This window comes from Variovorax sp. CCNWLW225 (assembly GCF_037204045.1).
Classification (GTDB): domain Bacteria; phylum Pseudomonadota; class Gammaproteobacteria; order Burkholderiales; family Burkholderiaceae_C; genus Variovorax.
In genome coordinates, this window is sequence record NZ_JBBCBV010000006.1 from 1 (window position 1) to 53952 (window position 53952).

The window sequence follows — 53952 nt, forward strand, 5'->3', positions numbered from 1 at the left end:
TGAAGCCCTCGGGCTCACAAAGCGGGTGGGTCAGTATTCGATGGAAATCTCGGGTCAGAGATCGGTGGAATTCAACACTCGGCAGTGCGCACAGTCGCACGGGCTCACTATGGACGATACCGTGAGACGCACCACAACTGGGTGATCCCTCGCTTTCGGGCGGAGGCCGCTCGTGCGCAACTTCGGGCAATCGCTTCAGCCGCCGAGTCAGCTCTGAGTTGAGCTTTCACACCCGCCGCCAATTTTATCCGGGTAATATAGCTTGATGATAGGGGAGAAAAACAGTGTTGCATGAAGAAGGAAATTGGCGGCGGAACCGACCACCATTTCCCAGCTCCTACAAAAGGCGAAATCGGCTGGGTTCCTCATTTGCCCGACGAGCGATGGAGCCAAGTCGTTGATTTCAAAAGAATCAGGGTTCCATTCCCAGTGAAAAAAGTTCCAAGCCCAGTGAAAACCGACACCTGCCGACAGCTTTGGCTATCGCCTCGATAGAAACTTAGGGGGAACCCTTGGCTTAGCACTCCCTCTAATCGAGTGCTAATATGCCCAATACAAAGGAGTTTCCCCTGATGACCACGCTGTCTGGAGCCTCTGCCAACCAGCTCGCCGTCGCCAATCCATGGTCGATGGTGCCGCCGCTGGGCAACCTGGATGCTTATATTTCGGCCGCCAACCGCCTGCCGATGCTCACGCTCGAAGAAGAGCAGGGCTTCGCACGCCGTTTGCGCGACAACAACGACCTCGAAGCGGCCGGTGCGCTGATCCTCTCGCACCTGCGCCTCGTGGTTTCCATTTCCCGCCAGTATCTGGGTTACGGACTGCCTCACGGCGACCTGATCCAGGAGGGCAATGTCGGTCTCATGAAGGCCGTGAAGCGTTTCGACCCCGACCAGGGCGTGCGGCTCGTGAGCTACGCCATGCACTGGATCAAGGCCGAGATTCACGAGTACATCCTGAAGAACTGGCGCATGGTCAAGGTCGCGACGACCAAGGCCCAGCGCAAGCTGTTCTTCAACCTGCGCTCGATGAAGCAGGGCTTCAAGGCCGACTCGGCCGCGGCCGACAACGGCACGCACCGCGACACGCTGAGCCCCGACGAGGTGTCGCAAATGGCGACCCGGCTCAACGTCAAGCCCGAAGAAGTGCTCGAAATGGAAACCCGCCTGTCGGGCGGCGACGTGCTGCTCGACCCGGGTCCGTCGGACGACGGCGATGAAGCCTTCGGCCCGATCGCCTACCTGGCCGACGCCACGCAGGAACCGACCGCCCTGCTCGAATCGCAGCAGCGCGACCGGCTCTCGAGCGACGGCATTGCCACCGCGCTCGAGGCGCTGGACGAGCGCAGCCGCCGCATCGTGGAAGAGCGCTGGCTCAAGGTCAACGACGACGGTTCGGGCGGCATGACGCTGCACGACCTGGCAGCGGTGTACGGCGTGAGCGCCGAGCGCATTCGCCAGATCGAAGTCGCGGCCATGAAGAAGATGAAGAAGGCGCTGGCCGACTACGCGTAAGGCTCGCTCGGCTCTTCGCCCAGAAAAAAGCCCGGCCATGCCGGGCTTTTTTCATTCATTCACGCCTGCTTCGAAAGGGTTCGCAGCGCGCGCTTGGCGATGTACCGGGTTGCCGGCGTGTCCGACTCGTCGGTCCAGCGGGTGCAGAGCCGGTCGACCCACTCCGGCTGGGTCTTGCTCGCGTCGTTGAGCCAGTTGGCCACCGAGTTCTGCACATAGCGGCTGGGGTCGGCGCGCAGCGGCTCGATGAGCGGCAGCGCGCGCCAGGGCTCGGCCTTGAGCGCCTCGATCTGCGCGCACCACACGCCGCGCGGGCGCGTGAGCTCGCTGGCAAAGCGGCGGATGTTCGGATCGGCATCGGTCGCCCATGGCTGCAGCAGCGCCAGCGACTCGTCGAGCGAGGCAATGACCGCTTCGCGCACCGCCATCCAGGCGATTTCGCGCACGCCGAAGTGCGAGTCGGCGGCAAACCGGCGCACCGCCTGCAGCTGCGCCGCCAGCGGCAAACCGGAAAGCGCGACCCACTGCGCGGCCCAGCAGCGCGCCACGTCGCTGGCGTGCGTGGCCAGCCGGTGCGCGACGGCATCGCGCTCGGCATGCAGCGCCGCCAGGTCGTAGAGCGCACGCGCAATGTGGCCGTGCCGCTGCATCGGCTTGAAGGCGCCGAGCATCGCGAGCGTGTCGACCAGCCGCTCGCTTGCCGGATCCAGGCCGATATGGCCCGCCACGCTGCGCGCCAACTGCGGCAGCTCCAGCGCCAGGAATTCGTTGAGATTGACGGTCTCGAGCAACCCGTCGTTCAGTGCGCGCAGCACTTCGGGCGGAATGAGCGCGATGCGGAACGCGCCCTTTCGCGTTTTCAGGTGATCGACCGGGGCGAAGGCAACGGCAGCAGCGTCCATCGGCCGATTCGATGCCTGGTCAGGCCTTGAGCAGCGCCTTCACGTCGGACACCATCGGCGCCACGCCGGTGCCGTAGCGTGCGTAGAGGCGCACGCGGCCTTCGGTGTCGTAGACGAAGCTGGCCGCCGAATGGTCCATCGAGTAGCTGGTCGGGGTCTTGCCCTCGACCTTCTTGTAGTAGACCTTGAAGTCCTTGGCGGTCGCGGCGAGCTGCTCGGGCGTGGGAATCAGCGCGACGAAAGCCGGATCGAACGCGCCCATGTAGGCCTTGAGCACTTCGGGCGTGTCGCGCGCCGGATCGACCGTGACGAACACCACCTGCAGCTTGTCGCCGTCGCTGCCGAGCTGCTGCTTGACCTGGGCCATTTCGGTCATGGTGGTGGGGCACACATCGGGGCACTGCGCGTAGCCGAAGAACAGCACCACCACCTTGCCCTTGAAGTCGGCCATGGTGCGGACCTTGCCGTCGGCGTCTTTCAGCGAGAAGTCCTTGGCGTAATCAGCGCCGGTGATGTCCACCGCGTTGAAGCTCGGCTTGGGTTCGCTGCAGCCCGAAAGCCCCAGGCCGAGGGTGGCGGCAGCACCCGCCCACCCTGCACTGCCGATGATCAACTTGAGAGCATTTCGCTTGTTCATGGATACGGACATTTCGATCAGCGGAGATAGTGGTCGACGAGCAATGCCGCGAACAGCACGCTCAGGTGAATGAGCGAAAACCGGAAGGTCTTGCGCGCCAGCGCGTCGGAGTAATTGCGCCAGAGCGCAAAGGCATAGCTCGTGAAACCGATGCTCACGCCCACCGCCACGGCCAGGTAGAGCCAGCCGCTCATGCCGTAGATGAAAGGCATCAGGCAGGCCGCGAACAATATGAAGGTGTACAGCAGCACCTGCAGCCGCGTGAACTCGTTGCCGTGCGTCACGGGCAGCATCGGCAGCCCGGCCTTGCGGTAGTCCTCGACACGGTAGAGCGCCAGCGCCCAGAAATGAGGCGGCGTCCACAGGAAGATGATGAGGAACAGGATGAGCGCCTCGGGGCCGACCTCGCCGGTCATGGCGGCCCAACCCAGCACCGGTGGCATCGCGCCCGAGGCGCCGCCGATCACGATGTTCTGCGGCGTCAGCGGCTTGAGGATCACGGTGTAGATGACGGCGTAGCCGACGAAGGTCGCAAAGGTCAGCCACATGGTGAGCGGGTTGACCTTGAACCACAGCAGCGCCGAGCCGGCCACGCACAGCAGCGCGGAGAACACCAGGGCCTGCAGGTCGCTGAGCTGCCCGCGCGCGGTGGGCCGCCAAGCGGTGCGCTTCATCTTGGCGTCGATGCCCTTCTCGACCAGGCAGTTGAACGCCGCCGCCGCACCCGCGACGAGCCAGATGCCGGCGCAAGCCAGCAGTGCGCGCTGCACGTCGGGCCATGTCGGGGCACCGGGTACGGCCAGCACCATGCCGATGAGGGCACAGAAAACGATCAGCTGCACCACGCGCGGCTTGGTCAGCGCATAGAACTGGCGCAGCACATTGGCGGTGCTCGCCTGTTCCACGGAAATCGGCGTGCTCACGCGGTAGCCCCCCTCTGGTTGTCTTGCAGGGCGCCGGGCGCCTTGTCCTTGTTGTGTACGGTGGCGGCCGCGGTCCCGCGGCGGCTTTCGCAGATTGCCCAGGTCAGCACCACCGCCAGCGCAGCGGCGCCGCCCGTGTGCAGCACGGCGGCGGCGAGCGGCCAGCCGAGCAGCACGTTGCCCAGACCGGTGGCAAGCTGCAGCAGGGCCAGGCCCGCGAGCCATCCGGCTTGCGGCCGCAGCGGCTCGATGCGGCGCAAGCGCCACGCGAGCACACCCAGCGCGGCAAACACCGCGTAGGCCATAAGCCGGTGCGCATAGTGAATGGCGGTGAGCGCCGAGAAATCGAGCGGCGCGCCGCTGCCGGTCACGCCAAGGTGGCGCCAGATTTCGAAGCCCTGCGCAAAGTTCATCGGCGGCCACCAGCTGCCTTGGCAGGTCGGAAACTGGGTACACGCCAGCACAGCGTAGTTGGTGCTGACCCAGCCGCCGAGTGCAATCTGCAGCAGGAGCAATGCAGAAGTGGCAAGCAACCCGTTGCGCAATGCGGGCGATACGGCAGTGGGCAGCCGGTCCGCAGCGGCCTGCCGATAGCGCACGGCCTGGATGCACAGCAGCACTAGCAGCACCACGGCGCCCAGCAGGTGAAGCGTGACGATGGCGGGAAAGAGCTTCCAGGTCACGGTGAGGGCGCCGAATGCGCCCTGCAGGCAGACCCAGACCAACGTTACCGCCGGCCACCATGCGCTGAGGGTGGCGTGTTCGCCCTCAGCCGGCACGGGCAGGCGGCGCTGGCGCCGCCGCACGACCCAGGTGGCCCCTGCGAGCACGAGGATGAGCACGCCCACCCCGGTGGCGAGGTAGCGATGGACCATCTCGACCCATGCCTTGCTGTGCGTGACCGGGCCGGTCGGCTGGGCCGACTGCGCCATTGCAATTTCGTGGCGCGCACCGACGGGGCTCGCGTTGCCGTAGCAGCCGGGCCAGTCAGGGCAGCCCAGGCCCGAATCGGTGAGCCGAGTGAAGGCGCCGAAGAGCGTGAGGTCGAAGGTGAGAAACAGCGTGAGCACGGTGAGTGCGTGCAGCCGGCGCGCCGGACCGGCGCCGGCATTGCGGCGCCACACCCACACCAGCGGGCCGAGCGCGATCAGCACGCCGGCCGCCATCAGCCAGGCGATCGGTGTGAGGTCGTAGAGCGAGCCGGTGTCCATGCGGTGTCAGCGGCCGGGTTCGTCCCAGGAGGCGGAAGCGCGCAGCAGGCGGTCGAGGTCGCGCTTGGCGCGGCTGGCACCCTTGGCATCCATGCCGGCCGGAAAACGCATCATCCAGTTGCCCATGGGATCGACCACGTACAGGTGCTCGGGCAGGGAATGGCCTTGAACCGGCGCAAACCACTGGGCAAGCTGCTCAGCAGGCACGCGCAGCACGGTGGCGCCGCGCAGGCCGTTCTCCAGGCGCGCGGGCACGGGGGCCGCGTCGCTCACGAGCCAGACGCGGTCGAGCCGGTCTTTTTCGCGGCCCAGGCTTTCGCGCAATTGGCGCTGCAGGTAGAGCTGTTGCTCGCACAGCGCATTGCAGGCCGCGTCGGCCACCGCAACCAGCAGCCACTGCCCCTTGAGCGTGGCAACGTCGACCGGCGCGCCGTTGCGGTCGGTGGCGGTGAGCGCCGGCAGCACGCGCTGCGGATCGATGAGCTCGCCATAGACGCTGCGGCCTTCGGGCCGGATCACGTAGTAGGTGAAGTAGGACGCGATGACGGGCGCGGCGCACATCAGCATCACGGCAATCATTTTCCAGCGCCCGACGACCGTGCGGCGGCCCTCGGCGCCGTCGAGTGCCTGGTTGGGCGACGGCATCGAGTGCACCGTCAGGCCCAGGGGTTCGTCAGAGGCTGCTTGCATCGTGTGTGCGGCGCCTGGAGCGGCGGAAGGGGGCAATGAATTGGAACCAGACATAGAGGATGACCACGAGGGCTGAGAGCCCGAACCACTGGAATGCATAGCCGTAGTGCTTCTCCAGACCCAGTGCGGGGGCCGGCCAGTCGCGCTGCAACCCCTCGGAAGCGGGGCCGACCTGCTGGAGCGACACGTCGGTGCGCAGCGGCAGCTTGGTTTCGGCGCGGAACGCTTCCAGGTCGAGATTCTGCCGGATGGGCGAAGACCCCTCGCCCTCCGGTGCCGAGGCGGCGGCCGTCGGCTTGCCGAGTTCGAACAAGTGGCCGGGCGGAGGCTCGATCAGGCCGGTGACTTCGACAATGCCCACCGGCGTCTCGACCGCGCCCAGTTGCGTGCGGTCATTGAAATTGCGCTGCACCCAGCCGCGCTGCACCATCACGGCCTGGTCGCTGCCTTCGAGGGCGAACGGGGTCAGCACATAGAAACCGGGCACGCCGTGCATCTGCCGGTTGTCCAGGTAGACCGTCTGCGGCGTCAGCCAAAGGCCGCGCAGCCGCACGGGCCTATGAAGCGCGCCGGCCGGCGCTTCCAGTGCGAGAAATTCGGCCTGGCTGAGCGGCGGCTTCTGCTTCTGGGCTTCGATCTCGGCCTGCAGCGCCTCCTTCTGCGCTGCGCGCGAAAGCTGCCACCGGCCCAGCGACACCGTCGCGGCCAAGGTCAGCACGGCAGCCAGCGTAACCAGCAGGAAACGGCCTCGCCTCGGCGCCCTGGCGGCGGGTTGCAGGGGTTCCGGCGTCACTGGAAGGGATGAGGCGCGCGGCCGATAATCGAGGTCATGAAATACTTCGTCGCCCTGGCTTTCGTGGGCATCTTCGCGAGCCTTGCCTTTGCGCTCTTCTACATGCTGAAAGACGGGCGCAACGGGCGCGCCAAAAGCGGCGGCATGGCGCGCGCGCTCACCTTTCGGATCGGCATCTCCGTGGTTTTGTTCCTCTGCATGCTGCTCGCCTGGAAACTCGGGTACATCCAGCCCACCGGGCTCCCGCTCGGCAAGTAGATGGTGCTCGTTCCACGAGAACCATGAAAAAGGCGCCTTTCGGCGCCTTTTTGTTTGTATGCCGCGGGTTTCGCTCAAAGCCAGTAGACCAGCACGTAAAGGCCAAGCCACACCACGTCGACGAAGTGCCAGTACCAGGCCGCGCCTTCGAAGCCGAAGTGACGCTCCGGCGTGAAGTGGCCCTTTTGCAGGCGCAGCGTGATGAACAGCAGCATCAGCATGCCGATGAACACGTGCAGGCCGTGAAAGCCGGTCAGCATGAAGAAGGTCGAGCCGTAGGCACCCGAGCTGAGCTTGAGGTTCAGGTCGGTGTACAGGTGGAAGTATTCGTAGCCCTGAACGCCCAGGAAGACCACGCCGAGCAGCACGGTGAGCCACATGAAGCGGATGCACTGGGCGCGATGGTCGGCGCGCAGCGCATGGTGCGCAATGGTGAGCGTGACGCCCGAGCTCAGCAGGAGCGCGGTGTTGATCGTGGGCAGCCAGAACGGGCCTACGGTCTGGAAGGGCTCGACGATGTCGGCTGGCGAACCGGTTGCGCCGGCGGCAATGCTGGGCCACACGGCCTTGAAGTCGGGCCAGAGCAGCGCGTTGTCCAGGCTGCCGAGCGCCGGCAGCGCATGGGTGCGGGCCCACCACAGCGCGGTGAAGAAGGCGCCGAAGAACATCACTTCGGAGAAGATGAACCAGCTCATGCTCCAGCGGTACGAGAGATCGATCTTGTGGCCGTACTGGCCGCTTTCGCTCTCGCCGATGGCGGCGCGGAACCACACGAACAACGTGGCAAGCCACACGACCATGCCGAGCAGCAGCGACCACGCGCCCCACTGGTGGCCGTTGATCCACTGGCCGGCGCCAAGAATCACGAAGAACAGGCCGATCGAGGCCATGACCGGGTAGGCCGATGGCCCGGGCACAAAGTAGTAGGGCGTGGTGCCGTGGGTGGTTGAACTCATATCAGCTCCTGGCTTTCTTTCTTCTCTCGATTCGATTCGATGGGGTCTGGATGTCGTGGGCCCTGCGGCGTGCGGTCAGGGCGCAACCACGTAGCGCACCAGCAGCACCAGGCCGACGATGAAAACAATGACCGCGGCAAATGCCACCGCGATGATGTGCAGCGGGTTCAGCTTGGCCAAGTCGTCCTGATAGGCGCTTTTCTTCCGCACGCCGAAGAACGACCAGCAGACGGCCTTCACCGTGTCCCACAGCGTGGCCTTGCGCGGCGGCGAATTCGGGTCGGCGGTCACGAGCGGGGCTCATGGGCGGCATTGGAAACAGCTGCGACCGGCGCCGCCGGCGTCTTGCCGCCGACTTCGAAGAAGGTGTACGACAGCGTGATCGTCTTCACGTCCTTGGAGATCTTCGGATCGATCACGAACGCGACCGGCCATTCCTTCTTCTCGCCGGGGTCGAGGGTGTACTGGTTGAAGCAGAAACACTCGAGCTTGTTGAAGTACGGCGCGGCCTGCTGCGGCGCATAGCTCGGGATGGCCTGCGCCGCCATGCGGCGGTTCTGCACGTTCTGGAACTCGTATACCACCGTGTTGAGCTGGCCGGGATGCACCTGCATCGTCCGCGCGGCGGGCTTGAAGTCCCAGAGGCCGCCGCGAACATTGGAGTCGAACTCGACCGTGATGGTGCGGCTGGTGTCGACCTGGGAGTTGTCGGGGACACGCACGTTCTTGCCGCCGCTTGCGCCGCCCGGCACTTCGAGCTCGTTGAGCGCGAGGATGTTGATGCCGGTCATTTCGCAGATGGCACGGTAGAGCGGCACCAGCGCATAGCCGAACGCGAACATGCCGCAGGCCACCACGGCCAGCTTGCCGACCATGCGGACATTGGCGCGCTTGATGCGTTGACCGAGGCTCATGCGTGCGGCTCCGTTCGCTTCAGCGTCCGCTGAACCAGATCATGCGGACCAGGAATCCGAGAAAGAACATCACGGCGATGGAGGCCAGCGTGAGCCCCATGCGTCGGTTGTTCTTTCTTTGTTCGGGCGTGGTCATTGTCGTCATGCGGGCCGGCGGCCGTGCAGCGTTCAGCCGATCACCTTGGTGGCGGTTGGGTCGAGCTTGGGCGGGTTCTCGAAGGTGTGGAAAGGCGCCGGCGAGGGCACTTCCCACTCGAGGCCTTCCGCGGCTTCCCATGGCTTTTGCGGCGCCTTCTCACCCTTGCCGAGCATGGTCGGCAGCACGATGAAGAAGAAGAAGTAAACCTGTGCAAGACCGAAGCCGAAGGCGCCAATGGACGCCACCGCGTTGAAGTCGGCAAACTGCATCGGGTAGTCGGCATAGCGGCGCGGCATGCCGGCCAGGCCCAGGAAGTGCATCGGGAAGAAGGTGATGTTGAACGAGATCAGCGACCACCAGAAGTGGATCTTGCCGCGCGTTTCGCTGTACATCACGCCCGTCCACTTGGGCGCCCAGTAGTAGTAGCCCGCGAACATCGCGTAGAGCGAGCCGGCCACCAGCACGTAGTGGAAGTGGGCCACCACGTAGTAGGTGTCCTGCAGCTGGATGTCGATGGGGGCAATGGCCAGGATGAGGCCCGTGAAGCCGCCCATCGTGAACACGAAGATGAAGCCCACGGCAAACAGCATCGGGGTCTCGAAGGTCATCGAGCCCTGCCACATGGTGGCGATCCAGTTGAAGATCTTCACGGCCGTCGGCACCGCGATCAGCATGGTCGCGTACATGAAGAACAGCTGGCCCGTGACCGGCATGCCGGTCGTGAACATGTGGTGCGCCCAGACGATGAACGACAGGATCGCGATCGACGAGGTGGCGTACACCATGGAGGCGTAGCCGAACAGCTTCTTGCGCGAGAACGCCGGCACGATCTGGCTGATGATGCCGAAGGCCGGCAAGATCATGATGTAGACCTCGGGGTGGCCGAAGAACCAGAAGATGTGCTGGTACATCACCGGGTCGCCGCCGCCGGCGGGGTTGAAGAAGCTGGTGCCGAAGTGGCGGTCGGTCAGCGTCATGGTGATGGCGCCTGCGAGCACGGGCATCACGGCAATCAGCAGGTAGGCGGTGATGAGCCAGGTCCAGCAGAACATCGGCATCTTCATCAGCGTCATGCCGGGGGCGCGCATGTTCAGGATGGTGACGATGATGTTGATCGAGCCCATGATCGACGAGGCGCCCATGATGTGCATCGCGAAGATGCCGGCGTCCATCGAGGGGCCCATCTGCAGCGTGAGCGGAGCGTAGAGCGTCCAGCCGGCAGCGGGTGCGCCGCCGGGCATGAAGAACGAACCCACGAGCATCAGCGCCGCCGGAATCAGCAGCCAGAAGCTGAAGTTGTTCATACGCGCGAAGGCCATGTCGGATGCGCCAATCTGCAGCGGGATCATCCAGTTCGCAAAGCCCACGAACGCCGGCATGATGGCGCCGAACACCATGATCAGCCCGTGCATGGTGGTGAACTGGTTGAACAGTTCGGGGTTCACCAGTTGCAGGCCGGGCTGGAACAGCTCGGCGCGGATCAGCAGTGCGAGCACGCCGCCCACCATCAGCATCGTGAAGCTGAACAGCAGATAGAGCGTGCCGATGTCCTTGTGGTTGGTGGCGAACACCCAGCGGCGCCAGCCGGTGGGCGCTGCGTGGTGCTCGTCGTGATCGTGTGCGTGGCCGTCGTGGGCGTGACCGTGGGGGTCGAGGACTGCACTCATTTCATTGTTCCTTGCAATTTCTTCGTCGCGGGGCGCTTGGGCTCGATCTTCGCGATCACTTGCCGCGCAGGGCCAGAACTTCGGCCGGCTGCACCAGCTGGCCCGTCTTGTTCGACCAGCTGTTCTTGGTATAGGTGGCAACGGCGGCCAGGTCGGTGTCGCTCAGTTGCTTCCAGGACGGCATCGCGCCGTTGTTCTGGCCGTTGAGCAGCACCAGCAGCTGCACCTTGTGGTCGGCGTCGACCACCTTGGGGCTGGCGTCGAGCGCCTTGATCGGGCCCGCGCCCTTGCCGTTGGCCTGGTGGCAGGCCGCGCAGTTGGCGGCGTAGACCTTCTCGCCGCGAGCCATCAGGTCGGGCAGCGTCCAGACCTTGCTCGGATCGTCGAGCTTGGCGGCGGCTTCCTTGCGCTTGGTGTCGACCCACGCCGTGTAGTCGGCGGCCGAAACCACCTTCACGTGGATGGGCATGTAGGCGTGTTCCTTGCCGCAGAGTTCCTGGCACTGGCCGTAGTAGTCGCCCACGGTTTCGGCGCGGAACCAGGTGTCGCGCACGAAGCCGGGAATCGCGTCCTGCTTGATGCCGAGCTGGGGCACGGCAAATGCGTGGATCACGTCGTTGGCGGTGGTGATGATGCGGACCTTCTTCTGCACCGGCACGACCATCGGGTTGTCGACCTTGAAGAGGTAGTCGGCGGGCATTTCGCCCTTGGCGCCGGCATCCGACATGGCGCGGTGCGAGCTGTCGAGCGTGGAGATGAAGGCCAGGCCCTCGCCTTCGCCCGTGAGGTAGTCATAGCCCCACTTCCACTGGTAGCCGGTGGTCTTGATAGTGAGGTCGGCGTTGGTGGTGTCCTTCTGGGCCACCAGCACCTTGGTGGCGGGCAGCGCCATCACGATCACGATGATGAACGGCACGATGGTCCAGATGACCTCGACCACCACCGATTCATGGAAGTTGGCCGCCTTGTGGCCGACCGACTTGCGGTGCTTCCAGATCGAATAGAACATGACCGCGAACACGGCGACGAAGATGACCGTGCACAGGATCATCATCACCGTGTGCAGGAAGTGCTGTTCCTGCGCAATCTTGGTAACGCCAAGCGGAAGATTCAGCTGGCGCACCGAAGGGCCGCCGGGCAGATCGTTGACTGCGTGCGCCGCGCCGCTGAAAGCCGCGCCGGCCGCCAGCAACAGATTCGCCGGCCTGTACTTGTTGCGCCAAATGCTCTTCATCGTGTTCACGTTTCTCAATTTTTTCAACAAACCCAACCGTGCAGTGCCGCGCGAGCCGTTCAGGCGCCACGCAACGCCATGCGAATCTCGCGCGCCAGTGCGGCTCGCAACTCCGGGCGTACATAGCGCCCCACCCTGACCGATCGACCCTGACCCGAGACCTCGATCAGCGAGCGATCGCCGGCCTGCGGTTCGATCCGCACCTGGTGCGGCAGAAATTCCGTGCGCTCGTAGTCTCCACCGTTCTCGAGCTCCACCACCAGCCGTCCGCCCTGCAACGCGATCTTTTCTCCATCGGTCGCGTGCCGCGCGTACAGCATGAATACAAATCCCACCGCCGCCAGTTCCAGCCAGGCAAAAGGCAGCACCAGCGGCGCACCGAGCAGCCAGAACACCGTACCGATACCGAGCGACACCACGCACAGCGAGGCGTAGAGCCAGCCCAGCTGGCTCGGCGTCACCGAGCAATTGCGCTTCAGGAACCAGTGGATGTTCTGGCCTGAAACGGTGGCAAAACGAAACACGGAATTCGACACGGGCGAGTTCAGCAAATCGGTGCGTCGACGCCGGCCAACCCCTTGTCTCCACAGGATCGGACAGACCTCGTTCGCGGAACAACACCCGCGAGTTTCACGCAACGGCGGATTGTAGCGGGTAGACACAGGTGCCCGCCCGCAAGATGCGCAGCTTGACGGGCCCGCCGCTCATCGATAGCCCGCGCGCTGCGCGCTACGGTCTTCGCCTTGGGAACGGCCCTGCGGCTCAGCCCCCCGGCCGGCCGCGCTGCAGCATCGAGCGCATCTCGCGCAGCGACACCGCGCTCTCGGCCGAAAGCGCCACGCGCGGCGCCGGCTTGAAGGCGTGGCCATAGATGACTTCGAAGGTCAGCGCAATGCGCCCGCCGCCCTCTTCCGCCGGCGCCAGTTCGGGCAGCGCCTGTTTCAGCGACCGGTGCCATGCCTTGCCGCGCAGCGCCGGAAAGCGCGCCGGGTGCAGGTTGCGCCCGAGCGTGCGCAGCTCGGCAAGCGCCGCCTCGGGCGTGGCCCAGGTAAGCACGATGCGTTCCATGTCCATCACCGGCTCGGCAAAGCCGGCATGCACCAGCATGTCGCCCCAGTCGTGCATGTCGGTGTATTCGTGGCCCGCCGCCGGCCAGCCAAGCCGCGCATGCAGGGCCCGCAGCTCGCGGACCGTGTCGGGGCCAAGGCACGAGAACATCAGGAAGCCGTCGGTCGCCACCAGCCGGTGCCACTGTGCGATGAGCGCTTCGGGGTCGGCGGCCATGTGCAGCGACATGTTGGCCCAGAGCAGGTCGACGCCGTCCTCGGGCGGCGCATCGAAGCGCGCCTTGCCGCCCTGCCAGCGGCGCGCGCTCCACCAGGGCGCTGCCAGCACCTGGCTGGTTGCGGCGGCAAGGGCCGGTTCGGTTTCGATCACGAAGCATGCGGCTTCGCGGTAGCGCCGGGCGACGAGTTCGTGCGCCTCAAGGCCGCCGCGAAGGGGCGACCAGTCGGCCCAGGTGCGCGGCTGCGCCTTGATCCATTGCAGCCGGTCTTCCATGCGGCGCCCGATTTCCTCGTGCAGCCACGGCGAACCGTCGGCAGGCGCGAGCCGCCTCCAGCGTGCGGCCGCCGTGGGATCGATGGTCGGCGGTCTTCTTGCGGGGTCGGTGGCCATGGGGCCGTGAGTATATTGAGCCCATGTTCAGCCGTTGGGCCCGTCGGCCTTTGACCTCTCTGCTTGCACGGCTGCCCAGCCAGTGCGAGGTGTGCCGCGCCTGGCCTTCCCGGCGCGTTTGCGATGCCTGCGTGGCGCGCTTTGCGCCGCCGGCCGACCGATGCGGCAGCTGCGCGCTGGCCGTGCCGCAGGGCGTGGTCCGGTGCGGCGAATGCATGGGCGATCCGCCACCGCTCGATGCCTGCCTTGCGGCCTGCGACTATGCGTGGCCGTGGCCCGAATGCATCGCCCAGTTCAAGTTCCGCGGCGAGGCGGGCTGGGCCGGGCCCTTGTCGACGCTGATGCGCAGCGTGCCCTGGGTGGAACCGGCGCTGGAAAACTGCGACACCGTGCTGCCGATGCCCATGGCCCCCGCCCGGCTGCGCGAGCGCGGCTTCAACCAGGCGCTCGAACTGGCGCGCCGGCTGGCGCCCGCCAAGACCGACGCCACGCTGCTGCTGCGCACCCGCGACACGCCGGCGCAGATCGGCCTTGCGCGCGCCGAGCGCCTTCGCAACCTGCGCGGCGCCTTCGCGGTGGAGCCCCTGCGCGCGAGCCAGCTGCAGGGCCGGCGCGTGGTGCTGGTCGACGATGTGATGACGACGGGTGCCTCGCTCTTTTCGGCGGCCGCGGCGCTGCGGCTGGCCGGCGCAGCGCACATCACGGCCGTGGTGCTGGCGCGGACCGCTGCGCCGCACTGAGCAGGCGCGCCGCCGCGACAATCGGCGCATGTTCCATATCGTCCTGGTCCAACCCGAAATCCCGCCGAATACAGGCAACGTGATCCGCCTGGCGGCCAACACAGGCTGCGCGCTGCATCTGGTCGAGCCGCTCGGCTTTTCGATGGACGACCGGCTGCTGCGCCGCGCCGGGCTCGACTACCACGAGTACGCCGAGGTCAAGCGCCATGCCAGCTGGCAGGCCCTGCTCGACACCGAAAAGCCCGCGGCCGAGCGCATGTTTGCGCTCACCACCCGCGGCACCCGCGCCGTGCACGACGTTCGCTTCCAACCCGGCGACTGGCTGGTGTTCGGATCAGAGACGAGCGGGCTGCCGCCGGCGGTGCGAGAGGGTTTTGCCGAGCCCCAGCGCCTGCGCCTGCCGATGCGCGAGGGGCAGCGCAGCCTCAATCTTTCGAACGCGGTGGCAGTGACCGTGTTCGAGGCCTGGCGGCAGAACGGATTCAGCTGAGCGGGTGTTCCTGCCGCCGGCCGAGGCGAACTCAGCGGTAGCGGCGCACCACCGACTCCGCCACGCAGGCCGGCTTGGCCGCGCCTTCGAGCTCGATCGTGGTTTCCCAGGTCATCTGGATGCCGTCGTCCGCAATCAGCTCGGCGGTCAGCAGCTTCATGCGCGCCCGCAGTCGCTTGCCGACCGGCACCGGCGACATGAAGCGCACCCGGTTCAGCCCGTAGTTCACGCCCATGCGCGACTCGACCACGTCCAGCGCCGTCTCGTAGAAGCGCGGCAGCAGCGACAGCGTCAGGAAGCCATGGGCAATCGGCCCACCGAAGGGGCCCGCCTTGGCCCGCTCGATATCGACATGAATCCACTGGTGGTCGCCCGTGGCTTCGGCGAACTGGTTCACCTGCTCCTGCGTGATGGTGATCCAGTCGCTCACGGCGACTTCCTGGCCAACGCAGGCGGCAAGATCCTGAAGGGTCTGGAATGTCTTTTTGGTCATGCGCGGCATTCTGGCGCCAAGGGTGCAGGGGCAGGTGTCGGCACCGCGACAGCCGAAAGCCTCAGCCCTCCAGCCACTCGCAGATCGGCTGCCACTGCTCCAGGTCGCGCTGCACACGCCCGGGCGCAATGTCGAACAGCGTGAGCCCGCGCGCCGCAAGCTGAACGTAGTTCTGCGTGTCGCGCAGCTCGCCCAGCACCGGCACGCCCAGGCTTGCGATGAACTCGTTCAGCCGGTCGGCGGCCAGGGTGCGGGCGTTCACGCGCATGCCCACGAGGCTGATCTTCGTTTTTTCGGCGCGGCGCTGCTCCATCAGCCGGTCGAGGAAATCGCGCGTGGCGTAGATGTCGAAGATGCTCGGCTGCAGCGGCACGATCACGCGGTCGGCCAGGGCAAGCACTTCCTTGAAGCGCCATCCGTGCAGGCCCGCCGGCGTGTCGAGCACGGCATGCGTGGTTCCGCGCGGCGGCCGCACCACGGCGCTGTCGCCCGTGGCCTCCCAGGTGGCGATGGGCCGCGCCTGCGGCGGCCGCAGGCCGAGCCAGAGGCGCGACGATTGCTGGCGGTCCACGTCGCCGAGCATCACGGCATGGCCGCGGCTCGCAAAATAGCCTGCGATGTTCGTCGCGAGCGTCGACTTGCCTACGCCACCCTTGGGGTTGGCGACCAGAACCACCGGCATGAGCATCTCCTCCAGAGCTGGAACAGCCCGCATCGTAGCGACACGAGGCGCGCCCGGCCGGCAGGAGCCGATCTTGAGCTATGTTCGCGGCATGACGACAACAACATCCGCGGCCGCCGCCGGCGCCGAATCCGGCGGCATCTATGTGCTTGCGGCCCATCCGCACTGGCGCGATTCCCGCGTCAACCGGCGGCTCCTGGCTGCCGCGCGTTCGGTGCCCGGCGTGGAGGTGAACGACCTCTACGGCAGCTACCCCGACTTCTCCATCGACATCGAGACCGAGCAGGCGCGGCTTGCCAGGGCCAGCCTGGTGGTGCTGCTGCACCCGATCCAGTGGTATTCGATGCCCGCGCTGCAAAAACTCTGGCTCGACGACGTGCTCGGCTACGGCTGGGCCTACGGCCCTGGCGGCACCGCCTTGCAAGGCAAGGACTTGTGGCTGGCCGTCACCACGGGCAGCCCCGAGCAGAGCTACCACCCGCAGAGCTATCACCGCTATTTCTTCGACGCCTTCTTGCCGCCCTATGAGCAGACCGCGGCGCTGTGCGGCATGCGCTTCTTGCCGCCGCTGGTCTTTCACGGCGCGCGCAGCGCCAGCGAGGCCGAGGTGGCAGCCCATGTCGACGTGTTCGCCCAGCGGCTCGGCAGCTACCCCGACTGGCCCGAACTGGAAGAGCTGGATGTGTGCGTGGCCTGCCCCGTGCCCGAGACCGATCGCCCCGCCGAGCATGACGAACCGGGCGCGGCGGCCTCCGGCGCCTTCCAATCCGCAATGACCCACGGCCTGGCTTTCATGTCCGCCGCCAACGAAGAAGAAAACAGCGGCGAGAAAGGCTCGGCCTGAGCATGGAACACGCACCCGCCTGGCTGACCAGCAGCCTTATTTACCTGAGCGCCGCCGTGCTGGTGGTGCCGCTTTCCAAGGCCCTGGGCCTCGGCTCGATCATCGGCTACCTCGTGGCCGGCATCGCCATCGGCCCCTGGGGGCTGGGGCTCGTCTCCAGCGTGGAAGACGTGCTGCATTTCGCCGAATTCGGCGTGGTGCTGATGCTGTTTCTCGTGGGCCTGGAGCTTGAACCCAAGCGCCTGTGGAACCTGCGCCGCCCCATCTTCGGATGGGGCGCCGCGCAGGTGCTGAGCTGCGCGGCGGTGCTGTTTGCCGCGGGTTGGGCGGCCGGTGCCGAATGGCGCGTGGCGCTGGTGGCGGCGCTCGGCTTGGCGCTCTCGTCCACGGCCATTGCGCTGCAGGTGTTCGGCGAACGCAACCTGCTCAAGACGCCGAGCGGCCAGGCCGGCTTTTCGATCCTGCTGTTCCAGGACGTGGCGGCCATTCCCATCCTCGCGCTGCTGCCCCTGCTGGCGGGCGCCACGGCGGCCGAACAGTCGCTCAGCGGGCTCGACCGCACGCTCGAGGGTCTGAAGATCGTCGGCGTGATCGCCGGCATCATCCTCGGCGGCCGTCTTGCCTTGCGCCCGCTGCTGCGCTGGATCGCGCGCAGCGACACGCCCGAGATCTTCACCGCCGCGGCGCTGCTGCTGGTGGTGGCCATCGCGGCGCTGATGCAGTTCGTGGGCCTTTCGATGGCGCTGGGCGCCTTTCTTGCCGGCGTGCTGCTGGCGGAAAGCGAATACCGGCGCGAGCTCGAAACCGACATCGAGCCCTTCAAGGGCCTTCTGCTGGGCCTGTTCTTCATCGCCGTGGGCATGTCGATCAACTTCGGCGTGCTGATCGCAAGCCCCTGGCTCATGGCCGCGCTGGTGGTCGGCTTCATGGCCATCAAGCTGGTGGTGATCTATGCGCTGGCCAAGGCCATGGGCCTGGCCTACCAGGAGCGCCCCGTGTTCACGCTGCTGCTGGCGCAGGGCGGCGAGTTCGCCTTTGTGGTGTTCCAGGCCGCGGGGCCGGACGTGCTGCCGCCCGAGATCACCTCGCTCCTGATCGGTGCCGTGGCGCTGTCGATGCTGCTGTCGCCGCTCTTGCTGGTGCTGCTCGACAAGTTCGTGCTGCCGCGCTACAGCCGCAACAACGGCGCGCAGCTCGAAGAAATTTCGGAGCAGCAGGACGCCAAGGTGCTGATCTGCGGCTTCGGCCGCTACGGCCAGATCGTCGGCCGCATGCTGATGTCGCAAGGCCTGCGCGTGACGGTGCTCGACCATGACGCCGACACCGTCGAAGGCCTGCGGCAGTTCGGCTTTCGCGTGTTCTATGGCGATGCGACGCGGCTCGATCTGCTGCGCACCGCGGGCGCCGGCACGGCCAAGGCCATTGTGGTGGCGGTGGACGACATCGAGCAGTCGCTCAATATCGTCGACCTGGTGAGAGAGCACTTTCCGCAGGCACGCATCATTGCGCGGGCCCGCAACGTGACGCACCTTTTCCAGCTGCGCGACCGCGGCGTGACCGATGTGGAACGCGAGGTGTTCGAATCGTCGCTGCGCAGCGCCCGCACCACGCTCGAGGCACTGGGCTGGCCCGCGCACGAGGCGCGCGAAACGGCCATGCGGTTCCGCCGCCGGAACATCCTGCTGAGCGACGAGATCTACCCGCACTACAAGGACCGCGCCAAGCTCATTGCGGCCAACAAGGCAGGCCGCCAGCAGTTCGAGGAGCAGATGGCACGCGAGCGCGAGGAGCGGCAGCGCCGCTCGGGCCGCGACTGGGACCGGTTCGACGAGAAGGAAGAGGCGGACGGCTGAGCCCGCCCTTCGGCTGACCCTGAGGTCAGCCTTCCAGCTTGAGCAGCCGCACCGCGTTGCCCTTCAAGATGCCCGGCATCACCTCGGGCTTGAAGCCGGCCGCCTCGAAGTCCTTCATCCAGCGGTCGGGCGTGATCAGCGGGTAGTCGCTGCCGAACAGGATGCGGTCCTTCAGCAGCGTGTTGGCGTACTGCACCAGCTGCTTGGGAAAATACTTGGGGCTCCAGCCCGACAGGTCGATCCACACGTTGGGCTTGTGCGTGGCCACGCTCAGCGCTTCGTCCTGCCACGGAAAGCTGGGGTGCGCCATCACGATCTGCATGTCCGGAAAGTCGATGGCCACGTCGTCCAGGTGCATCGGGTTGCTGTACTCCAGCCTGAGGCCGCCGCCGCAGCGCATGCCCGAGCCGATACCGCTGTGTCCCGTGTGGAAGATGGCCGGCAGGTTGTACTCGGCAATCACCTCGTAGATCGGCCAGGCCATCTTGTCGTAGGGGTGGTAGCCCTGCACCGTGGGGTGGAACTTGAAGCCCTTCACACCGTGCTCCTCGATGAGCCGCCGCGCCTCGCGCGCACCCATCTTTCCCTTGTGCGGATCGATGCTGGCAAAGGCAATCATGATGTCGCTGTTCTTCTGCGCGGCCTCGGCAATTTCCTCGTTCGGAATGCGCCGGCGGCCCATGTTCGACTCGGCGTCGACCATGAACATCACCAGGCCGATCTTTCTTTCACGGTAGTACGCCACGCTCTCGGCAATGGTCGGCCGGCCGCTCGAGCCGAAGTATTTGTCCGCTGCGCGGTCGTATTCCTCGCCGTAGTTGTCGAACGGGTTCCAGCAGCTCACTTCGGCGTGGGTGTGGATGTCGATCGCGATGAGGTTCTTGTGGTCCATCTCGTTGTCTCCAGTACGGGTAAGTCCCTAGGATTTGGGGCGCTCAAGTGCCTTGAATTGATTATTTATCATAACCATAATCCAACTCACACACGAATGCAATCATGACCAATCCCGACCTCCAACTCGACATTCGCGACGAAGTCGCCATCGTTCGCCTGACGCGCGGCGCCAAACGCAATGCCCTTTCGGACGGGTTGATCCTCGCGTTGCGCAATACCTTCGAGACCCTGCCCTCCACGGTGCGCGCGGCAGTGCTCGACGGCGAAGGCCCGCACTTCTGCGCCGGCCTCGACCTGAGCGAACTGAAAGAGCGCGATGCGGGTCAGGGCATGCAGCATTCGCGCCTGTGGCATGCCGCGCTCGACCTCATCCAGCACGGCCCAGTGCCGGTGGTTGCCGCGCTGCACGGCGCGGTGGTGGGCGGCGGCCTGGAGCTGGCCAGCGCCTGCCACATCCGCGTGGCCGACCGCTCCACCTTCTACGCGCTGCCCGAAGGTTCGCGCGGCATCTTCGTGGGCGGCGGCGGCTCGGTGCGCATCCCCAAGCTGATCGGCGTGGCCCGCATGACCGACATGATGATGACCGGCCGCGTCTACAACGCGGAAGACGGCGAGCGCGCCAACTTTGCGCAATACCTGGTCGACGAAGGCGCAGCCTTCGACAAGGCCTTCGAACTCGCCAAGCGCATTGCCACCAACGCGCCGCTCACCAACTACGCGCTCATGCATGCGCTGCCGCGCATCGCCGAGCAGTCGGCCGACCACGGCTTCTTTACCGAGGCACTGATGTCCGGCATCGTGCAGAACGCACCGGAGGCCAAGGAACGCGTGCGCGATTTCCTCGAAGGCCGCGGCGCCAAGGTGAGCAAGGGATGACCACGATCCGATACCGTCCGCTGGCGTTCGGCGTCACGCGCGCAGTGCTGCGCGAGGGCGCGCCGGGCACGCAGTACCTGCGCGCCGAAACAGAGCTCGGCCCTTATCGCGACCGCATGACCGACCGCCTGGCGCACTGGGCCGAAGCGGCGCCCGAGCGCACCTTCATCGCCCGCCGCGAACGGCTGGCCGACGGCAGCACCGGCGACTGGCAGCGTGTGAGCTACGCCGAGGCGCTGCAGAAGGCACGCAGCATCGGCCAGGCCCTGCTCGATCGCGGCCTGGGCCCGGACCGCCCGGTCGCGATCCTCAGCGAGAACAGCATCGAACACGCGCTGCTGGCCCTGGGCTGCCTCTATGCCGGCGTGCCGTATTGCCCTGTGTCCCCGCCCTACTCGCTGGTGAGCCAGGACTTCGAGAAGCTGCGCCACGTGCTGGAGACGCTCACGCCCGGCCTCGTGTTCGCCGCCGACGCCGCGCGCTATGCCCGCGCCATCCAGGCCGTCGTACCGGCCGACACCGAAGTCGTCCTCGCCGAAGGCCGGCTCGAAGGCCGCACCACCACCAGCCTGGACGCGCTCGCCGCCACGCCCGCAACGCCGGCCATCGACACCGCGATGCGTGCCACCGGCCCGGACACCATCACCAAGTTTCTGTTCACCTCGGGCTCGACCAAGATGCCCAAGGCGGTGATCAACACGCATCGCATGTGGTGCGCCAACCAGCAGCAGCTGCGGCAATCGATTCCCGCGCTCGGCGAGGAGCCGCCGGTGCTGGTCGACTGGCTGCCGTGGAACCACACCTTCGGCGGCAACCACAACGTGGGCATCGTGCTGGACAACGGCGGCACGCTCTACATCGACGACGGCAAGCCCACTCCCGGCGGCATGGCCGAGACGCTGCGCAACCTGCGCGAGATCGCGCCCACCATCTACTTCAACGTGCCGACCGGCTTCGAGGCCATTGCGCACGCGATGGAAACCGATGCGGTGCTGCGCCGCAACCTGCTGTCGCGCGTGAAGATGTTCTTCTATTCCGGCGCGGCGCTCGCGCAGCCCATCTGGGACAGCCTGCACCGCACGCAAGAAGCCGAAGTGGGCGAGCGCATCGTCATGGGCACGGGCCTGGGCATGACCGAGTCGGGCCCGTTCGCGCTGTATGTCACCGGCCCCGAGGTCAAGTCGGGCGACATCGGCCTGCCCGCGGCGGGCATCGAACTCAAGCTGATCCAGGTCGATGGCAAGACCGAGGTGCGCTACCGCGGCCCCAACATCACGCCCGGCTACTGGCGTGCGCCCGAAGCCACAGCCGAGGCGCTGGACGAAGAGGGCTTCTTCTGCACCGGCGACGCGGTGAAGTGGATCGACGAGAACAACATCCACCGCGGCCTGCGCTTCGACGGCCGAATTGCCGAGGACTTCAAGCTGGCCACCGGCACCTTCGTGAGCGTAGGCCCGCTGCGCGCAAAGATCATCGCGGCCGGCGCGCCTTACGTACAAGACGCGGTGCTGACCGGCATCAACCTCAAGGAAGTGGGCGCGCTGATTTTCCCCACGCAGAAGGTGCGCGAACTCGCCGGCGTGCCGGCAGACGCGACGATGCAGCAGGTGCTCGAAAGCGCGCCGGTGCAGGCGCACTTCCAGCAGGTGGCCAACGAACTGGCCGCCATGGGCACCGGCAGCGCCAACCGCGTCGCGCGGCTGCACCTGATGGCCGAGCCGCCTTCCATCGACAAGGGCGAAGTGACCGACAAGGGCTCCATCAACCAGCGTGCCGTACTCAAGCACCGCGCCCACCTGGTCGAGGCGCTGCATGCCGACACCCTGCCCTTCACCCTGAAGCCCCGCTGACCCACGTCCAGGAGACACACACTATGAAGATCGAAGGACAAGCAGCACTCGTCACCGGCGGCGCATCGGGCCTCGGTGAAGCCACCGCGCGCGAACTCTCGCGGCTGGGCGCCAAGGTGGCCGTGCTCGACCGCAATGCGGAGCTCGCCGAAAAGGTGGCTTCGGAGATCGGTGGCGTGGCGTGTGTCTGCGACATCACCGACACCGAGAGCGTCAATGCCGCGCTCGACAAGGCCGCGGCGGCGCACGGCCCCGCGCGCATTCTCATGAACGTGGCCGGCATCGGCAGCGCGAAGCGCATCGTCGGCAAGGACGGCAACCCGGCGCCGCTCGAAGACTTCGTGCGCGTGGTCAATATCAACTTGATCGGCGGCTACAACATGGCGCGCCTGTTCGCAGCGCGCTGCGCCAAGCTCGATGCGCTCGACAACGGCGAAAAGGGTGTGATGCTCTTTACCGCGTCGGTGGCGGCCTTCGACGGCCAGGTGGGCCAGCAGGCCTACAGCGCATCGAAGGGAGGCCTGGTCGGCATGACGCTGCCGATGGCGCGCGACCTGGCGCAGCACGCCATTCGCGTGTGCACCGTGGCGCCGGGCCTCTTTGCCACGCCGCTCCTGATGGAGCTGCCCGAGGCCGTGCAGCAATCGCTGGCCGCGTCGATTCCGTTTCCGCCGCGCCTGGGCAAGCCTTCGGAATTTGCCGAACTGGCCTGCCACATCGTGACCAACGGGCATTTGAACGGCGAAGTGATTCGCCTCGACGGCGCCTTGCGCATGGCGCCGCGCTGATTCCAGCCCCTCGAAAAAAATACAGGAGACAAGACCATGACCAATCGACGTCAGTTCGTGACAGCACTCGGCGGCGCAGCCGCATTCGGCGCCCTGCATCCGCTTGCCGCACTCGCCCAAGCCGTGCAGCAGGCAAAGATCTACTACGGCTTTCCGGCCGGCAGCGCGGGCGACAGCGTGGCCCGGCGCGTGGCCGAGAAGCTCGGCGATACGCCGTTCTCGAAGACCAACGCTGTGGTCGAGAACAAGCCCGGCGCCGGCGGTCGCATTGCGCTCGAAACGCTCAAGACTTCGGTAGCCGACGGCTCGGTGCTGTGCCTCGCGCAGGCCTCCGCGCTGTCGACCTACCCGCACATCTATACCAAGCTGAGCTACGGCCTTGCCGATTTCGCGCCCGTTTCCATCGGCGCCGTCATGACGCACGGCCTGGCGGTCGGACCGATGGTGCCGGCCACTGTGAAGACGCTGAAGGACTACATCGCCTGGGCCAAGGCCAATCCCGGCCAGGCCAGCTACGGCTCGCCGGGTGCGGGCTCCACGCCTCACTTTCTCGGCGCGCTGCTCGGCCTGAACAGCGGCACCGACCTGCGCCACATTCCCTACCGCGGCTCACTGCCCGCCATCAACGACGTGGTGGGCGGGCAGATCGCATCGAGCATGACGCCGGTGGGCGACTACCTGCCCTTCGCCAAGGCCGGCAAGCTGCGCGTGCTCGCCACCTCGGGTGCGCAGCGCGTGGCCTACCTGCCCGACGTGCCCACCTTCATCGAGCAGGGCTTTCCGGAGATCGTGGCCGATGAATGGTTCGGTTTTTTCGCGCCCGCAAAGACGCCGGCCAGCGTCGTCGCTGCGGCCAGCACCGCGATCCAGGCTGCCCTCAAGGACAAGACCGTGGCCGAGGGCCTGCTGTCGGTCGGCCTGATCGCCCATGGCTCCTCGCCCGAGGACATGAAGAAATCGCTCCAGTCCGAATACGAACGCTGGGGCCCGCTGGTCAAGAAGATCGGCTTCACCGCCGAATCCTGATACCGATATCTCGATGGATTACCGCCCCCGCCCCGAAGACAGCCGATTCATCCTGAACGCGGTGCTCGACGCGCCTGTGCGGCTCGGCGCGCTCGCGCCCTTTGCCGAAGCCGACGAGGCGCTGCAGGCCCAGGTGCTGGAGGAAGCGGCACGCTTCGTGGCCGAGGCGGTCGCGCCATCGAACCGGGGTGGAGACGAGATCGGCTGCCGCTTCGCCGCCGGCGAAGTCACCACGCCGCCGGGCTTTCGCGAGGCGTACCAGGCACTGGTCGACGGCGGCTGGCCCAGCCTTTCGGCGGCGCCGGAAGACGGCGGCCAGGGCTTGCCGACCGTGCTCGAAGCCGTTCTCTACGAATGGCTGAGCGCGGCAAACCACGGGTTCACCATGGCGCCAGGCCTGCTGCACGGCGCCTACGCCTGCCTCAAGCATCACGGCAGCGACGAACTGAAGGCCCGCTATCTCTCGAAGATCGCCAGCGGCGAATGGCTGGCCACCATGTGCCTGACCGAAGCCCACGCGGGCAGCGACCTGGGCCAGGTGCGCACGCGCGCCGTGCCGCAGGCCGACGGCAGCTTTCGCGTGAGCGGCGGCAAGATCTTCATTTCAGGCGGCGAGCACGACCTCACGCCGAACATCGTGCACCTGGTGCTCTGCCGCTTGCCCGATGCGCCCGCCGGGCCCAAGGGCCTGTCGCTGGTGTTGGTGCCCAGGCAGCTGGAAGACGGCACGCGCAACGCGGTGCACTGCGAACGCATCGAAGAAAAAATGGGCCTGCACGGCAGCCCGACCTGCGTCATGCGCTTCGACGAAGCCACGGGCTGGCTGGTCGGCGAGGCGGGCCGCGGCCTGGCCGCGATGTTCGTCATGATGAATGCGGCGCGCCTGCATGTGGCGCTGCAGGGCGTCGGCCTGCTCGACGCCGCCTGGCAGAAGGCCGACGCCTACGCCGCGGAGCGCCGCCAGATGCGCGCCCCCGGCGCGGTGCCCGCAAGCCGCGGCAGCGAAGCCGCCGACCTGATTGCCGAACACCCGGCGGTCCGGCGCATTCTGGACACGCAGCGCGCCTGGGTCGAGGCCGGGCGCACGCTCGCCTACCGCACCGCGCTGATGCTCGACGTGGCCACGCACGACGCCGACGCCAAGGCGCGCGACCGCGCGCAGCGCTGGTGCTCGCTGGTCACACCGGTTCTGAAGGCCGCCTGCACGCAGCAGGCATTCCATGGCGCGAGCGAATGCCTGCAGGTGTTTGGGGGCCATGGCTACGTGCGCGAATGGGGCATCGAGCAGATCGTGCGCGACGCGCGCGTGACCATGATCTACGAGGGCACCAACGAGATCCAGGCGATCGACCTGCTGGTGCGCAAGGTGCTGCCCGACGCCGGCGCCGCCATGTCGGCCGTGCTGCTCGAACTGCGCGACACGCTCGATGCTTCGCGCGCGGCCGATGCCGACGTGCAGCGGCGGCTCGCGCAGCTGCGCTACCTGGGCACCACCATTGCCATGGCCGCGCATGCCAACCCCGTGCTGCCCTATGAAGTGGCCGACGACTACCTGCGCGTGGTGATGCTTACCTTGATGGCCTGGGCGTGGGCGCGCATCGATGCGGCCGAGGCGTCGGATGCGGAACGCGCCGCCAGGGCCGGCCCCGCCGCGGCATTCCGGCGCTGGGTGTTGCCCGAGTTCGAAATGCGGCTGGGCATCGTCAAGCGCGCCTGCGAAGGCGTTGCCATGTCGCACGACGCTGCAAAAACCTCCGGTACTTAAAGCTGACGGAACCCCGACTGGGCCGGCCGCGGGTTACGCTCGGGCCATGCCTCGTCCATCCAAGAACAGTTCCGCCAAGGCAGAGCCGGCAGCGCCTGGCAACGGCAAGTCCGACCGGCTCGACGCCCGCATGCTCGAAGCCCTGGTCGGCTACAACGCGCGCCGCGCCTGGCTGATCATCAGCGGCGTATTCGCCGAACGCATGGCGCCTTACGGGCTCAAGCAGATCGACTTTTCGGTGCTCTCGCTGCTGGCGCACAACCCGGGCGCCACGTCGCGCCAGCTGTGCAACACGCTCGACATACTGCCGCCCAACCTGGTGAGCCTGGTGGCCACGCTGGACAGCCGCGGACTCATCGAGCGCAAGCCGCATCCGCACGACGGCCGCGCCGTCGGCCTGCATCTCACCGAAGCGGGCGACAAGCTGATCCGCGAGGCCGAGCAGACGGTGATGCAGCTCGAGGCCGATGCCAGCGCACGGCTCACAGCGCGCGAGCGCGAAACGCTGATCCGGCTGCTGCAGAAGATCTACCTGTAGCCCTCCGCCTCCGGGGAGCTGCAGCTAGAGGCCGCGCTCCACCATGTCGATCAGGCGCTGCCCGAGCGCGTGGGCCGCTTCGGCGCCAATGCCTTTCAGCGGCCCGTCGATGATCAGCAGTGCCAGCCCGTGCACGGCCGACCAGGCCAGGTACTCGGCATCAGGCCGGCGCGAAGCCTCGAGCGCGCCCGCCTCCACGAGCCGGTCGATCGCGGCGCCCAGCAGCTGAAACGGCCCCATCCCGCTGGCGCCCACGCTCGCCGGGCCCACCTCGCCTTCGGCATCTTCGGACGAGACCACGAAAGCCGTGCGAAAAAGCCCCGGCTCGGCCTGCGCGAAACGCAGGTAGGCCGTGCCGATGGCCCGCACCTGCGCCCGCGCGAAGTCCAGCGGCGGCTGTTCGCGGGGCAGCACCGCCAGTTCCTTTTCCATGGAGACGGCGGCCGCCGAGAGCGCGGCCGCCCGCACCGCCAGCAGCAGTTCCCGCCGGCTTGCAAAGTGCCTGTACGCCGCGTTGGGCACCACGCCCGCGCGCCGCGTCACCTCGCGCAGCGCCACCGCATCGGGGCCGCCGTCGCGCGCCAGCTCCACGCCCGCTTCGAGCAGCGCCCGTCGCAAGTCGCCATGCCGGTAGGTACTTCGGGCGGCAGGCGGAACGGGGGCGGGCGGAACGACGGGGGGGCTCATCGGAATCTCCATGTGGACAGTGTCCATTATGTCTGCTATTCTTTGTGGACGGTGTACACAAACTAGGTATTCCGTATTCGCGCAGGTCTTCTGCGCACCCTTTCCTCCTCAGTCCAAAGGATCTGCCATGAAAGTCCAGTCTTATCTGTCGTTCGAAGGCCGCTGCGACGAAGCCATCGCGTTCTACAAGAAGGCGCTCGGCGCCGAAGTCGTGCAGCTCATGCGCTACAGCGATGCGCCCGAAATGCCGGCGGGCGAAGCCGAAGCAGGTTGCGCCGGCGGCATGCCCGCCGCCGACAAGGTGATGCATTCCGTCTTGCGCATCGGCGAAACCGAGCTGATGGCTTCCGACGGACGGTGTTCCGGCCAGGCGGAATTCAAGGGCATCATGCTCGCCCTCAGCGCCAGCACAGACGCCGAGGCGCGCCAATGGTTCGACGCGCTGGCCGATGGCGGCCAGGTGATGCAGCCACTGACGCCGACGTTTTTCAGCTCCAGCTTCGGCATGCTCACCGACCGCTTCGGCATCGGCTGGATGCTGGTGGTGGACTCACAAAAGTAACCGCCGAAAGGAAACACCATGTCTCCCATCCACGCTTACCTCACGTTCGACGGCAATGCAGCCGAAGCCATGCGCTTCTATGAGAAGACGCTCGGCGGCACCATGCAGATGATGATGACCATCGGCGAAGCGCCCGATACCGGGCAGATGCCGGACGACGTCAAGAAGCGCATCATGCATGCCTCCCTTGCCTACGGCGATGGCATGCTCATGGCCTCCGACACCATGCCCGGACAGACCTACGAAGGCATGAAGGGCTTCGGCGTTGCGCTGACGCTCGAGACCGTTGCCGAAGCGCGCCGCGTGTTCGACGCCTTCGCCGAAGGTGGCACCGTCTCCATGCCTTTCGAGAAAACCTTCTGGGTCGAAGGCTTCGGCATGGTGACCGACCGCTTCGGCACACCGTGGCTCATCAACGGCGGCAAGCCGCTGATCTGAGTCCGCGTCACTCGCAATCTGCTGCAGGGAATCACTCTTCATGACCGACACACTCGACAACAACCGCAAGCGCTGGCTCGCGTTGATGGTGCTGTGCCTTGGCGTGCTGATGATCGTGCTCGACACCACGATCGTGAACGTGGCGCTGCCTTCGATCCGCACCGACCTGGGCTTTACCGAGACCTCGCTGGTCTGGGTGGTGAACGCCTACATGCTGACCTTCGGCGGCTTCCTGCTGCTGGGCGGGCGGCTCGGCGACCTGTATGGGCACCGCAGGCTCTTCCTCATCGGCCTTGTGCTCTTCACGCTCGCGTCGCTGGCCTGCGGCATTGCCAACTCGCAAGGCGTGCTGATTGCGGCGCGCGCGGTGCAGGGGCTGGGCGGCGCGGTGGTTTCGGCCGTCTCGCTCTCGCTGATCATGAACCTGTTCACCGAACCGGCCGACCGCGCGAAGGCAATGGGCGTGTACGGCTTCGTTTGCGCGGGCGGCGGCAGCATCGGCGTGCTGCTGGGCGGCCTGCTCACGAGCTCGCTGAGCTGGCACTGGATCTTTCTGGTAAACCTGCCGATCGGCGTGGCGGTGTATGCGCTGTGCGTGGCGCTGCTGCCCAACACGCGCGGCCAGGCGCACGGCGAAAAGCTCGACGTGGCGGGCGCCGTCACCGTCACGCTGTCGCTCATGCTCGCGGTCTACGGCGTGGTCAACGGCAACGAAGCCGGCTGGGGCTCCACGCAAACGCTGGGCCTGCTCGGCGCTGCGGTGGTGCTGCTCGCGATCTTCATCACCATCGAGGCGCGCGTGCAGCATCCGCTGATGCCGCTGGGCCTCTTTCGCCTGCGCAGCGTGTCGGTCGCCAACGTGGTGGGCGTGCTGTGGGCGGCGGCAATGTTCGCGTGGTTCTTCATTTCCGCGCTCTACATGCAGCTGGTGCTGAACTACACGCCGATGCAGATCGGCCTCGCCTTCCTGCCGGCCAACATCATCATGGCGGTGTTCTCGCTCGGCCTCTCCGCCAGGCTGGTGATGCGCTTCGGCATCCGCAAGCCGCTTGCGGCCGGACTCTGGCTCGCGGCCATCGGCCTTGCGCTCTTCGCGCGTGCGCCGGTCAACGGAAGCTTTGTCGTCGACGTGCTGCCCGGGATGATGCTGCTCGGCCTGGGCGCGGGCATGGCGTTCAACCCGGTGTTGCTCGCGGCCATGAGCGAGGTCGACCCGGCCGATTCGGGACTTGCCTCGGGCGTGGTCAACACCGCCTTCATGATGGGCGGCGCACTCGGCCTTGCCGTTCTGGCCAGTGCCGCAGCGGCGCGCACCGGCTCCATGCAGGCAGCCGGGGCGCAGTTGCCTCTTGCCCTCACCGGCGGCTACAACCTTGCGTTTCTTGTCGGCGCCGTGTTTGCGGCGCTGGCGGGATTGCTCGGGGCATTGCTGCTTCGCACCGCATCTCCGGGGTCGACTCAGAACGACAAGAACAACAGCAACAACATCAACAACGAAGAGGCCGCGGCATCCGCAAGCACGGCAAACCGTGCGGCGGCATCTTGAGGGCACGCCCGTTCGGCGGCCCGCTTTTCTTTTCTACTTTCCTTTTCTTTCAAGGAGACTTCCAATGGCTCGCTATGTCGATGGCTTTCTGGTTCCCGTTCCCTCGAACAACGTCGAGGCTTACCGCAAGCTGGCGCGCAAGGCCGGCAAGATCTGGATGGAATACGGTGCGCTCGAATACGTGGAGTGCATTGCCGACGATGTGAAGCCCGGCAAGTTCACTTCGTTTCCGCAGAGCGTGAAGCAGAAGGCGGACGAAACGGTGGCCTTCTCGTGGATCGTCTACAAGTCGCGCAAGCACCGCGACACGGTCAACGCCAAGGTCATGGCCGACCCGCGCATTGCCGCGATGGACCCGAAGACCATGCCCTTCGATGCGAAGCGGATGATCTTCGGCGGGTTCAAGTCGATCGTCGAGTTCTGACCGGGCGCGCCGGGCTCAGGCAAGAAACCCGTCGTAGACGAGCTTGAGCCCGGTCAGCAGCATGCCGAGGTACAGGAAGCGGTAGAACCATGTGGCGCTGATACGCCGCGCAATGCGAATGCCGACCCACACGCCGAGCGGCGCAAGAGGCATCAGCACCGCCGATGTGGCCAGGGTGCGCAGGTCGATGAGGCCGAGCCAGGCGTACGGAATCCACTTGCTCAGGTTCACCACGAAGAAGAAGTAGGCCATGGTGGCCGTGAACACCACCGGCTTGAGCCGCAGCGGGATTACATAGGCGTTGATGGGCGGCCCGCCGGCGTGGGCAATGAAGCTCGTGAAACCCGAGACCGCGGTGAGCGCCGCGCCCACGGCGCGCGAAGGCAGCGGGTCGTCCGGCTTGGGCGGAAACACCAGCCGCTGCGCAAGAAACAGCAGCGTGAACACGCCGACGATGCCCGCCACGGTGGGGGCCGAAAGCGTTCGGAACAAGAGCGTGCCGATGACCGTGCCGAGCAGCCCGAACGGAACCAGGAACTTGAGCAGCGCCCGGTCGAAGTCGCGCCGGAAGGCGGCAATCCCGAGCAAGTCCATCAACAGCAGCAGCGGCATCAGGATGGCTGCGGCCTGCGGCACCGTGACCGCGAGCGCCATCAGCGGCACCGCGAGCGAACCGAAGCCGGCGCCGAACCCGCTCTTGCTGATGCCGAGCAACAGCACGGCCGGAACGGCAACCGCGTAGAAATGCGGATCGGTGATGACAGGAAAGAGCATGGAAGGCTGCGCAGAAAAAGCCCGCCGTGTGGCGGCGCAGAAAAAAGCCCGCCGTGTGGCGGGCGGTGCAAGCGTAGCAGGACGGCGCCGGGCCTGCAGGATTCTTCGGGCACCTGCGCAAACGTGTGCGTAAACGCACAGCCGCGCCGGCCGCGGCTGCGCACACTGGAACCGCAACCGCCGCACTCCGCGGCGGGCTTTCAACTTTCCTCAAGGATCTGCCATGAACACCCAGGCCGTAGCCGCCGACTCCGCGCGTGCGCCGATCGCATCTTCGTTCGCTTCTCCCTCGCCCGCCACGCTGGACGATTCCGGCAAGCTGCTGCTGCGCGTGGCCATCGGCGTGCTCGTGCTGCTGCACGGCATTTTCAAGATTTCGGCCGGCGTGGGCTTCGTCAGCGCCATGCTGGTGAAGGCCGGCCTGCCGGGCGGGCTGGCCTACCTGGTGTACGTGGGCGAGATCGTGGCGCCGCTGCTCATGATTGCCGGCTTCTGGACCCGCGCCGCCGCCGGCGTGGTCGTCATCAACATGCTCGTGGCCTTTGGCCTGGTGCACATGGCCGACCTATTCGCCGTGACCAAGCAGGGTGGCTGGGCGCTGGAACTGCAGGGCCTGTACCTGTTCGGCGCGCTGGCCGTGGTGCTGCTGGGTGCGGGCCGCTTCAGCCTGGGCGGCTTGCGCGGCCGCTGGAACTGATCCGGCCAGGCCGCCGGCTCAACCCGCGTCGCCGCGCACTTGCGACACCATGCGCTCGAGCCGCGCGGCGTCGGCCACCAGCAGGGCCTTGCCGTCCTTGCGCAGCACGCCGCTGCGCACCAGCACATTGAGTTCGCGCGTCACCTGCTCGCGGTTGGTGCTGATCTGGCTGGCCAGGGCCGCGTGCTTGGGCGCCGGGTCGAGCCTCGACTGGTTGCCTTCCACGCCCGCGATTCGCGCGAGCCGCAGCAGCTCGGCATGCAAGCGGTTCTGCACACCCAGCGTGCTCAGGTCGATCACGCGTTCCGACAGCTGCCGCACCAGTGAAGCGAGCCGCTGCATCACGCGCTCGGCCACCACCGGCTCGTCGCGCAGCAGCGCCATGAAGGAAAGCCCGTCGAGGCTGGCGAGCACGCTGGGTTCGAGCGTGACCACGTCGGCGGAGCGCGGCCCGCCGTCAAGGGCGGCAATGTCGCCGAAGTGCTCGCCCGCTTCCGAATCCCTGAAGGTGACCTGCCGGCCGTTGGCCGAATAGGTGGTCACCCGCACCCGCCCCGAGACCAGCAGGAACACATCGCCTTGCTGCTCGGCGCGCAGCAGCAGCGGCTTGCCGGCCTCCACGCTGTGCCACAGGCACTGCTGCGCGAGCAGGTCCAGGCGCTGGTCGGAAAGCCCCTCGAGCAGCGCGATGCGGCGCAGCGCAAGGCTGGAACGAAGAGTGGTCGAAGGAGTGGTTGGGGCCATGCCGGGTGAGAGGGGCGCGCGCATTATGCTCGGGTGCCCCTTCGAACCCGTTCATGGACAGACGTTCCCCCCAAGCCCTTTTTTTGCCGAGACTGCCGACCCGGCGCAATCTCCGCTGGGCGAGCGGGCTGGTGCTGATGGCCTATGTGACGGCGCATTTGCTCAACCATTCGCTGGGCATCGTCTCCTTTGCCGCGGCCGAGACGGTGCTGCGCGGCGTGCAGCACTTCTGGCACAGCCTGCCGGGCACGCTGCTGCTGTACGGTGCCGCCACCGTTCACCTGGCGCTTGCCGTGGCCGCGCTGTGGGAGCGCCGCACGCTGCGCATGCCGCCGCTGGAGGGCCTGCGCATTCTGCTGGGCTTCGCGCTGCCGCTGCTGCTGATCGCCCACGTGACCGCCATGCGCGGCGCCTACCAGGCTTACGGCATCGAAGGTTCCTATGCGCGCGTGGTTTGGGGCCGGTGGAACCTGCCGGGCGCCACGGCGCAGTTCACCATGATGTTCGCGGCCTGGATCCACGGCTGCATCGGCATGCACTTTGCGCTGCGGGCACGGCCGGGCTACCGCCGCTTCTCCCATCTGCTGCTTGCCTTGGCAGTCGTGCTGCCCCTCGCCGCGGCGATGGGTTTCGTCTCCATGGGACGCGAGTTCCAGTGGACCGGCGTGCCGCCCGCGGTGGTGCCGAACGCGGCCCAGGGCCGCACGCTCGACGCCGTGGAAACCGGCATCGAGGTCTTCTACGCACTTGGCCTGGCCGCCCTGCTGGCGGCGTTTGGAGCACGCCACTGGCTGGCGCGCCGGCCGCGCGGGCTTTCGGTTTCGCTGCGCTATCCGGGCCGCACGGTACAAGTGCCGCGCGGCTGGAGCGTGCTGGAAGCGAGCCGCTCGCACGGCATCGCCCATCTTTCGGTGTGCGGCGGGCGGGCGCGCTGCTCGACCTGCCGCGTGCGCGTGCTCGGCCCTGCCGAACACATCGGCGAGCCGGGCCGTGACGAGCAGCGGACGCTGGAGCGCGTGCGTGCGCCCGGCGACGTGCGGCTGGCCTGCCAGCTGCGGCCCCGCGGCGACATCGAGGTCACTCCGCTGTTTGCGCCGCCGCCCAACGGCGGCCGGCCCGCGCCGGTCAGCAGCTTCGGCCGCGAGCACGACGTGGCCATTCTGTTCGTGGACCTGCGGCGCTGGTCGGGCCTGTCGGAGCGGCAATGGCCGTTCGACCTGGCCTATGTGCTCGACCGCTACTTTGCGACGGTAGGTGCGGCCGTGCGCGAAAGCGGCGGCGTGCCCAACCAGTTCATCGGCGACAGCGTGATGGCGATCTTCGGGCTCGAGACCGACCTGCCTACCGCATGCCGCCAGGCACTGCGCGCGACCGAGCTCATCGGCGAGCGCATGGACGCCTGGAGCGAAGGCTTCGAGGCGCAATTCGGCCAGCGGCTGGACTTTGGCATGGGCCTGCACGCCGGCCGTGCGGCCGTGGGTGAGGTGGGCTACCTCGACACGACCACTTTCACCGCCATTGGCGAAGTGGTCAACACGGCAAGCCGGCTGCAGGACCATTCCAAGGCCGCCGCATCGCGGCTCGTGGTTTCGCTGTTCGCGGCGCAGCAGGCCGGCCTGGCGCATGCCGCGGAGCAGGTCGATACGCTGGCGGTGCGCGGGCGCTCCGAACCACTTGCGGTGATCTGTTCGCAGCACGCCCCCTTGGCAGCGCCCCTGTAGCAGTTGCCAAAAGCGGTGCGCAAACGCACAGCGCAGGCTGCGGCGCGGTTTCACACTGCATCTGTGGCAACGACGAATGTCCGCCGACCACACCACTTTCAGTCAAGGGGACTCTCACCATGAACACGAAGCAACTCATCGCCGTTTCCGCCGCCGCACTCGCCATGCTGGGCGCCGCGGGTGCACATGCCGAAACCTACGAAGGCGTGCAGGCCCTCACGTCGTACGCCAACCGTGCGGACGTGCAGGCCGAAGCCGTGGCCGCCGCACGCGGCGGCAACACGTATTCGGACAGCGCCGCGGAGGGCGTGGTGGCCGTCCAATCCACGCTCGACCGCAATGCGGTGCGCGCCCAGGCCGTGGCCGCCGCGCACGATCCGCTGCAAAGCCTGGACCGCCGCGCCTTCTATCGCGACCAGGTGCCATCGGCTTACAGCAAGCCCGCCGTTTCGTTCACGCAGCAAGCCGGCCTGTAAGGCAACCGCTCAGGCCCGCGCCACCTTCACGGTGGCCGCGCCAGCGGCTTCTTCGATGGCATATCGCACCGGCAGAAAGCGCTCGATCACCGCGCAGTTGGTTCGCGTGTGCTCCGTTACCTCGCTGCAGGTGAAGGCGGCCGCACCGCCGCTTTGCCATGCCGCCAGGCCCAGCAGCAGCGCCAGTTGGTCGGCCAGGTGCGGCCCCACGGCCGCCTGGCTCTTCTGGAAGTCGCGCAGTTCCCTCACCAGCGCATGCGCCACCTGCTCCGCGCTGAGCGTCTTTTCGCCGAAGGCCGTGAAAACCTCGGTCACGTGCTCGTAGGCCAGCGTGGCGAGCAGCGCATTGCCCGGCCCTTCGTTCTGCCGCGCCGTGCCGACGCGCAGTTGCTCGCCCGACCAGCCCATCGCCTTGCCCAGCGTTTCCAGCTCGCGCGCGGCAATGTGCCGTGCGAGCCCCGGCGCCAGGCACTCGGCGTGGCCCGACAGCAATGCGCCGCGCTCGACCAGGTCGAAGGGCTTCAGCCCGTCGGCCGACGGAACGATGGTCGCGTCGACCTCGCCGCCGCCGGCGGGATAAAAGCCGCAGCGGCGCAGCACCAGTTGCAGGTCCGCGCCCAGGCGGCGCACCAGCGGCGCAAAGGCGCGCTCCAGAAAGTGGAACGGCGGCGCCATTGGGTTGTGCGTGCCGCCGCGCAGCTGCACGCGGCTCGGCGTGCCGGCCAGCAGCAGCGGCGGCAGTACCGTTTGAAGCACCAGCATGCAGCTGCCCGCGCTCGCAATCGTGAAGCTGTAGTCGCCCGCACGCACCGGACCGGGCACGAAGCGCAGCGATTGCGATCCGAGCTCGGCCCCTTCGAGTTGCGCGCCGCTGATCTCGGCCGCCGCGTTGACGCACGCGAGATGCTGCCGCATCAGGCCCGGCTTGGCGCGGCCCGCGCGAATCTTCTCAATGGCGACGGGCTGGCCCGTTGCCACCGACAGCGCGAGGCTGGTGCGCAGGATCTGGCCTCCGCCCTCGCCTTGAGAGCCGTCGAGTTCAATCATGCGCGGCCTCCTTTCTTCAGTGCGGACGCGGCCGCGTCGAAGCACAGCACCGTCTCGCAAAGAAACGCATCGAGCCCTGCACCTTCGGCCTGCGGCAGCGGCGTGACAGGTTCCGCCGCGTTGGCCGCCAGTTCGCTTTCGATGAACGCATGAATGCCCGGCCAGCGCGGGCTGGTCGCGGCTTCGCCGGCGCGCATCTTCACTTCGAGCAGCGCGTTGATTTCTTCGATCAACGCGGCGTCGCGCACGGGGTCGAGCGTTTTCTGCGCCAGGTCGGCAAAGCGCATCGGCGGCACCCCGGGCTGCGTGCGGATCCAGCGCGCGGCCAGCAGCGGGCGCAGTACGTACAGGTATTTCTTGTAGCGCACCTCGTCGGCCTGCAGATGCTCGCGGAAGTTCTTCTTTGCCATCGACGCGTAGTGATGCCAGCCGCGCGCGTTGGAGAACACCGCTTCGGAGAGCGCACGAAAACGCGGCATGGCCGCCTCGTCTTCGCGGTACACGACCGGCGAGCGCAGCCATTCGAGCAGCGTGGGGTTCGACTCGCGCATGAGGCCCAGCGCCTTGCGCAGGTCCCAGCCGTTCACGTCGAGGTCGCCACTGATCGGCAGCTCGATCACGTCACGCCGCGGGGTGACCGTGAGGTACCACGGCAGACGGTTCACGTAGATGAAGCGCACGTCGTAGTCGCTGTCGGGCGAGGCAAAGCCCCAGCCGCGGCTGCCGGATTCGCAGGCGAACAGCACCGTGACGTCGTGGCGCGTTTCGATGTCGCGCAGGGCATCCATGATCTGCACGCGCATGGCGGGATCGATGGGGTGCGCCGAGCGCAGGAATTCTTGTTCTTTGTTGCTCATGAATAAAACTTCTTCTAGCCGCCGGATGTTCTCATTCATCCGATCGGGGCACGGGTGACAGCCACGTTGCCGGCGCTGTCGAGTTCAAAAACGTCCAGGTCGTTGGCCAGGAATGCGTTGCCGCGGTAGTGGGCCTGGGTCTCCACCATCAACGCGGCCACGCCCTCTTCGTTCTGATGGCGCGGGCTCAGGTGCGTAAGAACCAGGTTGGGCACTTCCACGGATTGCGCAAACTCGGCCAGCAGGCGCGCGGAGCTGTGCATGGGGCCGGGCCCGACCTTGTCGAGCGCTTCCTGCGTGTAGGTGGCCTCGTGCACCAGCAGTTGCGCACCTTCGCAGGCCGCGCGCAGCAGCGCGGGCTCGGCGTTGTCGCCTCCCAGCACGGCGCTTGCCGTGTCGATTTGCGTTTCTGCAAAGTCGGCACTGCGCAGCACCGTGCCGTTGAAAGGCACGTCCTCGCCGTTCTGCAGCGCGCGCCATGCGGGCCCGGGCGGCAGGCCGGCCGCACGCAAGGCGTCGGCCTTGAGCCGCACGCGCCGGGTTTGCACCTGCACGCGGTAGGCGTGGCTGGGCACCCGGTGCCGCAGCCCATGGCGCTCGATGCGCAGGCCCGCGGCTTCGTAGACCAGCGCCTCGGTTTCCAGATCGACATGCTCCACTTCGTACGGCAGATGCAGGTCCGTCAACCGGTGCGTGGTTTCGAACCACTGCCACACCGGCAGCGGCGCGACCAGCTTCAGCGGCTTGGTGCGCTTGCCCATGCCCGCGCTGGCGAGCAGGCCCGGCAAGCCGTAGCAATGGTCGCCGTGCACGTGCGTGATGCAGACCGCCGCCATGTCATGCAAGGACAGCCGCGTCTGCTGCAGCCGGTGCTGCGTGCCTTCGCCGCAATCGACAAGGAACCAGTCGGCACCGAGCACGGTCTGCACCGCAAGGCCGGAGACGTTGCGCTGGCGCGTGGGGACTCCTGAGGACGTGCCCAGGAAGGTGAGCTTCAACATTCCCCGCTCTCCTCCTCGGCCCGGCGCGCCAGTGCCTTCGTTGCGGCATCCGCTGCTTCGCGTTCCCACGTTCCGTAGCTGCTTGTGCGGTTCGCTGCAAATGCCTGCAGCCGCCCGATCTGCTCGGGCCCGCCCCACTGACCCATGACTTCGATGGCGACTACGCGCAGGCTCCGCCACTTGCTTTGCAGGGCAGCTTCCACTTGCGCGAGCGCGTCGGCGCCAGGCTTTTGCACCGCAAGCGCGCGCAACCGGGCCACCTCCTCGCCCAGCAGGTTGGCGCCTTCGTTCCGAAGCGCCGCTTCACGCAAGGCGCAGCGGGCCTGCCGGCATGCACGGCATCGCACGGCGTGCCTGTACACCGAGCCTTGCGCAACCTCATGCCACCACTTCTGCTGCTTTGCCGTCCACACCTCCTGGGCGCGGCAATCGCGGCAGGTGAAGGCCTGGTCGAGATAGAAATCCGGCACCTCGCCGAAGGTGGTGTTGTAGTGCGCAAGCCGCGACTTGTCGGCCATGACCATGCCAGGCACGAGTCCGCCCGCCGAGAGCTGACGGGCATCCTGCGTGCGCAGCTGCGCCTTCAGCGCGGCTGCGCGTTCGAGGCGGTGCGCCTTGATTTCGGCGCGGCGTTGCTTGTTGCTTTTCATTGTTATTTACTCGATTGCCGTTGCACACGCCCGCGCCCCTCGTCCTCGGACCAGCGCGGGCTTCTAACCCTTCACGCAAACCACCTGCTTGAGCGTGTAGACCACCTCCACCAGGTCCTTCTGCGCTTCCATCACCGCGTCGATGTCCTTGTAGGCCATCGGAATCTCGTCGATCACGTCGGCGTCCTTGCGGCATTCCACGCCCTCGGTCGCGGCGATCTGGTCGGCAATGGTGAAGAGCTTCTTCGCCTTGGTGCGGCTCATCTTTCGACCGGCGCCGTGGCTGCAGCTCATGAAGCTCTCGGGGTTGCCCTTTCCGCGCACGATGTAGCTCTTGGCCCCCATGCTGCCTGGAATGATCCCGAGCTCGCCCGCCTTCGCGCTCACCGCGCCCTTGCGCGTGACGAGCACGTCTTCGCCGAAGTGCGTCTCGCGGCTCACATAGTTGTGGTGGCAGTTCACCGCTTCCACATGCGCCTCGAACGGCTTGGCAATGACCTTGCGCGCGGCCGCGACCACGCGCTGCATCATCACCTCGCGGTTGGCACGCGCGAACTTCTGGGCCCAGCCCACCGCGCGCACGTAGTCGCCGAAGTACTTGGCGCCTTCCTCGAAGTACGCCAGGTCCTGGTCCGGCAGGTTGCGCTGGTGCAGTTCGGCGTCCTTCTTCGCGAGTTCGATGAAGTGCGTGCCGATGGCATTGCCCACGCCGCGCGAACCCGAGTGCAGCATGAACCACACCGCGCCCGCTTCGTCGAGGCACACCTCGATGAAGTGGTTGCCGGTTCCCAGCGTGCCCAGGTGCTTGTGGTTGTTCGTGTTCTTGATGCGCGGGTAGTCCTCGCAGATCAGGTCGAACTCATCCACCAGCCTGGCCCAGGCCGCATCGGTTTCGTCGGGCGGCGTTTCCCACGAGCCCTTGTCGCGGCCCATGCGCTTGGGGTTCGATCCGTGCGGCACGGCCTTCTCGATCGCGGAACGCAGCGGGCCCAGGTTGTCGGGCAGGTCACGCGCGTTGAGCGTGGTCTTGCAGGCCATCATTCCGCAGCCGATGTCCACGCCCACCGCGGCCGGGATGATGGCCTTGAAGGTCGGAATCACCGAGCCCACGGTCGCGCCGATGCCGTAGTGCACGTCGGGCATGGCCGCGATGTGCTTGAACACGATGGGCAGGCGGGCCGCGTTCTCGAGCTGCTTCTGCGCCTCGTCTTCCACGGGCACGCCGTTCGTCCACATCTTGACCGGGACGCCGTTGGCTACTTCATGCAGTTTGTAGTTCTGTTCCATATTCTTTTCTCTCCGACTGTCTATCTATCTATTCTTACGACTGAATGGTGGACACGGTGGGATTCGAACCCACATCAATACGGCGACCATGGTGTTTGAGTCCGATGGCCCAGTCGACGATTGGAAACGCGCGCCAGTGACAGACCCGTCATCGGAGCCAGCACCTGCATCCTCAACCTTGCCCGTCAACCGGCTTTCCCGCCGCATCCGGTGCTACCCGGACTGCCGGCAATAACAACATTTTTGGCAGTGGCGCTCCCTTCTGTGCCTGCGTGCCCGTGTTCTTTTCTCTGTCGCTCAAGAGCCGTTCGGCCGAAGCGTCACGAGCCCGTTGAGCACCTGGTCCAGACCGCCAACCACCGAGATCTTGTCGATCCGTTCGGCCACGCGTTCCAGCGTTTCGAGTTCCTTCATCCGCAAAGCGACGGGGTTGCCCTCCATCACCTTGGCAGTGTTCAGCAGCGAACGCGTGGCCGCGGTTTCCTCGCGGCGGCGGATCACGTTGGCCTGGGCCGACTTCTCCGCCTCCACCACCTGGGCGAGGATGGTCTTCATCTCGCCCGGCAGGATGATGTCCTTCACGCCCACGCTCTCCAGCGCAACGCCCGACCCCTCCAGCCGCTCGCGCACTTGCGCCAGCACCGTCTGGTCGATGGCCGCCTTGTTCTCCAGCAGCGCGTCGAGCGTTTGCTCGCCGACTGCGGCGCGCAGACCGAACTGCAGCTCGCGGTACACATGCTCGGCCGGCTTCGGCATCTGCGCCATCGCCTGCCGCACATCGACGAAGCGCCATACCGCGGACAGATTCAGTCGCAGGCCCACCTTGTCGCGGGTCAGGATTTCCTGGCCGCTTACCTCGGCGATCTGCGAACGCAGGTCCACGCAAGTCACGGCCACCTGGCGGTTGAAGCGCCAGAAACCGTGGTTCCCCGGCGGCAACATTGCCTGCATCTGCCCCTCGAGCGTCAACACGCCGGCATGGAACTCGGGCACCTGTATCAGCAGCACGCCTTCGAGCCCCTGCACTGCACGCGGACGCAGGGCCACGCTCTGCAGCTTGGCCAGCAGCTCGGCAGGCAGGCGCGCGTCACCCGCCACGTCGATTACGTCGACGCGCTGCTCGCGCAGCCCGCGCCAGTACAGCTTGCGCGTGGCGGGCGGCAGGATCTGCACCAGCACGCCGTCTTCATGGCGCAGGCCAACCTGGGTCTCGCCGAGCGAAACGTGCACGAACTCGCGCTCCACCAACTCGGGCTCGCGCGCCAGGAAGTAGTCGGCCAGTTCGTGCTCGAACGACGGCTCGGCAAGTGAGAAGCGCTCCAGCTTGATGGCGTCGAAGGCCGAGAACACGCGGTGCTTTCCCGGGCCGAGCAGTTGCTCGAAGTCGCCATTGCGCAGCAGCAGCGCGCGTTCGTTCTTCTTGATCGTGTATCGATTGAAACCCAGCATTTTTTTCTCCCACTCGTTATTTGGTTCGGTTATTCGGTTCGTTCGTTCATTCAATCCAGGCCCGCTAAAGGGCAGGCGGCGGGCACAACGGTGGGCCGGGGCTGACGTACAGCGGTCGCGCGGTTCGGTGGGTGCCTCCCGGCGTCGCGTGTGCAACGCCGTCACTTCCCTCGCCGTCGATGACTGCACGCAGTTCCTTGCCGCACACGCGGTGCGCAAGCCGCCTGCGCTTGGCACGGTGTCGCGCGCCGCAGGGCTTTGTCGGCCCTGCGCCATCGCTCCGGTGTGCCGGGGCGGGGGCTTTCGCCCCAACAGATGGCAGTGCAAGCACTGCCAGGTTTTTCGCGGGAATCGAACCCGCAACGCCATGTGGTTAGCACGGTGCTCAACCATGAGCAGAACTGAATCAAGTTCAGTCGCCAGCCAGTTCAACAGCGGCATACCGCGAGCCCAAGACAGGTCTGGCCTGCGGCACCGGGCCGCTTTCATGCGGCACCTGCGAGCGGATGAACTGCATCCGGACGGGTTATCTATTGCAGCAGGCGTGCCAAGTTGCGAAAAACCGCTCAGTTGGCGAGGCAAATGCGGCACAAGTCGTTGATCTACAACGGAAATTCCTTTGCACCAGCCTCATGCTCCAGCTCGCACACCTGATAAAATTTTCTTCAAAATTTATAAATTTAGCTAGATTCATATCCATGAAGCCAATAGTCGTCATCGGCTTTCTCGGCACCCAACTCGACGCCGGCCAAGGCACTGGCCGCTGGGAGAAGTGGCGCCCCACCGTCTCGCTCGCGCAGCACGAGGACATGGTCATCTCGCGCATGGAGCTGCTCTACACGCTCAAGCACAAGGCGCTGGCCGAGGTGGTCAAGGCCGACATCGCCACCGTCTCGCCGGAGACCACGGTCAACCTGGTGCCGCTCGACCTGGCGGACCCGTGGGATTTCGGCGAGGTGTACGCGCGCCTCTACGACTGGGCGCGCACCTACACCTTCGACACCGAACGCGAGCAGTACTGGACGCACATCACCACCGGCACGCACGTGGCGCAGATCTGCATGTTCCTGCTGGCCGAATCGCGGGTGATTCCGGGCGTGCTGGCGCAGACCTCGCCGCCCAAGCGGCAGCGCGCGGGCAACCCGGGCGAAGTAGCGCTGATCGACCTCGACCTGTCGCGCTACGACGCGATTGCGCGGCGCTTCGATGCCGAGCAGCGCGACGCGGTGGCCTTCCTGAAGAGCGGCATCGCCACGCGCAATGCGCGCTTCAATGCGCTCATCGACGAGATCGAACGCGTGGCGGTGCGATCGCGCGCGCCGATCTTGCTGGTGGGGCCGACCGGTGCGGGCAAGTCCTTCCTGGCGCGGCGCATGTTCGAACTGAAGCAGGCGCGGCACCAGATGACGGGGCCGTTCGTGGAAGTGAACTGCGCCACGCTGCGGGGCGACGGGGCCGCATCCACATTGTTCGGCCACAAGAAGGGCGCGTTCACCGGCGCGGCGGGCGAGCGCGCGGGCCTGCTGCGCACGGCGCACCAGGGCGCGCTCTTTCTCGACGAGATCGGCGAGCTCGGCCTCGACGAACAGGCGATGCTGCTCAAGGCCATCGAGGAGAAGCGTTTCTTCCCGGTGGGCGCCGACAAGGAAGTGGAGAGCGATTTCCAGCTCATTGCCGGCACCAACCGCGACTTGCGCAGCGACGTGGCGGCCGGTCGCTTTCGCGAAGACCTGTTCGCGCGCATCAACCTCTGGACCTACGACCTGCCGGGCCTGGCAAAGCGGCCGGAAGACATCGAGCCCAACCTCGACCACCTGCTGGCCATTCACGCGGCCGAAAACAACCGCGTGGTGCGCTTCAACGCCGAAGCCCGCGCGGCCTACCTGCGGTTTGCGCAAAGCGCCGAGGCGCTGTGGTGCGGCAACTTTCGTGACCTGTCGGCCAGCGTGACGCGGCTGGCCACGCTGGCGGACGGCGGGCGCATTCCGGTCGCGCTGGTCGAAGCCGAGATTGCACGGCTTCGTTGGCTATGGAACCGCGAGAGCCCGAAAACCGATGGCAGTGGCGCCGAGGACGTGGACCTCGACGCATTGCTGGGCGATGAACGCGCGGCGGCGCTCGACCTGTTCGACCGGCTGCAGCTGGAGGCGGTGGTGCGCGTGTGCCGCGAATCGCGCAGTCTGTCGGACGCGGGGCGGCAGCTTTTCCAGGCGTCGCGCGTGCAGCGCAGCGTGGTGAACGATGCCGACCGGCTCCGAAAGTACCTCGCGAAGCATGGGCTCGAGTGGAGCCGCATTGCCGCGGGCTGAGCTATCCTCCGCCGCAACTCCGCCGCAGTGGCGACACCCCGCGCATGACACCATGAACTGGAAGCTGGCCTTGCTCGCGCTGCCCGTGTTCCTCACCGGCTGTGTTCAGTCGATGTTCTATTACCCCGACCGGGTGCGCTACGAAACGCCCGATGCGCTGGGGCTGCGATATAAGGCGGTGCAATTTGCCAGCGCCGACGGCACGCGCCTGAGCGGCTGGTTCATTCCCGCCGCAAGCCGCCAGAACCCGAAGGATGCCAAGGGCACGGTGGTGCATTTCCACGGCAACGCGCAGAACATGTCCGCGCACTGGCGCTTCGTGGCCTGGCTGCCGAAGCAGGACTTCAACGTGTTCGTGTTCGACTACCGCGGCTACGGCGAGTCCGAAGGCAAGCCGGAGCCCAAGGGCGTGTTCGAGGATTCCAATGCCGCGCTGGACCATGTGCGCACTCGCGCCGACGTCGACCCCGAGCGCCTCTTCGTCTTCGGCCAGAGCCTGGGCGGCACCAATGCCGTGGCGGCGGTGGGTTCGGGCAACCGGGCCGGCGTGAAGGCGGCGGCCATCGAATCGACGTTTTATTCGTACTCGTCGATTGCCAGCGAGAAGCTGCCGGGCGCAGGCCTGCTGGTGAGCGACGACTACGCCGCATCGAAGTACATCGCGGCCGTTTCACCCATTCCGGTGCTGCTCATCCATGGCACGGCCGACGCAGTGATTCCGCATTCCCATTCGCGCCGCCTGCTCGAGGCCGCGCGCGAGCCCAAGCGGCTGATCGAAGTGGCCGGTGCCGCTCATCTGGAGCCCATGACCCATCGCTTCGGCACCACTTACCAGCGCGCACTGGTCGAATTCTTCGACGCCGCGCTGCATCCACGGCAACCATGAAGCACTTCGACGAAACCGCCACCCGCGAACCGCTGGCTTTTGCACGGCTCGTACCCGCGCTGCGCGCCGCCTTCGCGGCCGAGGCGCAGGTGCCGCCGCGCCACGTGCACAGCATCGAGACGGCCGGCGGAAACAAGGGCACCGTGCTCATCATGCCGGCATGGAGCGACGCGGGGTTCCTCGGCATCAAGACCATCAACGTCTTTCCGGGCAACGGCGCGCGCGGCCTGCCCAGCCTGCATGCCACCTACGTGCTGTACGACGCGCGCACCGGCGTGCCGCTGGCGATGATGGACGGCAACGAGCTCACCGCGCGCCGCACGGCGGCCGCATCGGCGCTGGGCGCAGCGTTTCTGGCGCGGGCCGACGCACGCCGGCTGCTGGTGGTGGGCACCGGCCGCATCGCCAGGCTGCTGCCCGCCGCGCATGCGAGCGTGCGGCCCATCGACGAGGTGCAGGTGTGGAACCACCGGCCCGAAGGCGCCGAGGCCCTGGCCGCGCAGTGGCGCGAAGAGGGTTTGAATGCCCGTGCCGTCACCGCGCTCGAAGCGGCCGTGCGGCAAGCCGACATCGTGAGTTGCGCCACTCTCGCGACCGAGCCGCTGGTGCGCGGCGAATGGCTGAGCGCGGGCTCTCACCTGGACCTGATCGGCAGCTTCACCCCCGCCATGCGCGAGGCCGACGCCCGCTGCTTTGCGGGCGCGCGCACCTTCATCGACACCACCGAGGCGCTGCAGAAAGCGGGCGAGCTGCTCGATGCAATGGCGGTCGGCACGCTGCGCGCCGATGAGGTGCAGGGCACGCTCGCCGCACTCTGCCGGGGCGAATGTGCGGGCCGCACAGGCAGCGGCGAGCGCACCGTTTTCAAGGCCGTGGGCAGCGCGCTCGAAGACCTGACCGCCGCCACGCTGGTGTGGCGGCATGCCGAATCGACGCCAGCCTAAGGCTTAAGGCCTAGAAAACCGCGGCTGTTTGCCGGCATGGATAGCCATTTACTGACAAGCACATACGTCAAGCGGCTGATGGCACGCGTCTTGCGCCATGGCTAATCTGATGCCCATATTCCAGAGGCCAGCCCCATGCTCACCATTCTTCAGAAAGCCACCATCCTCAGCAAAGCCGGTTTCGAGGTTCCCGCCTGCCCGGCCGAAGACCCGTCGGCAAACTCGACCAGCGTGGTTTCGCAAAAGATGCACGAATGGGGCAAGGCCATCGAGACGATGTACGTGGCCTACGTGGCAGCCCGCGCGGCCAAGAGCCTGCGGGACGCCGAAGAGTCGCGCCAGACGGACATGCTTCGGCGGCTTTCGTTGACCGCCTGGGCTGCGTAAGGCGCATTCGCCCTTTCGCCAGCCGCCCGGGCCGCGTCAGCGCTCAGCCGAAGGTGAACGCGTAGGCCTGCGCGCCCGCGTCCAGAAACTCGATCTCGAACAACCTGCCTTTCCCGTCAGTCCCATTGGTGGCTTGGCGCACCAGCTGATAGAGCTTCTGCGCATCGACAACCCCATAGCCCTGCGCATCGGTGTCGGCGCCATGATCCGCCAGCGGCGGCTTGCCATCCACCAGCACCCTGAAGCGCACCGGCTTGCCGTTGGCCGTGGGGCCGAGCACCAGGTGCAGGTCGCGCGCCTGAAAGCGATAGGCGATGCGGCCGTTCGCACTGTTGAGCACCGCGCGCTCGGCCTCCACGGTCCAGTCGCCGGCCAGCGCCCACTGGTTGGTGCGCAGCGAAGAAGCCGCCTGGTAGACCTTTGCATGATCTCGCACCACACCGCCGGGCGAGGCAAAACCGTGCGCGCGCTCGTGGCCCAGGTAGGTTTCGCCGGACAAGGCGGGCTCGGGGCCGGGCTGCGCCTGGGTACCCTGGCCCGAGGGAGCGACCAGCCCGGCAGGGACGCGAGCCTGTCCGGCCTCGGCCAGCAGTTGCTGGATGACTTGTTCGGCCTTGTCGTAGCGGCCCTCGCCGAACTGGTGGTAGCGGACACGGCCCTCGGCATCGACGAAGTAGAACGCGGGCCAAGCGCGGTTGCCGAAGGCGCGCCAGATCGCGAAGTCGTTGTCCGTGGCTACGGGAAAGCCGATGCCCAGGTCCTTGGTCGCCCTGCGCACATTGGCCGAGCGTTTTTCGAACGCGAACTCCGGCGTATGAACGCCAAGCACCACGAGGCCCGCGTCCTTGTACTTTTCCGCCCATGCATTCAGGTAGGGCAGCGTGCGCAGGCAGTTGATGCACGAATAGGTCCAGAAGTCGACCAGCACCACCTTGCCGCGCAGGGCCTCGGGCGCGAGCGGCGGGGAGTTGATCCATTCGGTGGCGCCGGCCAGCGAGGGAAAGTTGCCCTCGACCCTGAGTTCGCGCGCAGGCACGGCGGCCGGGCGGTTGTCCGACACCCGCACGAAGCCCGCGTCTTCCTGCGCGGCAATCGGCTCCCCATGCGGCTTGCCGGGCTTGATCTTGTCTACCAGCGCCTGCTCCAGCGCCGAGGTGGTGCCGACCGACAGGCGCGCGAGCAGGCCGGTGTCCAGCCCCAGCGCGATGGCGCCCACGCCCACCAGCACGGCCGCGCCGGCGGCTCGCCGCACCCATTCGCCGCCATGCAACGACCGCTTCATGACCGAGAACACGCGCCCGCCGAACAGCAGCGCGGCCGCCAGCGACGTGCAGGCACCCGCGGCATAGGCCAGCAGCAGCAGCGAGGTACCCACGCTCGCGCCATTGAGCGCCGCGCCGGTCAGGATAAGACCGAGGATTGGGCCCGCGCAGGGGGCCCAGAGCAGGCCGGTGCCTACGCCCAACAACAGCGGGGAGAACACCGCGCTCGACGTCGCATTGCCTTGCGGCTCGGACATGCGCATGCCCAGCGCCACCAGGGGGCGGGTCATGCGGTCGGCGACGCGTGGGAACAGCAGCGTCACCCCGAACAGCGCGAGCATCGCAATGGCGGCATAGCGCCCGTACTCGTTGAGCGTGACGATCCGGCCTCCGCCCACCGCCGCCAGCGTGGCAACGGCGGCAAAGGCCAGCGCCATGCCCAGCAGCATCGGCAGGCCGTGCGAGCGGAACGGGCGGTCGGCGCGTGCGAACACGAATGGCAGCACCGGCAGGATGCAGGGGCTCAATATGGTGAGCACCCCGCCCAGGTAGGCGATGAGGAGGATGAGCATGATCGGGGTCGTCCGTTAAAGGATGTGTTCAGTGCGCGGGCGCGGTGCCCAGCGTGAGCCGGGCCTCCAGCCCGCCTTCGGCGCGGTTGTTCAGCGTGAGCTCGGCGCCCATCGCCATGGCAAGCTGGTGCGCAATGGCCAGGCCCAGTCCGGTGCCGCCGGTGCTGCGATTGCGCGAGCTTTCGACGCGGTAAAAGGGCTTGAGCACCGCTTCGAGCTCGTCGGGCGGAATGCCCGGTCCGTTGTCGAGCACGGCCACCACCAGCTTGCCGCCCTCGGCATGCACCTGCACGCGCACGTCGGTGCCGAACTTCAGCGCGTTGTCGATCAGGTTCATCAAGATCCTGCGCAGCGCGTTGGGTCGGCTCACGATGGGCGCGCCGGCCTTGCCTTCGAGCCGCACCTGCTGGCCCACGTCTTCATAGTCGGCCACCATGCTCTCGAGCAGCGCGTCGGCGTCGATGCGCAGCGGCGGCTCGGTCGCGCCGTGCAGCGTGCGTGCGTAGGTAACGCCCTCGCGCACAAGGGAGTTCATGGCGTCCAGGTCTTGCCGGAACTTCTCGCGGTCGTGCTCGTTGTCCATCAGGTCGGTGCGAAGGCGCATGCGCGTGATGGGCGTCTGCAGGTCGTGCGAAATGGCCGCCAGGATCTCGACGCGCTCGGCCATGTAGCCGGCGATGCGCTGCTGCATGGCGTTGAACGCGCGTGCCGCATGCGCAACTTCGCTGGGCCCGTCTTCCGCGAGCGCCTGGCCTTTGAGGTCAGGCCCGAGCTCATCGGCGGCGGCGGACAGTTGCGCAAGCGGCCGCGTGACCAGCCTCACCGCATACCATGCGCAAATGGCCAGCACCAGCAGTTGAACGACCAGCAGCCACATCACCCAGCCCGACACAGGCATGCCCACGCGCCTGGCATGCACCACCACGGTAGACCCATCACCCAGCCGCACCTGGATCTGCAGCCCCTCGGGCGGCCAGGCCACCTCTCCCACCTTGACGATCTCGAACGGGCGCATCGCTTCCACGATGGCGGCGGCAAACTGGCGCGAAGCGGGCGAGCCGGGCTCGGTACCCTCCGCGCTGCCGCCCAGCACAAAGCGGTAGTTGCGCCGCTCCAGCCGGTCGAGCCAGCTTGCGCGCTCGGCCGCGGGAAGGCGGTCGAGAATGGCGACCGAGCTGGCGATGTCGCGCTCGATGCCGATCATCATCAGCTCGCGAAGCGCCATGTTCCGCTCGTAGCGAATCGCGGCGAAAGTGAGCAGTTGCGCAACGGCCAGGCCCACCACGATGATCAGCGTCACGCGGTAGAACAGCGAACCCGGCAGCAGCCTGCGCCACCCCTTGGCACCGGCATTCGCGACATTCGCGGCACGGGCCGTGTTCGCAGAAGGGTTCGCAGGAGTGGGCATGGGCGCTTTCTTCTATGGGCGGCGTGACCGGGTCACACCAGGTTGATGGCAACGTCGATGTTGCCTCGGGTGGCCTTGGAGTATGGGCAGGTCTGGTGCGCCGCGTCGGTCAGGGCCTGTGCCACTTCGCGGTCCAGGCCCGGCAGGCTCACGTTCAGGCGCGCCTGCAAGAAATACTCGCCGCCGGCCATGCCCAGGTCGACTTCCGCGTCCACCGCCAGGTCGGGCGGCAGCGTGACCTTCATCTTGCCGGCCGCCTTGCCCATGGCGCCGATGAAGCAGGCGGACCAGCCGGCGGCAAACAGCTGCTCGGGGTTGGTGCCGGCGCCGGCGCTGCCGGGCGAAGAGAGCTTGATGTCCAGGCGGCCGTCGGAGCTGCGCGCTTCGCCGTCGCGGCCGCCCGAAGAGGTGTGGGTCTTGCCGGTGTAGAGGACTTTTTCGATGCGGGTCATGGTGATTCCTTGATGGAGGTTGACATACGTTGGTTTGCGAACGAACGGATTGTTGGGCCGCCCCTGCCCTGCCAAACCGCATTGCGTATGCCTATGTATCCGCGCAAGAAATCAACACACTACGTTTCACTGTTCGCAGCCTTCGGGCGGCGGTGACGCTACATTGCGGCTGCGGCGCCCCCCGCGCCATACCCTTCTCCTGTTCATTGCCATGACACCCAAGACTTCCGATCACATCCTCATCGTCGACGACGACCGGGAAATCCGCGAGCTGCTCACCACCTACCTGGTGAAGAACGGCCTGCGGGTGGTTGCGGTGCCCACCGGGCGGCACATGCGTGCCGCGCTCGAGGAGTCGGGCCCGTTCGACCTGATCATTCTGGATTTGATGCTGCCCGGCGAAGACGGGCTCACGCTGTGCCGGGACCTTCGCACCGGCAAGTACAAGGCCACGCCCATCCTCATGCTGACCGCACGCAGCGAGGAGGCCGACCGCATCCTGGGCCTGGAGATGGGCGCCGACGACTACCTGGCCAAGCCCTTTTCGGCGCGTGAACTGCTCGCGCGGCTGCGTGCCGTGATGCGCCGCACCCGCATGCTGCCGCCCAACATGAATGCCGCCGAGCCGGCGCAGAAGCTGGCGTTCGGCGAGTGGGAGGTCGACACGGTGGCCCGCCACCTCATCGACGAAAGCGGCGTGATGGTGGCGCTGAGCGGCGCCGAGTACCGGCTGCTGCGGGTGTTTCTGGACCACCCGCAGAAGGTGCTGAGCCGCGACCAGCTGCTGAGCCTGACCCAGGGCCGCGAGGCCGAGCTCTTCGAGCGCTCCATCGACCTGCTGGTGAGCCGGCTGCGCCAGCGGCTGCGCGACGATGCGCGCGAGCCGCGCTACATCAAGACCGTGCGGAGCGAAGGCTACGTCCTCGCTTCGTCGGTCGAGGCGAAAGACTGACCGACGCAATGCACTGGCAGTTGGTCGGGTTGCGCACCTCGTGCGCCACACCGCCTGCAAAAAAGAGCAGCGCAAACCAGAGCTTCTTCATTTGGCGCTCCCGCCCGGCGCCGGGGCAGCGGCCGCTACGGCCGAAGGTTCCGCAAGCAGCGCCTGGATCTTCTTCTCGGTGGCGCCGTAGCTGCCTTCGCCAAAGTGCGAGTAGGCGATGCGCCCCTCCTTGTCGATCAGGTACACAGCGGGCCAGTACTGGTTGTTGAAGGCCCGCCAGGTGCCGTAGCTGTTGTCCTGCGCCACGGCGTGCTTGATCTGCAGGCGCTGGATGGCGTCCTTCACGTTCTTCTTCGATTTCTCGAACGCGAACTCGGGCGTGTGCACGCCCACCACGGTCAGGCCCTTGTCCTTGTACTTCTCGTGCCACCCCTTCACGTGCGGCAGGTGGTTGAGGCAGTTGATGCAGGTGTAGGTCCAGAAGTCGACCAGCACCACCTGGCCGCGCAGCGCCTCGAGCTTGAGCGGCGGCGAGTTGAGCCATGTGTCGATGTTCTGGAACTCCGGCGCGGGGCGCACCACGCCCGCGGGCGTGTCGCCGCCGAGCCGTGGCGCGGCAAACGTCAGTGCGCCCACCGACGCGGCAATGGCCGCACCGATGGCAATGAGGGAGAGCTTCATGGTGGTTCCTTCGGGCGATGCGCAAGGGCGCAGTTGATGAGCTGTGGATTGTTTTTCGCCCACCGGCCACACGGCCCACATTGCGTATGCCACTGTGTCGAGACCGGGAAACCAACACACTACGTTGCACAACGACGGTCGCCCGCGCCTGGCTTCGGAGCACCGATCACCCATGAGTCGCAGGGCTTCTCGATCCGTCGGCTTGACCTCAAGTTAGGTTGAGGAAGCACATTGCGTCGCATGAACAGTGACCAGCAACCCTCCGGCCGTCCAGGCCGCATCGAGCAGGCGCTCGAAATCCATCGAAGCATTGCCGCATGCAATGAGTACCTTGCACGCAGCGACAACGTTCATTCGTTGACGGCGGCATTGATGCTGCCTTGCTACCGCGTCGAGTTCGGCCGGCTGACGCTCGCGATGTCTGCCGCAGAGAAGAACGAGCTGATGTCGCTGCTCCCCGCCGGGACGCAGTGACGCGGCGTTCTCAGTCTTCCGCGGGCTCGAGCCTGACCATCAGTCGGCGTGCGCCCGGCCCCTGCGATGCCAGCTTGTCGGCGGGATTGCGGAGGCGGCATCGGTCGATGGACAGGCAGCCGCAGCCGATGCAGTCGTCCAACGTGTCGCGCAGCTTCTTGAGCTGGGCCATGCGTTCGTCCAGTTCTGCGCGCCATGCGGCCGAAAGCCGTGCCCAGTCGGCTCGGCTGGGTGCGGCGGAGGTGGGAAGCGTGGCAAGGGCGTCGGCAATGTCGGCCAGCGCAATGCCCACGCGCTGCGCCACGCGGATGAACGCTACGCGCCGAAGCACGTCACGTGCATAGCGGCGGTGGTTGCTCGGCGCCCGATGGCTCGCAATGAGCCCCTTCGACTCGTAGAAATGAAGGGTGGACACGGGCACCCCACTGCGCTGCGCGACCTCGCCCACCGAAAGGCTGGCGGAAAAGTCGGGCGGTTCTGCTGGCTTGGATTTCTTCATCGAGACCTCTCGATCTCGACTTTAGTTGAGGTTTTGCTTCCCTCAAAAACCCGCCTGGCGAATCAGGCCGGCAGCAGGCCGCGCAGTGGCGGTTCGTCAGACGCGTTCCAGGATCACGGCAATGCCCTGCCCCACGCCGATGCACATGGTGCACAGCGCATAGCGTCCGCCGCCCTTGTGCAGCTGGTTGACGGCGGTGGTGGCCAGGCGCGCGCCGCTGGCACCCAGCGGGTGGCCGAGCGCAATGGCGCCGCCGTTGATGTTGACGCGCGCGTCGTCGTCCTTCAGGCCGAGCAGGCGCAGCACGGCAAGGCCCTGGGCCGCGAAGGCTTCGTTGAGTTCGATGACGTCGATCTGGTCGATGGTGAGGCCGGTGAGCGCCAGCACCTTTTGAGTGGCAGGCGCGGGGCCGATGCCCATCACGCGCGGCGCAACGCCGGCGGTGGCCATGCCGACCACGCGGGCGCGCGGTGTGAGCCCGTGCTTGGCGGCGCTCGCTTCGTCGGCCAGCAGCAGCGCGCAGGCGCCGTCGTTCACGCCGCTGGCGTTGCCCGCGGTCACGGTGCCGTCGGGGCGCACCACGCCCTTGAGCTTGGCGAGCGACTCCAGGCTGGTTTCGCGCGGATGCTCGTCCTTGTTGACGATGAGCGCATCGCCCTTTTTCTGGGGCACGGTCACGGGCACGATCTCGGCGTCGAAGAAGCCGGACTTCTGCGAGGCCACGGCGCGCAGCTGCGAGTTGAGCGCCATCAGGTCTTGCGCCTCGCGCTCGATCTTGTAGTCGGTGGCCACGTTCTCGGCCGTCTCGGGCATGGAGTCGACGCCGTACTGCGCCTTCATGAGCTTGTTGACGAAGCGCCAGCCGATGGTGGTGTCGTACACCGCGTTGTTGCGGCTGAAGGCGCTTTCGGCCTTGGGCATGACGAAGGGTGCGCGGCTCATGCTTTCCACGCCGCCGGCGATCATGAGGCCGGCTTCCCCGGCGCGGATGGCGCGCGCCGCGGTGCCCACGGCATCGAGGCCCGAGCCGCACAGGCGGTTGATGGTGGCGCCGCCGAGTTCGAGCGGCAGGCCCGCGAGCAGCGCCGACATGCGCGCGACGTTGCGGTTGTCTTCGCCGGCCTGGTTGGCGCAGCCGTAGAGCACGTCGCTCACGGCTTGCCAGTCGACGTTCTTGTTGCGTTCCATCAGCGCCTTGAGGGGCACGGCGCCGAGGTCGTCGGTGCGCACGCTGCTGAGCGAACCGCCGTAGCGGCCGAAGGGGGTACGAACGGCGTCGCAGATGAAGGCTTGGTTGGTCATGTCTTTTGTCTCAAAAGTGAATGAATCCGCTTCAGGCGGCAATGGGAAGGCCCACGAGCTTCTCGAGTTCTTCTCGGCTGAGGCCGTCGACCAGGTCGACGAGCTTCAGGCCCTGGGGCGTGCATTCGAGCGTAGCAAGGTCGGAGTACACCCGCTTCACACAGCCGATGCCGGTGAGCGGATAGGTGCATTCCTGCACCAGCTTGCTCGTGCCCTGCTTGGTGAGCAGGTCCATCATCACCCAGGTCTGCTTCGCGCCGATGGCCAGGTCCATGGCACCGCCGACAGCGGGAATGGCGTCTTTCTCGCCGGTGTGCCAGTTGGCGAGGTCGCCCGTGGCCGACACCTGGAAGGCACCGAGCACGCAAATGTCGAGATGGCCGCCGCGCATCATCGCGAAGCTGTCGGCATGGTGAAAGAACGAGCCGCCCGGCAGCAGCGTGACGGGCTGCTTGCCGGCGTTGATGAGGTCGTAGTCTTCTTCGCCGGCCGCGGGCGCGGGGCCCATGCCGAGAATGCCGTTCTCGCTTTGCAGGATGACCTCGCGGCCCACTGGCAGGTGGTTGGCCACGAGCGTGGGCTGGCCGATGCCCAGGTTGACGACGGCGCCGTCGAAGATGTCCTGCGCCACGCGGGCGGCGAGCTGGTCCTTGGTGCGACGTTGGTAAGTGCTGCTCATGTTCATGCTGCCTTCTTGAAACCGCCGGCTTGCGTGGCCACGCGTTCGATGCGCACCACCTGGTGCACGAAGATGCCGGGGGTCACGATGGTCTCGGGGTCGAGCGTGCCGAGTTCGGCAATGTCGTGCACGGTGGCAATGGTCTTCTTCGATGCCATGGCCATCACGGGGCCGAAGTTGCGCGCGGCCTTGCGGTAGACCAGGTTGCCCCAGCGGTCGCCGCGCTCGGCCTTGATGAGCGCCACGTCGCCGTGGATGGGGTACTCCAGCACATATTGCTTGCCGTCGATCTCGCGCGTTTCGCGGTCGCCAGCGAGTTGCGTGCCGTAGCCCGTCGGGCAGAAGAAGGCGCCAATGCCGGCGCCCGCCGCGCGAATGCGCTCTGCCAGGTTGCCCTGGGGCACCAGTTCGAGCTCGAGCTTGCCGCTGCGGTAGAGCCC

At 66.8% G+C, this 53952-nt stretch carries 59 protein-coding genes (1 of these 59 only partly in view); 25 read left to right on the forward strand and 34 right to left on the reverse strand.

The window, feature by feature from the left end; genetic code table 11:
* Positions 1-572 precede the first annotated feature (572 nt).
* A complete protein-coding gene (gene rpoH, locus V9L20_RS12725) occupies positions 573-1514 on the forward strand; it encodes an RNA polymerase sigma factor RpoH (protein WP_319427582.1) in 942 nt (313 codons plus the stop codon).
* Between the two features lie 59 nt (positions 1515-1573).
* On the opposite strand, the gene V9L20_RS12730 is transcribed toward rpoH, so the two are convergent.
* From V9L20_RS12730 to V9L20_RS12755, 6 genes are read right to left on the reverse strand one after another with little or no spacing between them, the layout of a single operon-like run.
* Complete coding sequence (locus tag V9L20_RS12730) at positions 1574-2416, reverse strand: DNA alkylation repair protein (RefSeq protein ID WP_337296881.1); 843 nt, start codon at positions 2414-2416, stop codon at positions 1574-1576.
* A gap of 19 nt (positions 2417-2435) precedes the next feature.
* On the reverse strand, positions 2436-3053 hold the full coding sequence (locus tag V9L20_RS12735) for an SCO family protein (protein ID WP_337296882.1): 618 nt from the start codon (positions 3051-3053) through the stop codon (positions 2436-2438).
* Positions 3054-3070: 17 nt separating this feature from the next.
* Complete coding sequence (cyoE, locus tag V9L20_RS12740; protein WP_337296883.1) at positions 3071-3976, reverse strand: heme o synthase; 906 nt, start codon at positions 3974-3976, stop codon at positions 3071-3073.
* On the reverse strand, positions 3973-5187 hold the full coding sequence (locus V9L20_RS12745) for a COX15/CtaA family protein (protein ID WP_337296884.1): 1215 nt from the start codon (positions 5185-5187) through the stop codon (positions 3973-3975). Before V9L20_RS12745 ends, cyoE begins: the two co-directional genes overlap by 4 nt.
* Before the next feature lie 6 nt (positions 5188-5193).
* Entirely contained in the window at positions 5194-5877 is a 684-nt protein-coding gene (locus tag V9L20_RS12750) for an SCO family protein (RefSeq protein ID WP_337296885.1), read from the reverse strand.
* The gene (locus V9L20_RS12755) at positions 5861-6670 is read right to left on the reverse strand and encodes an SURF1 family protein (RefSeq protein WP_337296886.1); all 810 of its coding nucleotides are present in this window, start codon (positions 6668-6670) and stop codon (positions 5861-5863) included. The genes V9L20_RS12750 and V9L20_RS12755 overlap by 17 nt, the downstream gene beginning before the upstream one ends.
* Before the next feature lie 36 nt (positions 6671-6706).
* On the opposite strand from V9L20_RS12755, the gene V9L20_RS12760 reads away from it, so the two are divergent.
* Entirely contained in the window at positions 6707-6928 is a 222-nt protein-coding gene (locus tag V9L20_RS12760; RefSeq protein WP_258502269.1) for a twin transmembrane helix small protein, read from the forward strand.
* Positions 6929-7002: 74 nt separating this feature from the next.
* On the opposite strand, the gene V9L20_RS12765 is transcribed toward V9L20_RS12760, so the two are convergent.
* The 8 genes from V9L20_RS12765 to V9L20_RS12800 all read right to left on the reverse strand — a co-directional run bounded on the left by V9L20_RS12765 (position 7003) and on the right by V9L20_RS12800 (position 13515).
* Positions 7003-7884 (reverse strand): cytochrome c oxidase subunit 3, encoded by an 882-nt coding sequence (locus V9L20_RS12765; RefSeq protein ID WP_126747068.1) that lies wholly within the window; start codon positions 7882-7884, stop codon positions 7003-7005.
* A 75-nt stretch (positions 7885-7959) separates the two neighbouring features.
* On the reverse strand, positions 7960-8175 hold the full coding sequence (locus V9L20_RS12770) for a DUF2970 domain-containing protein (RefSeq protein WP_126747069.1): 216 nt from the start codon (positions 8173-8175) through the stop codon (positions 7960-7962).
* Positions 8172-8798, reverse strand: a complete 627-nt coding sequence (locus V9L20_RS12775) for a cytochrome c oxidase assembly protein (RefSeq protein ID WP_258502270.1) — start codon at positions 8796-8798, stop codon at positions 8172-8174. The genes V9L20_RS12770 and V9L20_RS12775 overlap by 4 nt, the downstream gene beginning before the upstream one ends.
* Positions 8799-8817: 19 nt before the next feature.
* Positions 8818-8943: a cytochrome oxidase small assembly protein gene (locus V9L20_RS12780; protein WP_431769288.1), complete on the reverse strand. Its 126-nt coding sequence runs from the start codon at positions 8941-8943 to the stop codon at positions 8818-8820.
* A gap of 23 nt (positions 8944-8966) precedes the next feature.
* Positions 8967-10604: a cytochrome c oxidase subunit I gene (ctaD, locus tag V9L20_RS12785; RefSeq protein WP_337296887.1), complete on the reverse strand. Its 1638-nt coding sequence runs from the start codon at positions 10602-10604 to the stop codon at positions 8967-8969.
* Between the two features lie 55 nt (positions 10605-10659).
* Complete coding sequence (gene coxB / locus V9L20_RS12790; RefSeq protein ID WP_258502271.1) at positions 10660-11838, reverse strand: cytochrome c oxidase subunit II; 1179 nt, start codon at positions 11836-11838, stop codon at positions 10660-10662.
* 59 nt (positions 11839-11897) lie between these two features.
* Positions 11898-12374 carry a DUF2244 domain-containing protein gene (locus V9L20_RS12795; RefSeq protein ID WP_126747164.1) on the reverse strand — a complete coding sequence of 159 codons (477 nt, stop codon included), beginning with the start codon at positions 12372-12374 and terminating at the stop codon, positions 11898-11900.
* A 226-nt stretch (positions 12375-12600) separates the two neighbouring features.
* A complete protein-coding gene (locus V9L20_RS12800) occupies positions 12601-13515 on the reverse strand; it encodes a biotin synthase (protein ID WP_337296888.1) in 915 nt (304 codons plus the stop codon).
* A gap of 23 nt (positions 13516-13538) precedes the next feature.
* Between V9L20_RS12800 and V9L20_RS12805 the strand changes: the two genes are divergently transcribed.
* Both V9L20_RS12805 and trmL read left to right on the forward strand, forming a co-directional pair.
* On the forward strand, positions 13539-14255 hold the full coding sequence (locus V9L20_RS12805) for a ComF family protein (protein ID WP_337296889.1): 717 nt from the start codon (positions 13539-13541) through the stop codon (positions 14253-14255).
* Positions 14256-14283: 28 nt separating this feature from the next.
* The gene (gene trmL, locus V9L20_RS12810; protein ID WP_258502275.1) at positions 14284-14745 is read left to right on the forward strand and encodes a tRNA (uridine(34)/cytosine(34)/5-carboxymethylaminomethyluridine(34)-2'-O)-methyltransferase TrmL; all 462 of its coding nucleotides are present in this window, start codon (positions 14284-14286) and stop codon (positions 14743-14745) included.
* Between the two features lie 31 nt (positions 14746-14776).
* Here trmL and V9L20_RS12815 read toward each other — a convergent pair whose 3' ends face one another.
* Both V9L20_RS12815 and V9L20_RS12820 read right to left on the reverse strand, forming a co-directional pair.
* Positions 14777-15247 (reverse strand): MaoC family dehydratase, encoded by a 471-nt coding sequence (locus V9L20_RS12815; protein ID WP_337296890.1) that lies wholly within the window; start codon positions 15245-15247, stop codon positions 14777-14779.
* Positions 15248-15299: 52 nt separating this feature from the next.
* Complete coding sequence (locus V9L20_RS12820; protein WP_126747076.1) at positions 15300-15920, reverse strand: ParA family protein; 621 nt, start codon at positions 15918-15920, stop codon at positions 15300-15302.
* 91 nt (positions 15921-16011) lie between these two features.
* On the opposite strand from V9L20_RS12820, the gene kefF reads away from it, so the two are divergent.
* Together kefF and kefC are read left to right on the forward strand one after the other, a co-directional pair.
* Complete coding sequence (gene kefF, locus V9L20_RS12825) at positions 16012-16764, forward strand: glutathione-regulated potassium-efflux system oxidoreductase KefF (RefSeq protein WP_337297040.1); 753 nt, start codon at positions 16012-16014, stop codon at positions 16762-16764.
* 2 nt (positions 16765-16766) lie between these two features.
* Positions 16767-18617 (forward strand): glutathione-regulated potassium-efflux system protein KefC, encoded by a 1851-nt coding sequence (gene kefC / locus V9L20_RS12830; RefSeq protein ID WP_337296891.1) that lies wholly within the window; start codon positions 16767-16769, stop codon positions 18615-18617.
* A gap of 25 nt (positions 18618-18642) precedes the next feature.
* Here kefC and V9L20_RS12835 read toward each other — a convergent pair whose 3' ends face one another.
* Complete coding sequence (locus V9L20_RS12835) at positions 18643-19509, reverse strand: amidohydrolase family protein (RefSeq protein WP_337296892.1); 867 nt, start codon at positions 19507-19509, stop codon at positions 18643-18645.
* A gap of 104 nt (positions 19510-19613) precedes the next feature.
* Here V9L20_RS12835 and V9L20_RS12840 point away from each other — a divergent pair, with 104 nt between their 5' ends.
* The 6 genes from V9L20_RS12840 to V9L20_RS12865 are packed head-to-tail and all read left to right on the forward strand — an operon-like array spanning position 19614 to position 26354.
* Positions 19614-20387, forward strand: a complete 774-nt coding sequence (locus V9L20_RS12840; RefSeq protein WP_157615762.1) for a crotonase/enoyl-CoA hydratase family protein — start codon at positions 19614-19616, stop codon at positions 20385-20387.
* Positions 20384-22237, forward strand: coding sequence for a feruloyl-CoA synthase (locus V9L20_RS12845; RefSeq protein ID WP_337296893.1), 1854 nt, complete (start codon positions 20384-20386; stop codon positions 22235-22237). The genes V9L20_RS12840 and V9L20_RS12845 overlap by 4 nt, the downstream gene beginning before the upstream one ends.
* 23 nt (positions 22238-22260) lie before the next feature.
* Entirely contained in the window at positions 22261-23025 is a 765-nt protein-coding gene (locus V9L20_RS12850) for an SDR family NAD(P)-dependent oxidoreductase (RefSeq protein ID WP_126747082.1), read from the forward strand.
* Positions 23026-23061: 36 nt separating this feature from the next.
* Positions 23062-24051 carry a Bug family tripartite tricarboxylate transporter substrate binding protein gene (locus V9L20_RS12855; RefSeq protein ID WP_337296894.1) on the forward strand — a complete coding sequence of 330 codons (990 nt, stop codon included), beginning with the start codon at positions 23062-23064 and terminating at the stop codon, positions 24049-24051.
* A gap of 13 nt (positions 24052-24064) precedes the next feature.
* A complete protein-coding gene (locus V9L20_RS12860; protein ID WP_337296895.1) occupies positions 24065-25816 on the forward strand; it encodes an acyl-CoA dehydrogenase family protein in 1752 nt (583 codons plus the stop codon).
* A 46-nt stretch (positions 25817-25862) separates the two neighbouring features.
* Entirely contained in the window at positions 25863-26354 is a 492-nt protein-coding gene (locus V9L20_RS12865; RefSeq protein ID WP_258502284.1) for a MarR family winged helix-turn-helix transcriptional regulator, read from the forward strand.
* A gap of 24 nt (positions 26355-26378) precedes the next feature.
* On the opposite strand, the gene V9L20_RS12870 is transcribed toward V9L20_RS12865, so the two are convergent.
* Positions 26379-27041, reverse strand: a complete 663-nt coding sequence (locus tag V9L20_RS12870) for a TetR/AcrR family transcriptional regulator (RefSeq protein WP_258502285.1) — start codon at positions 27039-27041, stop codon at positions 26379-26381.
* 127 nt (positions 27042-27168) lie between these two features.
* Here V9L20_RS12870 and V9L20_RS12875 point away from each other — a divergent pair, with 127 nt between their 5' ends.
* The 4 genes from V9L20_RS12875 to V9L20_RS12890 all read left to right on the forward strand — a co-directional run bounded on the left by V9L20_RS12875 (position 27169) and on the right by V9L20_RS12890 (position 30011).
* Complete coding sequence (locus tag V9L20_RS12875) at positions 27169-27603, forward strand: VOC family protein (protein WP_126747087.1); 435 nt, start codon at positions 27169-27171, stop codon at positions 27601-27603.
* A gap of 18 nt (positions 27604-27621) precedes the next feature.
* Complete coding sequence (locus V9L20_RS12880) at positions 27622-28041, forward strand: VOC family protein (protein ID WP_337296896.1); 420 nt, start codon at positions 27622-27624, stop codon at positions 28039-28041.
* A 40-nt stretch (positions 28042-28081) separates the two neighbouring features.
* Positions 28082-29587: a DHA2 family efflux MFS transporter permease subunit gene (locus tag V9L20_RS12885; RefSeq protein WP_337296897.1), complete on the forward strand. Its 1506-nt coding sequence runs from the start codon at positions 28082-28084 to the stop codon at positions 29585-29587.
* 64 nt (positions 29588-29651) lie between these two features.
* Positions 29652-30011, forward strand: a complete 360-nt coding sequence (locus V9L20_RS12890; protein WP_281148333.1) for a DUF1428 domain-containing protein — start codon at positions 29652-29654, stop codon at positions 30009-30011.
* A gap of 15 nt (positions 30012-30026) precedes the next feature.
* Here V9L20_RS12890 and V9L20_RS12895 read toward each other — a convergent pair whose 3' ends face one another.
* Positions 30027-30785, reverse strand: coding sequence for a sulfite exporter TauE/SafE family protein (locus V9L20_RS12895; protein WP_258502288.1), 759 nt, complete (start codon positions 30783-30785; stop codon positions 30027-30029).
* Positions 30786-31008: 223 nt separating this feature from the next.
* Here V9L20_RS12895 and V9L20_RS12900 point away from each other — a divergent pair, with 223 nt between their 5' ends.
* Entirely contained in the window at positions 31009-31482 is a 474-nt protein-coding gene (locus tag V9L20_RS12900) for a DoxX family protein (protein ID WP_337296898.1), read from the forward strand.
* A gap of 18 nt (positions 31483-31500) precedes the next feature.
* On the opposite strand, the gene V9L20_RS12905 is transcribed toward V9L20_RS12900, so the two are convergent.
* A complete protein-coding gene (locus V9L20_RS12905; protein ID WP_337296899.1) occupies positions 31501-32250 on the reverse strand; it encodes a Crp/Fnr family transcriptional regulator in 750 nt (249 codons plus the stop codon).
* Positions 32251-32279: 29 nt separating this feature from the next.
* On the opposite strand from V9L20_RS12905, the gene V9L20_RS12910 reads away from it, so the two are divergent.
* The gene (locus V9L20_RS12910; RefSeq protein ID WP_337296900.1) at positions 32280-33947 is read left to right on the forward strand and encodes an adenylate/guanylate cyclase domain-containing protein; all 1668 of its coding nucleotides are present in this window, start codon (positions 32280-32282) and stop codon (positions 33945-33947) included.
* A gap of 119 nt (positions 33948-34066) precedes the next feature.
* Positions 34067-34423 (forward strand): alpha/beta hydrolase, encoded by a 357-nt coding sequence (locus V9L20_RS12915; protein WP_126747094.1) that lies wholly within the window; start codon positions 34067-34069, stop codon positions 34421-34423.
* 9 nt (positions 34424-34432) lie between these two features.
* Here the strand turns inward: V9L20_RS12915 and rtcA are convergent, their stop codons facing one another.
* The 6 genes from rtcA to V9L20_RS12945 all read right to left on the reverse strand — a co-directional run bounded on the left by rtcA (position 34433) and on the right by V9L20_RS12945 (position 40714).
* Positions 34433-35470 (reverse strand): RNA 3'-terminal phosphate cyclase, encoded by a 1038-nt coding sequence (gene rtcA / locus V9L20_RS12920; RefSeq protein ID WP_337296901.1) that lies wholly within the window; start codon positions 35468-35470, stop codon positions 34433-34435.
* Positions 35467-36327: a nucleotidyltransferase domain-containing protein gene (locus tag V9L20_RS12925; RefSeq protein ID WP_337296902.1), complete on the reverse strand. Its 861-nt coding sequence runs from the start codon at positions 36325-36327 to the stop codon at positions 35467-35469. Before V9L20_RS12925 ends, rtcA begins: the two co-directional genes overlap by 4 nt.
* 35 nt (positions 36328-36362) lie before the next feature.
* Positions 36363-37328 carry a ribonuclease Z gene (locus tag V9L20_RS12930; RefSeq protein ID WP_337296903.1) on the reverse strand — a complete coding sequence of 322 codons (966 nt, stop codon included), beginning with the start codon at positions 37326-37328 and terminating at the stop codon, positions 36363-36365.
* Positions 37322-37978, reverse strand: a complete 657-nt coding sequence (locus V9L20_RS12935; RefSeq protein ID WP_337296904.1) for a zinc-ribbon domain-containing protein — start codon at positions 37976-37978, stop codon at positions 37322-37324. Before V9L20_RS12935 ends, V9L20_RS12930 begins: the two co-directional genes overlap by 7 nt.
* A 63-nt stretch (positions 37979-38041) precedes the next feature.
* Complete coding sequence (locus V9L20_RS12940; protein ID WP_337296905.1) at positions 38042-39265, reverse strand: RtcB family protein; 1224 nt, start codon at positions 39263-39265, stop codon at positions 38042-38044.
* Positions 39266-39562: 297 nt separating this feature from the next.
* The gene (locus V9L20_RS12945) at positions 39563-40714 is read right to left on the reverse strand and encodes a slipin family protein (protein ID WP_337296906.1); all 1152 of its coding nucleotides are present in this window, start codon (positions 40712-40714) and stop codon (positions 39563-39565) included.
* A gap of 698 nt (positions 40715-41412) precedes the next feature.
* On the opposite strand from V9L20_RS12945, the gene rtcR reads away from it, so the two are divergent.
* From rtcR to V9L20_RS12965, 4 genes are all read left to right on the forward strand, one after another.
* The gene (gene rtcR / locus V9L20_RS12950; RefSeq protein ID WP_337296907.1) at positions 41413-43023 is read left to right on the forward strand and encodes an RNA repair transcriptional activator RtcR; all 1611 of its coding nucleotides are present in this window, start codon (positions 41413-41415) and stop codon (positions 43021-43023) included.
* A 52-nt stretch (positions 43024-43075) separates the two neighbouring features.
* Entirely contained in the window at positions 43076-43909 is an 834-nt protein-coding gene (locus V9L20_RS12955) for an alpha/beta hydrolase (protein ID WP_337296908.1), read from the forward strand.
* Positions 43906-44853 (forward strand): ornithine cyclodeaminase family protein, encoded by a 948-nt coding sequence (locus V9L20_RS12960; protein WP_337296909.1) that lies wholly within the window; start codon positions 43906-43908, stop codon positions 44851-44853. Before V9L20_RS12955 ends, V9L20_RS12960 begins: the two co-directional genes overlap by 4 nt.
* Positions 44854-44988: 135 nt before the next feature.
* Positions 44989-45240: a hypothetical protein gene (locus V9L20_RS12965; protein WP_258502308.1), complete on the forward strand. Its 252-nt coding sequence runs from the start codon at positions 44989-44991 to the stop codon at positions 45238-45240.
* A 43-nt stretch (positions 45241-45283) separates the two neighbouring features.
* Here the strand turns inward: V9L20_RS12965 and V9L20_RS12970 are convergent, their stop codons facing one another.
* Genes V9L20_RS12970 through V9L20_RS12980 form a run of 3 tightly spaced genes read right to left on the reverse strand, consistent with a single transcriptional unit; the run spans position 45284 to position 48934 of the window.
* Positions 45284-47074: a cytochrome c biogenesis protein DipZ gene (locus V9L20_RS12970; RefSeq protein ID WP_337296910.1), complete on the reverse strand. Its 1791-nt coding sequence runs from the start codon at positions 47072-47074 to the stop codon at positions 45284-45286.
* A gap of 28 nt (positions 47075-47102) precedes the next feature.
* Positions 47103-48482, reverse strand: a complete 1380-nt coding sequence (locus tag V9L20_RS12975; protein WP_337296911.1) for an ATP-binding protein — start codon at positions 48480-48482, stop codon at positions 47103-47105.
* 32 nt (positions 48483-48514) lie between these two features.
* Positions 48515-48934 carry an organic hydroperoxide resistance protein gene (locus V9L20_RS12980; RefSeq protein WP_337296912.1) on the reverse strand — a complete coding sequence of 140 codons (420 nt, stop codon included), beginning with the start codon at positions 48932-48934 and terminating at the stop codon, positions 48515-48517.
* A gap of 211 nt (positions 48935-49145) precedes the next feature.
* Here V9L20_RS12980 and V9L20_RS12985 point away from each other — a divergent pair, with 211 nt between their 5' ends.
* A complete protein-coding gene (locus V9L20_RS12985) occupies positions 49146-49886 on the forward strand; it encodes a response regulator (RefSeq protein WP_126747108.1) in 741 nt (246 codons plus the stop codon).
* Positions 49887-49973: 87 nt separating this feature from the next.
* Here V9L20_RS12985 and V9L20_RS12990 read toward each other — a convergent pair whose 3' ends face one another.
* The gene (locus V9L20_RS12990; protein WP_337296913.1) at positions 49974-50558 is read right to left on the reverse strand and encodes a thioredoxin family protein; all 585 of its coding nucleotides are present in this window, start codon (positions 50556-50558) and stop codon (positions 49974-49976) included.
* Between the two features lie 240 nt (positions 50559-50798).
* On the opposite strand from V9L20_RS12990, the gene V9L20_RS12995 reads away from it, so the two are divergent.
* Positions 50799-51032: a hypothetical protein gene (locus tag V9L20_RS12995; RefSeq protein ID WP_337296914.1), complete on the forward strand. Its 234-nt coding sequence runs from the start codon at positions 50799-50801 to the stop codon at positions 51030-51032.
* 10 nt (positions 51033-51042) lie between these two features.
* On the opposite strand, the gene soxR is transcribed toward V9L20_RS12995, so the two are convergent.
* From soxR to V9L20_RS13015, 4 genes are all read right to left on the reverse strand, one after another.
* Entirely contained in the window at positions 51043-51531 is a 489-nt protein-coding gene (gene soxR, locus V9L20_RS13000) for a redox-sensitive transcriptional activator SoxR (protein ID WP_337296915.1), read from the reverse strand.
* A gap of 96 nt (positions 51532-51627) precedes the next feature.
* Positions 51628-52833, reverse strand: a complete 1206-nt coding sequence (pcaF, locus tag V9L20_RS13005; RefSeq protein ID WP_337296916.1) for a 3-oxoadipyl-CoA thiolase — start codon at positions 52831-52833, stop codon at positions 51628-51630.
* 31 nt (positions 52834-52864) lie between these two features.
* Positions 52865-53518 carry a 3-oxoacid CoA-transferase subunit B gene (locus V9L20_RS13010; protein WP_337296917.1) on the reverse strand — a complete coding sequence of 218 codons (654 nt, stop codon included), beginning with the start codon at positions 53516-53518 and terminating at the stop codon, positions 52865-52867.
* Positions 53515-53952, reverse strand: the 3' portion of a protein-coding gene (locus V9L20_RS13015; protein ID WP_281148309.1) for a 3-oxoacid CoA-transferase subunit A. It continues 264 nt past the right edge of the window; the window shows 438 of its 702 coding nt (coding positions 265-702); its start codon lies off the right edge, out of view; the stop codon is at positions 53515-53517. The genes V9L20_RS13010 and V9L20_RS13015 overlap by 4 nt, the downstream gene beginning before the upstream one ends.

Bases quoted from the DNA above. Each gene is read 5' to 3' on its own strand.
- rtcA (WP_337296901.1), bottom strand. From the start codon at position 35,470: ATGATTGAACTCGACGGCTCTCAAGGCGAGGGCGGAGGCCAGATCCTG.
- V9L20_RS12765 (WP_126747068.1), bottom strand. From the start codon at position 7,884: ATGAGTTCAACCACCCACGGCACCACGCCCTACTACTTTGTGCCCGGG.
- ctaD (WP_337296887.1), bottom strand. From the start codon at position 10,604: ATGAGTGCAGTCCTCGACCCCCACGGTCACGCCCACGACGGCCACGCA.
- V9L20_RS12945 (WP_337296906.1), bottom strand. From the start codon at position 40,714: ATGCTGGGTTTCAATCGATACACGATCAAGAAGAACGAACGCGCGCTG.
- V9L20_RS12775 (WP_258502270.1), bottom strand. From the start codon at position 8,798: ATGAGCCTCGGTCAACGCATCAAGCGCGCCAATGTCCGCATGGTCGGC.
- V9L20_RS12800 (WP_337296888.1), bottom strand. From the start codon at position 13,515: ATGGCCACCGACCCCGCAAGAAGACCGCCGACCATCGATCCCACGGCG.
- V9L20_RS12845 (WP_337296893.1), top strand. From the start codon at position 20,384: ATGACCACGATCCGATACCGTCCGCTGGCGTTCGGCGTCACGCGCGCA.
- V9L20_RS12900 (WP_337296898.1), top strand. From the start codon at position 31,009: ATGAACACCCAGGCCGTAGCCGCCGACTCCGCGCGTGCGCCGATCGCA.
- V9L20_RS12915 (WP_126747094.1), top strand. From the start codon at position 34,067: ATGAACACGAAGCAACTCATCGCCGTTTCCGCCGCCGCACTCGCCATG.
- V9L20_RS13010 (WP_337296917.1), bottom strand. From the start codon at position 53,518: ATGAACATGAGCAGCACTTACCAACGTCGCACCAAGGACCAGCTCGCC.
- V9L20_RS12850 (WP_126747082.1), top strand. From the start codon at position 22,261: ATGAAGATCGAAGGACAAGCAGCACTCGTCACCGGCGGCGCATCGGGC.
- V9L20_RS12890 (WP_281148333.1), top strand. From the start codon at position 29,652: ATGGCTCGCTATGTCGATGGCTTTCTGGTTCCCGTTCCCTCGAACAAC.
- rpoH (WP_319427582.1), top strand. From the start codon at position 573: ATGACCACGCTGTCTGGAGCCTCTGCCAACCAGCTCGCCGTCGCCAAT.
- V9L20_RS12805 (WP_337296889.1), top strand. From the start codon at position 13,539: ATGTTCAGCCGTTGGGCCCGTCGGCCTTTGACCTCTCTGCTTGCACGG.
- V9L20_RS12780 (WP_431769288.1), bottom strand. From the start codon at position 8,943: ATGACGACAATGACCACGCCCGAACAAAGAAAGAACAACCGACGCATG.
- V9L20_RS12865 (WP_258502284.1), top strand. From the start codon at position 25,863: ATGCCTCGTCCATCCAAGAACAGTTCCGCCAAGGCAGAGCCGGCAGCG.
- V9L20_RS12960 (WP_337296909.1), top strand. From the start codon at position 43,906: ATGAAGCACTTCGACGAAACCGCCACCCGCGAACCGCTGGCTTTTGCA.
- V9L20_RS12885 (WP_337296897.1), top strand. From the start codon at position 28,082: ATGACCGACACACTCGACAACAACCGCAAGCGCTGGCTCGCGTTGATG.
- V9L20_RS12995 (WP_337296914.1), top strand. From the start codon at position 50,799: ATGAACAGTGACCAGCAACCCTCCGGCCGTCCAGGCCGCATCGAGCAG.
- V9L20_RS12750 (WP_337296885.1), bottom strand. From the start codon at position 5,877: ATGCAAGCAGCCTCTGACGAACCCCTGGGCCTGACGGTGCACTCGATG.
- V9L20_RS12965 (WP_258502308.1), top strand. From the start codon at position 44,989: ATGCTCACCATTCTTCAGAAAGCCACCATCCTCAGCAAAGCCGGTTTC.
- trmL (WP_258502275.1), top strand. From the start codon at position 14,284: ATGTTCCATATCGTCCTGGTCCAACCCGAAATCCCGCCGAATACAGGC.
- V9L20_RS12820 (WP_126747076.1), bottom strand. From the start codon at position 15,920: ATGCCGGTGGTTCTGGTCGCCAACCCCAAGGGTGGCGTAGGCAAGTCG.
- soxR (WP_337296915.1), bottom strand. From the start codon at position 51,531: ATGAAGAAATCCAAGCCAGCAGAACCGCCCGACTTTTCCGCCAGCCTT.
- V9L20_RS12735 (WP_337296882.1), bottom strand. From the start codon at position 3,053: ATGAACAAGCGAAATGCTCTCAAGTTGATCATCGGCAGTGCAGGGTGG.
- V9L20_RS12855 (WP_337296894.1), top strand. From the start codon at position 23,062: ATGACCAATCGACGTCAGTTCGTGACAGCACTCGGCGGCGCAGCCGCA.
- V9L20_RS12875 (WP_126747087.1), top strand. From the start codon at position 27,169: ATGAAAGTCCAGTCTTATCTGTCGTTCGAAGGCCGCTGCGACGAAGCC.
- V9L20_RS12870 (WP_258502285.1), bottom strand. From the start codon at position 27,041: ATGAGCCCCCCCGTCGTTCCGCCCGCCCCCGTTCCGCCTGCCGCCCGA.
- V9L20_RS12835 (WP_337296892.1), bottom strand. From the start codon at position 19,509: ATGGACCACAAGAACCTCATCGCGATCGACATCCACACCCACGCCGAA.
- kefF (WP_337297040.1), top strand. From the start codon at position 16,012: ATGACGACAACAACATCCGCGGCCGCCGCCGGCGCCGAATCCGGCGGC.
- kefC (WP_337296891.1), top strand. From the start codon at position 16,767: ATGGAACACGCACCCGCCTGGCTGACCAGCAGCCTTATTTACCTGAGC.
- V9L20_RS12815 (WP_337296890.1), bottom strand. From the start codon at position 15,247: ATGCCGCGCATGACCAAAAAGACATTCCAGACCCTTCAGGATCTTGCC.
- V9L20_RS12880 (WP_337296896.1), top strand. From the start codon at position 27,622: ATGTCTCCCATCCACGCTTACCTCACGTTCGACGGCAATGCAGCCGAA.
- V9L20_RS12990 (WP_337296913.1), bottom strand. From the start codon at position 50,558: ATGAAGCTCTCCCTCATTGCCATCGGTGCGGCCATTGCCGCGTCGGTG.
- V9L20_RS12760 (WP_258502269.1), top strand. From the start codon at position 6,707: ATGAAATACTTCGTCGCCCTGGCTTTCGTGGGCATCTTCGCGAGCCTT.
- V9L20_RS12930 (WP_337296903.1), bottom strand. From the start codon at position 37,328: ATGTTGAAGCTCACCTTCCTGGGCACGTCCTCAGGAGTCCCCACGCGC.
- V9L20_RS12895 (WP_258502288.1), bottom strand. From the start codon at position 30,785: ATGCTCTTTCCTGTCATCACCGATCCGCATTTCTACGCGGTTGCCGTT.
- rtcR (WP_337296907.1), top strand. From the start codon at position 41,413: ATGAAGCCAATAGTCGTCATCGGCTTTCTCGGCACCCAACTCGACGCC.
- V9L20_RS12745 (WP_337296884.1), bottom strand. From the start codon at position 5,187: ATGGACACCGGCTCGCTCTACGACCTCACACCGATCGCCTGGCTGATG.
- V9L20_RS12985 (WP_126747108.1), top strand. From the start codon at position 49,146: ATGACACCCAAGACTTCCGATCACATCCTCATCGTCGACGACGACCGG.
- V9L20_RS12840 (WP_157615762.1), top strand. From the start codon at position 19,614: ATGACCAATCCCGACCTCCAACTCGACATTCGCGACGAAGTCGCCATC.
- V9L20_RS12980 (WP_337296912.1), bottom strand. From the start codon at position 48,934: ATGACCCGCATCGAAAAAGTCCTCTACACCGGCAAGACCCACACCTCT.
- V9L20_RS12910 (WP_337296900.1), top strand. From the start codon at position 32,280: ATGGACAGACGTTCCCCCCAAGCCCTTTTTTTGCCGAGACTGCCGACC.
- V9L20_RS12975 (WP_337296911.1), bottom strand. From the start codon at position 48,482: ATGCCCACTCCTGCGAACCCTTCTGCGAACACGGCCCGTGCCGCGAAT.
- V9L20_RS12730 (WP_337296881.1), bottom strand. From the start codon at position 2,416: ATGGACGCTGCTGCCGTTGCCTTCGCCCCGGTCGATCACCTGAAAACG.
- V9L20_RS12940 (WP_337296905.1), bottom strand. From the start codon at position 39,265: ATGGAACAGAACTACAAACTGCATGAAGTAGCCAACGGCGTCCCGGTC.
- coxB (WP_258502271.1), bottom strand. From the start codon at position 11,838: ATGAAGAGCATTTGGCGCAACAAGTACAGGCCGGCGAATCTGTTGCTG.
- pcaF (WP_337296916.1), bottom strand. From the start codon at position 52,833: ATGACCAACCAAGCCTTCATCTGCGACGCCGTTCGTACCCCCTTCGGC.
- V9L20_RS12860 (WP_337296895.1), top strand. From the start codon at position 24,065: ATGGATTACCGCCCCCGCCCCGAAGACAGCCGATTCATCCTGAACGCG.
- V9L20_RS12905 (WP_337296899.1), bottom strand. From the start codon at position 32,250: ATGCGCGCGCCCCTCTCACCCGGCATGGCCCCAACCACTCCTTCGACC.
- V9L20_RS12955 (WP_337296908.1), top strand. From the start codon at position 43,076: ATGAACTGGAAGCTGGCCTTGCTCGCGCTGCCCGTGTTCCTCACCGGC.
- V9L20_RS12970 (WP_337296910.1), bottom strand. From the start codon at position 47,074: ATGCTCATCCTCCTCATCGCCTACCTGGGCGGGGTGCTCACCATATTG.
- V9L20_RS12935 (WP_337296904.1), bottom strand. From the start codon at position 37,978: ATGAAAAGCAACAAGCAACGCCGCGCCGAAATCAAGGCGCACCGCCTC.
- V9L20_RS12925 (WP_337296902.1), bottom strand. From the start codon at position 36,327: ATGAGCAACAAAGAACAAGAATTCCTGCGCTCGGCGCACCCCATCGAT.